The organism is uncultured Methylobacterium sp. (genome assembly GCF_964244095.1).
Taxonomy (GTDB): domain Bacteria; phylum Pseudomonadota; class Alphaproteobacteria; order Rhizobiales; family Beijerinckiaceae; genus Methylobacterium.
In genome coordinates this window covers 1-49999 of sequence record NZ_CAXTHR010000011.1, presented here as the reverse complement: position 1 = coordinate 49999, position 49999 = coordinate 1, and the positions used below count along the sequence as shown (strand labels likewise).

47 protein-coding genes and 1 pseudogene are annotated in these 49999 nt (G+C 71.2%); 19 read left to right on the top strand and 29 right to left on the bottom strand.

Annotation, left to right across the window (positions count from 1 at the left end):
- On the bottom strand, nt 1-290 hold a 290-nt coding region (locus ACFE86_RS03555; RefSeq protein ID WP_375453955.1), incomplete at its 3' end, for a helix-turn-helix domain-containing protein.
- 293 nt (nt 291-583) lie between these two features.
- On the opposite strand from ACFE86_RS03555, the pseudogene ACFE86_RS03550 reads away from it, so the two are divergent.
- Nucleotides 584-1003: pseudogene (locus tag ACFE86_RS03550) on the top strand (transposase); the annotation flags it as partial.
- A 121-nt stretch (nt 1004-1124) separates the two neighbouring features.
- Here ACFE86_RS03550 and ACFE86_RS03545 read toward each other — a convergent pair.
- From ACFE86_RS03545 to ACFE86_RS03505, 9 genes are all read right to left on the bottom strand, one after another.
- Complete coding sequence (locus ACFE86_RS03545; protein WP_375453954.1) at nt 1125-1544, bottom strand: RidA family protein; 420 nt, start codon at nt 1542-1544, stop codon at nt 1125-1127.
- Nucleotides 1541-2950 carry an FAD/NAD(P)-binding protein gene (locus ACFE86_RS03540; protein ID WP_375453953.1) on the bottom strand — a complete coding sequence of 470 codons (1410 nt, stop codon included), beginning with the start codon at nt 2948-2950 and terminating at the stop codon, nt 1541-1543. Before ACFE86_RS03540 ends, ACFE86_RS03545 begins: the two co-directional genes overlap by 4 nt.
- Nucleotides 2947-4170: a DUF1116 domain-containing protein gene (locus tag ACFE86_RS03535; protein ID WP_375453952.1), complete on the bottom strand. Its 1224-nt coding sequence runs from the start codon at nt 4168-4170 to the stop codon at nt 2947-2949. Before ACFE86_RS03535 ends, ACFE86_RS03540 begins: the two co-directional genes overlap by 4 nt.
- Entirely contained in the window at nt 4160-4954 is a 795-nt protein-coding gene (locus ACFE86_RS03530; RefSeq protein ID WP_375453951.1) for an amino acid ABC transporter ATP-binding protein, read from the bottom strand. Before ACFE86_RS03530 ends, ACFE86_RS03535 begins: the two co-directional genes overlap by 11 nt.
- Nucleotides 4947-5603, bottom strand: a complete 657-nt coding sequence (locus ACFE86_RS03525; RefSeq protein WP_375453950.1) for an amino acid ABC transporter permease — start codon at nt 5601-5603, stop codon at nt 4947-4949. The genes ACFE86_RS03530 and ACFE86_RS03525 overlap by 8 nt, the downstream gene beginning before the upstream one ends.
- A 22-nt stretch (nt 5604-5625) precedes the next feature.
- Nucleotides 5626-6279: an amino acid ABC transporter permease gene (locus ACFE86_RS03520; RefSeq protein WP_375453949.1), complete on the bottom strand. Its 654-nt coding sequence runs from the start codon at nt 6277-6279 to the stop codon at nt 5626-5628.
- Between the two features lie 14 nt (nt 6280-6293).
- Nucleotides 6294-7166 carry a transporter substrate-binding domain-containing protein gene (locus ACFE86_RS03515; RefSeq protein ID WP_375453948.1) on the bottom strand — a complete coding sequence of 291 codons (873 nt, stop codon included), beginning with the start codon at nt 7164-7166 and terminating at the stop codon, nt 6294-6296.
- Nucleotides 7167-7218: 52 nt separating this feature from the next.
- On the bottom strand, nt 7219-7635 hold the full coding sequence (locus ACFE86_RS03510) for a RidA family protein (RefSeq protein WP_375453947.1): 417 nt from the start codon (nt 7633-7635) through the stop codon (nt 7219-7221).
- 182 nt (nt 7636-7817) lie between these two features.
- Nucleotides 7818-8543 carry a GntR family transcriptional regulator gene (locus ACFE86_RS03505; protein ID WP_375453946.1) on the bottom strand — a complete coding sequence of 242 codons (726 nt, stop codon included), beginning with the start codon at nt 8541-8543 and terminating at the stop codon, nt 7818-7820.
- A 386-nt stretch (nt 8544-8929) separates the two neighbouring features.
- Between ACFE86_RS03505 and ACFE86_RS03500 the strand changes: the two genes are divergently transcribed.
- Nucleotides 8930-10234: an MFS transporter gene (locus tag ACFE86_RS03500; RefSeq protein WP_375453945.1), complete on the top strand. Its 1305-nt coding sequence runs from the start codon at nt 8930-8932 to the stop codon at nt 10232-10234.
- 27 nt (nt 10235-10261) lie between these two features.
- Here ACFE86_RS03500 and ACFE86_RS03495 read toward each other — a convergent pair whose 3' ends face one another.
- Nucleotides 10262-11983: a thiamine pyrophosphate-binding protein gene (locus ACFE86_RS03495; protein WP_375453944.1), complete on the bottom strand. Its 1722-nt coding sequence runs from the start codon at nt 11981-11983 to the stop codon at nt 10262-10264.
- Between the two features lie 194 nt (nt 11984-12177).
- Between ACFE86_RS03495 and ACFE86_RS03490 the strand changes: the two genes are divergently transcribed.
- The 5 genes from ACFE86_RS03490 to ACFE86_RS03470 all read left to right on the top strand — a co-directional run bounded on the left by ACFE86_RS03490 (nt 12178) and on the right by ACFE86_RS03470 (nt 18151).
- Nucleotides 12178-12585: a cobalamin B12-binding domain-containing protein gene (locus ACFE86_RS03490; RefSeq protein WP_375453943.1), complete on the top strand. Its 408-nt coding sequence runs from the start codon at nt 12178-12180 to the stop codon at nt 12583-12585.
- A 14-nt stretch (nt 12586-12599) separates the two neighbouring features.
- Entirely contained in the window at nt 12600-14039 is a 1440-nt protein-coding gene (locus tag ACFE86_RS03485) for a phenylacetate--CoA ligase family protein (RefSeq protein ID WP_375453942.1), read from the top strand.
- Nucleotides 14036-15025, top strand: coding sequence for a methylmalonyl Co-A mutase-associated GTPase MeaB (gene meaB, locus ACFE86_RS03480; protein ID WP_375453941.1), 990 nt, complete (start codon nt 14036-14038; stop codon nt 15023-15025). The genes ACFE86_RS03485 and meaB overlap by 4 nt, the downstream gene beginning before the upstream one ends.
- Nucleotides 15022-16713, top strand: coding sequence for a methylmalonyl-CoA mutase family protein (locus tag ACFE86_RS03475; RefSeq protein ID WP_375453940.1), 1692 nt, complete (start codon nt 15022-15024; stop codon nt 16711-16713). The genes meaB and ACFE86_RS03475 overlap by 4 nt, the downstream gene beginning before the upstream one ends.
- A 418-nt stretch (nt 16714-17131) precedes the next feature.
- Complete coding sequence (locus ACFE86_RS03470; RefSeq protein WP_375453939.1) at nt 17132-18151, top strand: TerC family protein; 1020 nt, start codon at nt 17132-17134, stop codon at nt 18149-18151.
- Nucleotides 18152-18182: 31 nt separating this feature from the next.
- Here ACFE86_RS03470 and ACFE86_RS03465 read toward each other — a convergent pair whose 3' ends face one another.
- From ACFE86_RS03465 to ACFE86_RS03455, 3 genes are all read right to left on the bottom strand, one after another.
- A complete protein-coding gene (locus tag ACFE86_RS03465; RefSeq protein ID WP_375453957.1) occupies nt 18183-18905 on the bottom strand; it encodes an N-acetylmuramoyl-L-alanine amidase in 723 nt (240 codons plus the stop codon).
- Nucleotides 18906-18934: 29 nt separating this feature from the next.
- Nucleotides 18935-19660 (bottom strand): TerB family tellurite resistance protein, encoded by a 726-nt coding sequence (locus tag ACFE86_RS03460; RefSeq protein ID WP_375453938.1) that lies wholly within the window; start codon nt 19658-19660, stop codon nt 18935-18937.
- A gap of 180 nt (nt 19661-19840) precedes the next feature.
- The gene (locus ACFE86_RS03455) at nt 19841-20110 is read right to left on the bottom strand and encodes a hypothetical protein (protein ID WP_375453937.1); all 270 of its coding nucleotides are present in this window, start codon (nt 20108-20110) and stop codon (nt 19841-19843) included.
- 360 nt (nt 20111-20470) lie between these two features.
- Here ACFE86_RS03455 and ACFE86_RS03450 point away from each other — a divergent pair, with 360 nt between their 5' ends.
- Complete coding sequence (locus tag ACFE86_RS03450) at nt 20471-21046, top strand: urease accessory protein UreE (protein ID WP_375453936.1); 576 nt, start codon at nt 20471-20473, stop codon at nt 21044-21046.
- 54 nt (nt 21047-21100) lie between these two features.
- On the opposite strand, the gene ACFE86_RS03445 is transcribed toward ACFE86_RS03450, so the two are convergent.
- The 6 genes from ACFE86_RS03445 to ACFE86_RS03420 form a co-directional block, all read right to left on the bottom strand.
- A complete protein-coding gene (locus ACFE86_RS03445) occupies nt 21101-21937 on the bottom strand; it encodes a cytochrome b (RefSeq protein ID WP_375453935.1) in 837 nt (278 codons plus the stop codon).
- Nucleotides 21938-21974: 37 nt separating this feature from the next.
- Nucleotides 21975-22868, bottom strand: a complete 894-nt coding sequence (gene chlG, locus ACFE86_RS03440) for a chlorophyll synthase ChlG (protein WP_375453934.1) — start codon at nt 22866-22868, stop codon at nt 21975-21977.
- On the bottom strand, nt 22865-24130 hold the full coding sequence (locus tag ACFE86_RS03435; RefSeq protein WP_375453933.1) for a Coenzyme F420 hydrogenase/dehydrogenase, beta subunit C-terminal domain: 1266 nt from the start codon (nt 24128-24130) through the stop codon (nt 22865-22867). Before ACFE86_RS03435 ends, chlG begins: the two co-directional genes overlap by 4 nt.
- Nucleotides 24131-24415: 285 nt before the next feature.
- On the bottom strand, nt 24416-25699 hold the full coding sequence (locus ACFE86_RS03430; RefSeq protein ID WP_375453932.1) for a serine hydrolase domain-containing protein: 1284 nt from the start codon (nt 25697-25699) through the stop codon (nt 24416-24418).
- Nucleotides 25700-25733: 34 nt separating this feature from the next.
- A complete protein-coding gene (locus ACFE86_RS03425; RefSeq protein WP_375453931.1) occupies nt 25734-27011 on the bottom strand; it encodes an amidohydrolase in 1278 nt (425 codons plus the stop codon).
- Between the two features lie 151 nt (nt 27012-27162).
- Nucleotides 27163-28314: a YncE family protein gene (locus ACFE86_RS03420; protein ID WP_375453930.1), complete on the bottom strand. Its 1152-nt coding sequence runs from the start codon at nt 28312-28314 to the stop codon at nt 27163-27165.
- A 302-nt stretch (nt 28315-28616) separates the two neighbouring features.
- On the opposite strand from ACFE86_RS03420, the gene dusA reads away from it, so the two are divergent.
- Entirely contained in the window at nt 28617-29636 is a 1020-nt protein-coding gene (gene dusA, locus ACFE86_RS03415) for a tRNA dihydrouridine(20/20a) synthase DusA (RefSeq protein WP_375453929.1), read from the top strand.
- A gap of 137 nt (nt 29637-29773) precedes the next feature.
- Here dusA and ACFE86_RS03410 read toward each other — a convergent pair whose 3' ends face one another.
- The 3 genes from ACFE86_RS03410 to cobS are packed head-to-tail and all read right to left on the bottom strand — an operon-like array spanning nt 29774 to nt 31526.
- The gene (locus tag ACFE86_RS03410) at nt 29774-30460 is read right to left on the bottom strand and encodes a TIGR02281 family clan AA aspartic protease (protein ID WP_375453928.1); all 687 of its coding nucleotides are present in this window, start codon (nt 30458-30460) and stop codon (nt 29774-29776) included.
- On the bottom strand, nt 30457-30669 hold the full coding sequence (locus ACFE86_RS03405) for a DUF1289 domain-containing protein (protein WP_375453927.1): 213 nt from the start codon (nt 30667-30669) through the stop codon (nt 30457-30459). Before ACFE86_RS03405 ends, ACFE86_RS03410 begins: the two co-directional genes overlap by 4 nt.
- Nucleotides 30670-30701: 32 nt before the next feature.
- Nucleotides 30702-31526 carry an adenosylcobinamide-GDP ribazoletransferase gene (cobS, locus tag ACFE86_RS03400; RefSeq protein ID WP_375453926.1) on the bottom strand — a complete coding sequence of 275 codons (825 nt, stop codon included), beginning with the start codon at nt 31524-31526 and terminating at the stop codon, nt 30702-30704.
- A gap of 110 nt (nt 31527-31636) precedes the next feature.
- Here cobS and cobT point away from each other — a divergent pair, with 110 nt between their 5' ends.
- Nucleotides 31637-32656 carry a nicotinate-nucleotide--dimethylbenzimidazole phosphoribosyltransferase gene (cobT, locus tag ACFE86_RS03395; protein ID WP_375453925.1) on the top strand — a complete coding sequence of 340 codons (1020 nt, stop codon included), beginning with the start codon at nt 31637-31639 and terminating at the stop codon, nt 32654-32656.
- A gap of 135 nt (nt 32657-32791) precedes the next feature.
- Here cobT and ACFE86_RS03390 read toward each other — a convergent pair whose 3' ends face one another.
- Nucleotides 32792-33877: a methyl-accepting chemotaxis protein gene (locus tag ACFE86_RS03390; RefSeq protein ID WP_375453924.1), complete on the bottom strand. Its 1086-nt coding sequence runs from the start codon at nt 33875-33877 to the stop codon at nt 32792-32794.
- Nucleotides 33878-34322: 445 nt separating this feature from the next.
- Between ACFE86_RS03390 and ACFE86_RS03385 the strand changes: the two genes are divergently transcribed.
- From ACFE86_RS03385 to ACFE86_RS03365, 5 genes are all read left to right on the top strand, one after another.
- Nucleotides 34323-35246, top strand: coding sequence for a quinoprotein relay system zinc metallohydrolase 2 (locus ACFE86_RS03385; protein ID WP_375453923.1), 924 nt, complete (start codon nt 34323-34325; stop codon nt 35244-35246).
- Between the two features lie 41 nt (nt 35247-35287).
- Nucleotides 35288-36106: a quinoprotein dehydrogenase-associated SoxYZ-like carrier gene (locus ACFE86_RS03380; protein WP_375453922.1), complete on the top strand. Its 819-nt coding sequence runs from the start codon at nt 35288-35290 to the stop codon at nt 36104-36106.
- Nucleotides 36106-36702 (top strand): rhodanese-like domain-containing protein, encoded by a 597-nt coding sequence (locus ACFE86_RS03375; protein ID WP_375453921.1) that lies wholly within the window; start codon nt 36106-36108, stop codon nt 36700-36702. Before ACFE86_RS03380 ends, ACFE86_RS03375 begins: the two co-directional genes overlap by 1 nt.
- Before the next feature lie 181 nt (nt 36703-36883).
- Nucleotides 36884-37708 (top strand): 3-methyl-2-oxobutanoate hydroxymethyltransferase, encoded by an 825-nt coding sequence (gene panB, locus ACFE86_RS03370; RefSeq protein WP_375453920.1) that lies wholly within the window; start codon nt 36884-36886, stop codon nt 37706-37708.
- Between the two features lie 94 nt (nt 37709-37802).
- Complete coding sequence (locus ACFE86_RS03365) at nt 37803-38045, top strand: hypothetical protein (protein WP_375453919.1); 243 nt, start codon at nt 37803-37805, stop codon at nt 38043-38045.
- A 91-nt stretch (nt 38046-38136) separates the two neighbouring features.
- Here the strand turns inward: ACFE86_RS03365 and uvrB are convergent, their stop codons facing one another.
- On the bottom strand, nt 38137-40869 hold the full coding sequence (uvrB, locus tag ACFE86_RS03360) for an excinuclease ABC subunit UvrB (RefSeq protein ID WP_375453918.1): 2733 nt from the start codon (nt 40867-40869) through the stop codon (nt 38137-38139).
- Between the two features lie 233 nt (nt 40870-41102).
- Here uvrB and ACFE86_RS03355 point away from each other — a divergent pair, with 233 nt between their 5' ends.
- Both ACFE86_RS03355 and ACFE86_RS03350 read left to right on the top strand, forming a co-directional pair.
- Nucleotides 41103-41345, top strand: a complete 243-nt coding sequence (locus tag ACFE86_RS03355; protein WP_375453956.1) for a hypothetical protein — start codon at nt 41103-41105, stop codon at nt 41343-41345.
- A 171-nt stretch (nt 41346-41516) separates the two neighbouring features.
- Nucleotides 41517-42611, top strand: coding sequence for a WcbI family polysaccharide biosynthesis putative acetyltransferase (locus ACFE86_RS03350; protein WP_375453917.1), 1095 nt, complete (start codon nt 41517-41519; stop codon nt 42609-42611).
- A gap of 558 nt (nt 42612-43169) precedes the next feature.
- Here the strand turns inward: ACFE86_RS03350 and ACFE86_RS03345 are convergent.
- Nucleotides 43170-45290 (bottom strand): S9 family peptidase, encoded by a 2121-nt coding sequence (locus ACFE86_RS03345; RefSeq protein WP_375453916.1) that lies wholly within the window; start codon nt 45288-45290, stop codon nt 43170-43172.
- Between the two features lie 431 nt (nt 45291-45721).
- On the opposite strand from ACFE86_RS03345, the gene ACFE86_RS03340 reads away from it, so the two are divergent.
- Nucleotides 45722-46156, top strand: a complete 435-nt coding sequence (locus ACFE86_RS03340) for a MucR family transcriptional regulator (protein ID WP_375453915.1) — start codon at nt 45722-45724, stop codon at nt 46154-46156.
- Between the two features lie 427 nt (nt 46157-46583).
- Nucleotides 46584-47432, top strand: coding sequence for a DUF6456 domain-containing protein (locus ACFE86_RS03335; RefSeq protein ID WP_375453914.1), 849 nt, complete (start codon nt 46584-46586; stop codon nt 47430-47432).
- 26 nt (nt 47433-47458) lie between these two features.
- On the opposite strand, the gene ACFE86_RS03330 is transcribed toward ACFE86_RS03335, so the two are convergent.
- From ACFE86_RS03330 to ACFE86_RS03320, 3 genes are all read right to left on the bottom strand, one after another.
- The gene (locus ACFE86_RS03330) at nt 47459-47881 is read right to left on the bottom strand and encodes a SufE family protein (RefSeq protein ID WP_375453913.1); all 423 of its coding nucleotides are present in this window, start codon (nt 47879-47881) and stop codon (nt 47459-47461) included.
- An 81-nt stretch (nt 47882-47962) separates the two neighbouring features.
- A complete protein-coding gene (locus ACFE86_RS03325; RefSeq protein WP_375453912.1) occupies nt 47963-49021 on the bottom strand; it encodes a sensor histidine kinase in 1059 nt (352 codons plus the stop codon).
- 203 nt (nt 49022-49224) lie between these two features.
- On the bottom strand, nt 49225-49999 hold a 775-nt coding region (locus tag ACFE86_RS03320), incomplete at its 5' end, for an aliphatic amidase (protein ID WP_375453911.1).

Below are 49999 nucleotides of genomic sequence, written 5' to 3'. Positions count from 1 at the left end.
CAGTTCGGGTGACGCGGCCGCACCGAGAGGTGGCGGAAGCCGCGGGCCCGCAACAGATCCCCGATCGTACGCTCGGCCATGACCACGCCGAAGCGAGCCTCCACCACCCGCTTGAGATCGACGCGGCGCCAGCGCACCACCCCGTCCACCGCCACGTCCGGCCCCGCCTCCACGATCGCGTCGAATGCAGCGCGCTGCTCGGCGTTCAGCAGGCCGGAGCGCAAAGGGCGGGGCCGATCCAGGAGGCCCGCGATCCCATCGGCATTGTACCGGTGGACCCAGTCCCGCAACGTCTGCCGCTACATCCCGGCGCTCGCTGCCGCTGCCGTGCGCGACTGGCCACCCAGGACGGACGCGATCGCCAGACAGCGGTGGGATTGAGCCACATCGCGGCTCGACCGAGCCGCGCGCCGCAGATCATCAGCGGTCAGATCCAGTCGTGTGATCGCAAGGGTCATCGGCTCGTTCCCGCCAGCCAGCGGAAAACACTGAATCATCCCAAACCCCACCCGTCATTCAAAAACGAGTCACACCCAGCCGCCGTTGATATTACAAGGCCGATGGTCGGCGCTACCCGAGCGATCTGACGGACGCGGCGTGGGCGACGATCGCGCCGCTGCTGTCGGGCTACGATCCGCTGAAGGTGGATCTGCGGGCGATGGTGGATGCTTGTCCGTACCTTGACAAGACCGGGTGCCCGTGGCGCGACCTGCCCTAGGACTTCGGAGCGTGGGAGACGGTGCGGATGTGGCACGACCGCTTCCGGGCGGACGGGATCTGGTCGGAGATCGCGGGCCTGCTGACGCGGGCGGTGCGCCGTGAGCAGGGCCGCCGCCAGCCCGAGCGATCGACGGCGATCCTGGACTCGCAAAGCGTCACGTCGGGGCCGCAGGCGGGATCGCGCGGCTACGACGGCAACAAGAAGACGAAGGGCATCAAGCGCCATGTGCTGACCTGCTTGCTCGGCTTCATACTGGCGAGCTTGGTCACGACAGCCAACATGCGATGATTCCGACCATCGGTCGGGATCATCGCCGACCGGTATCAGACCGTGGCGAGACACGGACCCGTCTGGATCACCATCCGACAGGATTTCTCGTCGCGCGCTCATCGTGATGCGCGCGTCATCCACCGCTTTGGCGGAAACACACGAGGTCGACCTCGGCCAGGGCATCCCGGCCGAGCGCGGCCACGCCGACGGTCGTCCGGCTCGGGAGGGGCCCGTCATCGGGGAAATACCGAGCGTAGACGGCGTTGAAGGCCCTGAAGTCGCGCGCGAACTCTTTCAGATAGATGCGGACGAAGACGGTGTCGCCGAAGCCGTAGCCCGCATGCGCGAGGATGCGGGCTAGGTTGGCAAAGCACAGCTCGGCCTGCTCGGCGATGCCGGGCGGCAGCGCCGCCTCCGGCCGGTCGGGGTCCGTCGGGAGCTGCCCGGTCACGTAGAGCCAGCCTGCCGCCTCGACCGCGTGGGACCAGCGCGAGGACGGCGGCGGCGGCGCCGCATCGGGCACGTGGTGGTGGATCTTCGCGTCCTGCGTCACGGCGGCAACCCCTCGGATCGGCCGTCGAGGAAGCCCGCGACGACGGCCTCGATGTGAAGGGCGATGTCCGGAGCTCCGGTCATCTCGCCGAAGCTGCCCCGCGTCATCGGTCCGAACGCGGCAAGGCCCGGCCGAACCTCTCCCGCCGGACCGACGACACGGCTCGCACGATCGACGGCGAGGCCGAGCTTGGCCTCGTCGAGCCGCGCCGTCCCGGCAACGAGGAGGGCGGAGACGAGGGGGTTTGCCGAGACGTCGCGCTCCGGGCCGGTGCAGAGCACGACGGCATCGAAGCGGCGCTGCTCCGCGGCGCCGCCCGGCGGCTGGAGCGTCGCCCGAAGCCGCCCGTCCTCGTCCCGCGCCAAGCCGGTCACCGCCGCCCGCGCGATCGAGAGTTGCCCCGCCGCCCGCGCCCGCGCGAGCGTCGCCGCGACCTGCGGGGCGATGCGGAAGCGGTGCACCTCCCAGAACGGCAACAGGCGGCGCACGATGCGGACGCGTTCCGCGGCCGGCAGCCCGTTCCAGACATCGGGCAGCACCGCGCGCAGCGAATCGATCACCGGATGCCACCCGAGCGCCGGATCGATGGCGCGGACCTGCCGTCGCACGAGCCGCAACAGTCCGAGCGCCGTCCTCGGCGGCGTGCCGCCGACCACGTCGAGGGTCTTCAGGAAGAGGCCGTGCGCCTTGGGCAGGAGCGCCCGCCGCGACACCGCGGTGATCGGTCCCCGGTGCCCGGCCGCGATGAGGCTCGTCACGACGTCGGCCATGGTGAGCCCGGTGCCCACGACGAGGACGGCCGCGTCCGGTTCGATCGCCGCGAGCGCCCGCGGGGCCCAGGGGTCCGGCACGAACCCGCGGGAGGCCGTCACGCCGGGGCCGAGCGGACAGGGCAGCGCCGGCGCGGCATGTCCGAAGCAGAGGGCGACGCGGTCGGCCTCGATCACGTCTCCCGTGTCGCAGGCCACGTGCCAGAGGTCGCCCGCGGGCCGCACGGCGGTGGCGGTCGTGCGCAGGTGGCGCAGCCGCACGCCGCCCTTCGCGGCCGCGAGGGTTTCGGCGAGAACGTCGCGGATATAGGCGCCGTAGGCAAGCCGCGGGACGTAGGCGCGGCCGGTGCCGTCCTCGCTCGCAGGGTCCGGCAGGATGCCCTGCCCGCGGAACCACGCGGTGGCCGCCCCCGGCTCGGCCTTGGCGATGTCCATGCGGTCGCTCGGCACGTTCATGCGATGGCTCGGGTCGGTCGTGCCGAAGGCGATGCCGAGGCCGAGCTCGGCCCGCGGCTCCAGGACGACGATGTCGAGGGCGCGGGTGGCGGCGCGGATGGCATGGATCGCGAGCACCGCGCCGGTGAAGCCGCCGCCGACCACGACGAGGCGCAGGGGGTCCGTGTCGGCGCCGCTCATACGGTCTCTCCCAGGGCGCTCAGCGCCTGCGCGAAGCAGGCGAGCGGTGCGCGCGCGACGCCCACTCCGATCCAGCCACTCGCCCCATCGCGATGGCCGATGCCGGTGTGGATGCGCAAGGGACGCCCCCCTGCGACAACCCGCGCCGCATCGAGGCCCGCGCCCACCCCCTCGATCCCGCAGAGCGCGGGGGCGATCAGGGGATGGCGTCCGATGTAGAGGGCGCGCATCGTCCGTCCATCCTCCGCGGCTTCAGACCAGTCGCGTCCCATGGTCTGGGCGATCTCCGGGGCGGCATGGGCGATGGCACCGCCAAGGCCGTAAGCCTCGACGATGGCGCTGTCGCCGAGGTCACCTTGCGCGTCGGCCAGCGCGTAGGGCGGGAAGAACCCCCCGACGGGGACGGTGGCGGGCGCGGAGAACCAGCGCCGGCCGGTTCCGGCGACGCGGATGGCGCAGGTCGCGCCGTTGCGGGTCAGGGCGGTGACGAGGCTCGATCCGGCCACGCCTTCGGCCTGGTCGAGGCAGAGCTTGGCCGCCGCCATGGCGTAGTTGAGAAAGTGCTGCGGGTTGGAGAAAAGCCAGCTCCGCACCGCTGGGTCGAGATCGGGCAGGGCGCGGATGAAGGCCGCCATGCCGCCGACGTTGCGCTGATGCACGTCGTCGCCCTGGGCGACGCCGTCCGCCACGAGGGGCAGCACCGCCAGCCCCGCGCCGGGGAGGGCGCGTTCGAGGGCCGGCGCGACGACATCGTCGATCTGCGCGAGGCCCTCGGCGGCGGCCGCGTCGTAGACGCCGAAGCGCAGCGCCCGGCGCCCGGATTCGGCGAGGGTGGCGAAGGTCACGCCCGGCCCGGCCCGGTTCTCGACGCGCATCACCCGCTGCGACGGCCGGACGACGCCCGCCATCGGCGAGACCGTGCCGAGATCGTGGTTGCAGCGCAGGCGAATCCGTCCGTCGCGGATCTGCGCACGGGCCTCCGCCACCGTTCCGGCCCAGCCCTCGTGGACGGCTGCCCCGGCGAGCGCGTTCAGCACGAGGTGCGGGATTTCGTCCGGCCCGGAGAAGGGCGCTCCGGCATGGCCCAGTTCGCCCTCAGCGAGGCCCATCGCCTCGCCGGCGGTGGCGATCCCAGCGAGCACCGGCTCGGTCGCGAGGATGCGCCGCAGCGCCTCGGCATTCGCCGAGGTCCTGTCATCGGAATGGGGATCAGCGGACATAGCGGGCCAGGAAGCGTTGCGCGCGCTCGGAGCGCGGCCGGGTGAAGAAGTCGTCGGGCGTCGCCGTCTCGATCACGCGACCGCCGTCGAGGAACACGATCCGGTCCGCCACCTCGCGGGCGAAAGCCATCTCGTGGGTGACGACGACCATGGTCTGGCCGGCGCCGGCGAGATCGCGCATCACGGCGAGGACCTCGCCCACCATCTCGGGATCGAGGGCCGAGGTCGGCTCGTCGAACAGCAGGACGTCGGGGCGCATGGCGAGCGCCCGGCTGATGGCGACGCGCTGCTTCTGCCCGCCGGACAGGGCATGCGGGAACGCGTCCGCGCGCCCGCCGAGGCCGACGCGCTCCAGCAGGCGGCGCCCTTCGGCCAGGGCCTCCGAGCGCGGCTGCCTGAGCACCTGGATCGGCGCCTCCACGACGTTGCCGAGCACGCTCAGGTGCGGCCAGAGGGCGAAATGCTGGAACACCATGCTGACGCGGGTCCGGGCCGCCGCGAGCTCCCGGGCGGTCATCGGACGCGGGCGCCCGTCGCGTCCCGGCAGCACGCCGATCGGCCGGCCGCCGAGATGCACGGTGCCGGAACTCGGCGCCTCCAGCCAGTTGAGGCAGCGCAGCAGGGTCGACTTGCCCGAGCCGCTCGGGCCGACGATGCACACCGTCTCGCCCGTCGCCACGTCGAGGTCGACGTCGCGCAGGACCTCGACGCCGTCGAACTGCTTGCAGATGCGCCGGGCCGAGACGGCGGGGGCCGCCGCGGCGCGCAGGGCCGGCTCAACCATACCGGCGTCTCCGCTCCCGCGCGAGGCCACGTATTCCCGCCTCCACCACGAGGCACAGCAGCCAGTACAGGACGAGGGCCGTCGCGAACGGCGCCAGCGGCGCGAAGGCGCTCGCGTTGACGAAATTCGCGACGAAGGACAACTCCTGCACGGTGATGATCATCAGGAGCGCGGTATCCTTGATCATCACCACGACCTGATTGCCGATCACGGGGCCGGCGTCCAGGACGATGAGGGGGAGCACGATGCGCCCGTAGAGCTGGGCCCGCGAGAAGCCGAAGGCGCGGCCCGCCTCCAGCGCGTCGCGGGGAACCGCGAGTGCGGCCGTCCGCAGGATCTCGGCGAAATAGGCGCCGTTGTACAGGACCAGCGCGAGCAGCCCGGCCCACCACGCCCCGAGCCGCAGGCCGAGTTCTGGCAACCCGTAGTAGATGACGTAGGCGAGGAGCAGGAACGGCACGCAGCGGAACAGGTCGACCGCCTCGCGGCCGAGGCGGCGCACGGGCGCCGCGGCCTCGACGAGCACGAGCGCGGTCAGCCCGGCTAGGGGAAGGCTCAGCGACAGCGCCAGGAGCACGAGGGCCGTGGTGTTGCCGAGACCGGCGAGGAAGGCGTCGCGGTAGCTCCACACCGTCGCGATGCCGCTCATGGCCAAACCATCGCGATCCCGCTCACGGCGCGGCATATCCGTAGCGCCGGGCCATCGTCCGCTCGGCGAAACGCTGGCCGCGCACGAGCACGGCGATCAGGGCCGTATAGAGGACGGTCGCCGCGAGGAAGGGCGGCAGCGGCTCGTAGGTCTGCGCGCCGATGCGGCTGGCCGCGCGGGTGATCTCGACGATGCCGAGCACGGCGACCGCCGGCGTGCCCTTGAGCAGGATCGTCATCTCGCTCACGAGCGGCCCGAGGCTCGCACGCCAGAGCTGGGGCAGCACGATCCGCCGGAACCGCGTCGCCGGCCGCATGCCGTAGGCGCTCGCCGCTTCGAGCTGGTCGCGCGGGAATGCGGCGAGCCCGGCGCGGAAGATCTCGCAGTTGAAGGCGGCGGTGTTCAGGGTCAGCGTCAGGATTGCGGCCGGGACCGGCGCCAGTTCCAGTCCGGCGCCGGGCAGCACGAAGAACACGAACAGCGCCAGCGTGACGATCGGCGCGGACCGCACGAGGCTGACGCCGACGGCGATCAGGGCATCGAGCACCGGCGGCCGCACGGAGCGTACAAGCGCGAGGCCAAGGCCCAGCGGCAGGCCCAGCCCGATGCCCGCGAGCGACAGGCCGACCGTCGTCAGCGCGCCGGCGAGCAGGCTCGGGAGGTCGCCGCCGCTCACGAGATCCGTAACGTTCACCGCGTCGGCTGGTCGGGCATCGCCTTGAAGGTCGTGCCGAGCCATTTCTCCTGGAGGGCGTAGAGGGTGCCGTCGGCCCTCACCCTGACCATGAACGCGTCGAGATAGTCCAGCAGCGCGGTGTTGCCTTTGGCCACCGCCCAGGCCGCGTAGGCCGGCACCCCCACCGCCTCGCCCATCCTGAAGCGCTTGGGCTGCTCGCGCACCAGGCTGGCGAGGTTGACGGCGGCGTTGACGACGTAGTCGAGCCGGCCGTTGGCCAGATCCTGATAGGCCTCCGGGTAGGACGTGTACTGGACCACGGGTCCGAGCTTGAGCCCGGCCGCCTCCAGCGTCCTGGTGAGGTCGGCGAGCGCCGTGAAGGAGGCGCCCCCGGCCTGCACGCCCGCCGTCTTGCCGGCGAGGTCGGTGACCGTCTTGATGCGCGCCTCGTCGGCGCGCACGGCGTAGTACTGCGTCGACTCGGCGATCGGCATCGTAAAGTCGAGGCTCTTGGTCCGGTCGGGGGTGATGACCGCGGCGGTGAGAGCCACGTCGTACTTGCCCGCGGCCACGCCGGCGAGCAGCCCCGACCACGGGATGATCTGCTGCTCGATCTTGAAGGGCGCATCCTTGCGCAGGATGGCGAGCAGCGCGTGGTCGAGGCCCATCGGCATGCCGTTCTCGACGTACTCGAACGGCTTGTAGCTGTCCTCGGTGGCCACGGTCATGCTCCCGCGCGCCTTGATCTCGTCGAGGCTCGCGGCGCGGGCATCCGGGAGCGCGCCGAGCGCGAAGGCGAGCGTCAGGCCGCAGAGCAGCACGGCGCGGCGGACCGGCAGCGGGCCGAAGGCGGGGGGGTGCGGCGTCCCGGCGGTTGGCGAAGGCATGATACGGTTCTCCAGAGTTGACGACGATCGAGGTTTCGAGGTCGCGGGCGGTTCAGGCGCCGGGCGGGCGGCGGGCGACGAGGTCGATCTCGACCCTGGCGTCGTAGGCGAGGCCGGTGACGCCGACGCAGGTCCGCGCGGGCAGGCGGTCCGGCGGGAAATGGGCCCGGTAGGCTTCGTTGAAGGCCGCGTAGTCCTCGCCGAAGTGCGTGAGGTAGGCGCGCACCGAGACGACGTGCGCGAGGCCGAGGCCGAGCCCCGCCAGCACCGCGGCGAGGTTGGCCATCACGTTGCGCGTCTGGGCGGCGATGCCCTCGGGGAGGATGCCGGGACGCTCCGGCGTGTCGGGCATCTGCCCCGTGACGAACACGAAGCCTCCGCTCTCCACCGCGTGGCTGAACGGGGCGACGGGCGGCGGGGCTCCGGCAACCATGTGGAACCGGGTCGCCTCGGAGTGTGGCTGCGGCATCGTCGATCAGAACCTGGTGCTGTGGCCTCGGGCGTATGTTCGCGAACCCGGTCCGCAAGGGCCGGGCCAGGACACTGCCATCCTGTCGGCCCGGGCGCCGAACGGCGCGCCGCCGGCCTCGCGACGGGCGCCGCGGCGATCGTCGGCCCCATGCCCGCCGGGGTTCGTCACGAGCGTGCGCGTCAGAACAGGGATTTCGAATCGTGACCCGGTCCACCGGGATCGGGCACGGCTCCGGCATCGATCTTGACGCGTTCGTAGGCCTCGACGACATGGCGGCGCATCAGGTCGGCGGCGCTGGCGGCATCGCCGAAGACCATGCGCTCGAGGATGCGGCTGTGCTCCTGCCACACGCTGATCGACATCCCGGGATAGCGCAGCACGTGGCCCATCGCGCGGCGCAGGTGCAGCCAGTGCAGGTGCATGGTCTCGCCGATGATCGGGTTTCCCGACAATTCGTAGATGAAGGCGTGGAAATCCATGTCGGCCTGGAGCGTCGCGCGCGCGTCGCCCGCGACCACGAGATTGCGCCCGTGCTCGACCAGTGAGCGGCCGCGCAGGACGGCGTTCTTCGTCAGCCGCCGCGTGGCCAGGTCGACGGCGAGCGGCTCCACGGCGGATCGGAACTGGTAGATCGCCTGGAAGAAGTCCGGCGCGACGGACGTGACCATGAGGCCGCGGCGTCCGGATTGGACGAGGAAGCCCTGTGCCTTGAGCACGGCGAGCGCGTGGGTCACGGGCTGGCGGGAGACGTTGAGGCGGGTCGCGATATCGTCCTGGGTGAGCCGTTCGCCCGGCTTGAAGGTCCCGTCGCACAGCGCGTCGAGGATCACGCAATAGACCTGATCCATCAAGCTCGCCGCGTGTTCGAGCGTCTGCAATCCCATGTCCCCGGTGGCCGCGCGCATTCAGCCATTATGATTGTCGCTTGACACGAGTTCAAGCATTTCGCAGTCTGAGTTCGGAGTACGGAATTCCGTAACGGCGGACGCCATGACGCGCGGCGCCGCCGCCGGAGGCCCGATCCGCCGTGTCGTTGCTTGAGGAGCACCGCAACCGGTCGTCCCGGCCGGACCGTGCCGCGAGCCTCCTGCTCCCCCGGGCCGAACAAGCGCGTAGCGTCGATGCGGGCGGATCGACGTCACGAAACGGAGCCTCGTCGGCTCCGGAGGCGTGGGGTCTCGGCCGTCGATGGATCAGCGGATCGTCGGCATCGAATCGGTTTTCAAGTCGATCGTCATCACGGACAAAAAGCGCTTAAGCGCAAATACATAGACCTCTCAGGGAGGATGGCATGACAAGCGGTCTCGCGTTGAAGTCGACCGACGGGCTTGCTTCGGACGGCGCGCTGTACGCGCGGCTGTTGGCGCGTCTGATCCCGTTCCTGCTGATCTGCTACGTCGCATCCTATCTCGACCGGGTGAACGTCGGCTTCGCCAAGTTGCAGATGCTCAGCGACCTCAAGTTCAGCGAGACCGTCTACGGTTTCGGTGCCGGGGTCTTCTTCATCGGCTACGCGCTGTTCGAGATCCCGAGCAACGTCATCATGGTCCGCACGGGCCCCCGCATCTGGATCGGCCGGATCATGGTCACCTGGGGCCTCGTTTCGGCGGCGATGATGTTCGTCACGACGCCGATGAGCTTCTACGTGCTGCGCTTCCTCCTCGGCGTCGCGGAGGCCGGGTTCATTCCGGCGATCATCTACTACCTGACGATCTGGTTTCCCTCCTCGCATCGCGGCAAGGCGTCGGCGATGTTCCTGGCCGGCATCCCGCTCTCGGGCATCGTCGGCGGCCCGGTCTCGGGCTGGATCATGACGAGCTTCCACGGCGCCAACGGCTTGCAGGGCTGGCAGTGGATGTTCCTGATCGAGGGCCTGTTCGCCACAATCCTCGGCATCGTCTGCTTCTTCTTCCTCGACAACGACGTCGCCTCGGCGAAGTGGCTGAGCCCATCGGAGAAGGAGCGGATCGCCGCCGACATCGCCGCGGAGGCGCGCACGAAGCCGTTGCGCTCGGCTCGGGAGGGACTGACGAGCGGGCGGGTCTGGCTCCTGAGCGGGACCTACTTCTTCTTCACGATGGGCCTCTACGGGATCAGCTTCTGGCTGCCGACCATCATCAGGGACAGCGGCGTCAAGGACCCGCTGCATGTCGGCCTGCTCACCGCGATCCCCTATACGGGGGCGTTGATCGGGATGTACCTCGTCGGCCGCAGCTCGGACCGGCGGCAGGAGCGGCGCTGGCACCTCGCGGGCCCGGCCATCGTCGGAGCGATCGGCCTCGCGGCCAGCGTCCTCGTCGCGCAGAACACCGTGCTGGCGCTCGCGGCGCTGACCGTGGCGGCCGCCGGGACGCTGACCTGCGTGCCGCAATTCTACACGCTGGCGCCCTCCGTCCTCACGGGCGCCGCGGCGGCGATGGGCCTCGCGCTGGCCAACTCCATCGGCAGCGTCGCGGGGTTCGTCAGCCCCTATCTGCTCGGCTGGGTGAAGGACGCGACCGGCAGCACCGGCAACGGCGTGCTGGTGCTGAGCGCCGCGCTCGTCGTCGGGTCCGTGCTGGTCTTCCTGAACCCCGCGCGCCTCGTGAACCGGTAGCGGCGAAGCGGGGCCGTCGCCCCAGCCTCACCGCCCGCGCCAAGCCCGCTCGGCGCTGTCCCAGGCGTCGAGCGGCTGCAAGTCCGGCACCCGAGCCAGGCCGGTCCTGGCATCGGAGGAGACCGCATCCGCCGTCACCGGCACGTCGAGCAGGGCCGGCCGGCGGGCCAGCGCGCGCGCGAGCGCGGCCGGCAGATCTTCGGCCCCGTGCACCCGTTCCGCATACATCCCGAAGGCGCGGGCCATCGCGGCATGGTCGGCATCCTGCAAGCGCGTGCCGACCACCCGCCCGTGCGTGACCGTCTGGTCGTGGACCTCGATCTGCCAGGCGCCGTTGTTGGCCACGACGATCAGCACGGGCGCGGCGTGCCGCACGGCGGTGTCGATTTCGATGGCGTTGAAGCCGAAGGCACCGTCGCCGGTGGCGACCACGACCGTGCGGTCGGGCGCCGCGAGCGCCGCCGCGATGCCGTAGGGGACGCCGATCCCGATGCAGCCGAACGGCCCCGGATCGAGCATGGTCTCGGCCGACAGCCCGACGCGGGCAAAGCTCAGGAAGTCGCCGCCGTCCGTCACCAGGATCGGCCGGGCCTCGGGCATGGCCGCGACCGCGTCCTGAATCGCCGCGACGAGGCGGTTGGGGTGCATGCGCCCGTCCGCGCCCTCCGGCGCCGCCCGAAGCCCGGCCTGGAGCGTCTCGGCCCGCGCCCGGTGCCCGTCGCGCAGGGCCGCGGCCCAGGCCGCGTCGAGGCTCGGCACCTGGTTGCCGACGGCATCCAGGATCGCCGCGAGCGTCTCGGCCGGATCGGCCAGGATCGCCGTGCCGGGCCGGTTGTCGCGCAGTTCCGCGGGCGAGCCGGCGATGCGCAGGAAGCGGGCCTCGCCGAAGATCGCCGGCGAGCCGTAGGCGAGCTGGAAGTCGAGCCGCCGCCCGATCGTGACGACGAGGTCGGCCTCGCCCATCGCCCGGCCGCGCATCGCCGCGGCGACGCAGGGGTGGTCGTCCGGCACCAGTCCCCGGCTCTCGCCGGTGTCGAGATAGGGGCAGCCGAGGCGGTCGAGCAGCGCGACGAGCCGGGGACCCGCACCGCGGGCGCCGCGCCCGCTGATCACCACGGGCCGGCGTGCCGAGAGCACGAGCTCGGCCGCACGGGCGACCAGGTCCGGGTCCGGGAGCATGCGCGCGCGGGGCCGCGGATGCATCAGCTCGGGCAGCGCGACGGCGTCGGGCACCGGGGCACGAAGGGTGTCGGTGGGAAAATCGAGATAGGACGGGCCGGGATCGCCGCCCTCGCCGGTGGCGCGGGCCACCGCCTCGGCGAGCTCCTGCGGGATCAGGCAGGGCTCCCGGACGGTGCGCGCGTAGCGCGTCACCGGGCGCACGAGCCGGACGTGATCGAGGTCTTGCAGGGCGCCGCGGTTCTCCTGCGCGCGGGGCGGCGTGCCCGACAGGACGAGGACCGGCGCGCGGGACACGTGCGCGTTGGCGATGCCGGTGATCGCGTTGGTCAGGCCCGGGCCGGCGGTCACGAGGGCGACGCCGAGCGCGCTCGTCACCTCGGCCTCGGCCTGGGCCATGTGCACGGCCGCCCGCTCGTCGCGCACGTCGACTATGCGGATGCCCGCGGCGTCGAGCGCCATCCAGATCGGCATGACGTGGCCGCCGCAGAGCCCGTAGACCCGAGCGACGCCGTAATTGGCGAGAAAGCGGGCGATGACCGCCGCCCCGTCGTGGCCTGCCGAGCCCATTGCCCGATCCCCCCTCGATGGTGCGACGGCTCCGGCGTCGCGTGCCGTCCGTCCACGGGCCCGGAGCGGCCCCGGCTTCGGAGCGGCGCTCGATCCGGCGCGGGGCCGCTGCGCCGCACCATCGTTTGTCGTTGACGGCCCCAGGGCGATATTTTACGCACGAAGGAATTCGGAATTCAATACGGGAGGTGAGCATGAGCCAACCGATTCGCGTGCTCCTGGCCAAGGTCGGCCTCGACGGCCACGATCGCGGCGTGAAGGTCGTGGCGCGGACGCTGCGCGACGCCGGCATGGACGTGATCTATTCCGGCCTGCACCGGAGTTCGGAGGAGATCGTCACCGCAGCGATCCAGGAGGACGTCGACGTCCTCGGCGTCAGCCTGCTGTCGGGCGTACAGCTCACCGTGTTCCCGAAGATCTTCAGGCTGCTCGCCGAGCAGGGCGCCGACGACCTCATCGTGATCGCCGGCGGCGTCATGCCGGACGAGGATGTCGCCGCGATCAAGGAGATGGGCGTGCGCGAGGTCCTGCTTCAGGACACGCCGCCCGATGTGATCGTCGAGACCCTGCGCCGGCTGGTGGCCGACCGCGGCGAGCGCTGAGAGGGGGCGGGCGCATGGCCATGGAATCCTGGACCTTCCCCCCCGCCTACGACGACGGCTACGTCCCGCCCGAGGACAGCCGCTACTGGTTCCCCACGCGCGAGACCATGCCGGCCGGCGAGCGCGAGGCCGCCATCCTGGCGCGGCTCCGGGAGGTCTGCGCCTACGCCTATGCCAGCGCGCCGTTCTACCGCCGCCGCTGGGACGAGGCCGGTTTCCATCCCGACCGGCTCCGCAGCCTGGAGGATTTCGAGGACAAGGTCCCGGTGATCACCAAGGCGGAGCTGCGCGCCTCGCAGGCCGCGGCCCCGCCCTTCGGCGACTATCTCTGCGTGCCGGACCGCGAGATCTTCCACATCCACGGCACCAGCGGCACCACCGGCCGTCCCACGGCCTTCGCGATCGGCCGCGCCGACTGGAACGCCATCGCCAACGCGCATGCCCGCATCATGTGGGGCATGGGCCTGCGGCCCGGCGACATGATCTGCGTGGCCGCGATCCTCAGCCTGTACATGGGGAGCTGGGGCGCGCTCGCGGGCGCCGAGCGGCTCGGCGCCAAGGCGTTCCCGTTCGGCGCGGGCGCACCCGGCATGACCGCGCGCTGCGCCCAGTGGCTCGACAGCCTGAAGCCCGCGGGCTTCTACGGCACGCCGACCTACGCCCTGCACCTCGCCGAGGTCGCCCGCGCCGAGGGCCTCGACCCGCGCGCGTTCGGCCTGAAGACCATGTTCTTCTCCGGCGAGCCCGGCGCCTCGATTCCCGGCGTGCGCGACCGCATCGCCGAAGCCTTCGACGCGAAGGTGTTCGATTGCGGCTCGATGGCCGAGATGTCGCCCTTCATGAACGTCGCCGGCAGCGCGCAGACGGACGGGCTGCTGTGCTGGCAGGACGTGGTCTACACCGAGGTCTGCGACCCGGCGACCATGCGGCGCGTGCCCTACGGGCAGCGCGGCACGCCGGTCTACACGCATCTGGAGCGGACCTCGCAGCCGATGATCCGGCTGGCGTCGGGAGACCTCACCCTGTGGACCGAGGGGCCGACGCCGTGCGGGCGCACCTACCCGCACCTGCCCCAGGGCATCTTCGGGCGGATCGACGACATGTTCACGATCCGCGGCGAGAACGTCTACCCGAGCGAGATCGACGCGGCGCTCAACGAGACCGCGGGCTACGGCGGCGAGCACCGGATCTTCATCACCCGGCAGGCGGCGATGGACGAGCTCCTCCTGCGGATCGAGGCCGACGCGACGGTGTTCGCCCGCGGCCCGGAGGCCCTGGAGCAGTTCCGCAGCGCGACCTGCCACCGGCTGCAGAAGATGCTGGGCCTGCGGGCGCAGGCCGAGATCCTGCCGCCCAACAGCCTGCCGCGCACCGACTTCAAGGCGCGGCGCGTCGTCGACGACCGGGCCGTCTTCCGGGACATGCACGCCCAGATCGGCGGGGGCGGCGCGTGAGCATCGTCCCCTCGCTGGATCTCGTGCCCCGCATCGCGGCGGGCGCCATCCCGGCGATCGGCCGCCTGATCTCGCGGGCCGAGGCCGGCTCGGCCGAAGCCCGGCCCGCGCTCGCCGAGATCTACGGCCGGGCGGGGCGGGCCCACGTGGTCGGCCTGACGGGGGTGCCGGGCAGCGGCAAGTCGACCCTGGTCGCCATGCTCACGGCCCACCTGCGCCGGGCCGGCGGGAAGGTCGGCGTCGTGGCCATCGACCCGTCGAGCCCCTATTCCGGCGGCGCGATCCTGGGCGACCGCATCCGGATGGCCGAGCACGTCACCGATGCGGGCGTCTACATCCGCAGCATGGCCACCCGCGGCAGCATGGGCGGCATGGCGCGCGCCGCCCTCGACGCGGTCGACATCCTCGACGTCGCCGGCTTCGACACGGTGATCATCGAGACCGTCGGCGTCGGGCAGGACGAGGTCGAGATCGCCAAGGCGTCCCACACCACGATCGTGGTCTCGGCCCCGGGGCTCGGCGACGAGATCCAGGCGATCAAGGCCGGCATCCTCGAGATCGCCGACATCCACGTGGTCTCGAAATGCGACCGGAGCGATGCCAACCGCACGCTGACCGACCTCAAGCAGATGCTGACCCTCGGGGCGCTGACCGCCGGGCGCGCCGGGTGGCGCGTCCCGGTGATCGGCCTGAGCGCCTACAAGGGCGAGGGGTTCGAGGACCTGATCGGCGCGATCGCACGGCACCGGCACGTCGCGTTCGAGACCGAAGCGGGCGCGCGGCGGCGGCGCGCCATCGCCCGCTTCCGGCTGGAGAAGACCGCCGAGAACCTGCTGATGGAGCGCTTCGCCCGCAAGGCCGACGGGCTCGCCGGCCCGCTGGCGGAGCGCCTGAGCGCGCGCGGCAGCGACCCCTACACCCTCGCCAACACGCTGCTCGACGCAGCCCTCGGACCTGAAGCAGGCGGATCTGGAGCCCGTTCATGACCAGCATCATCGACAACACGGCCGTCGAGGCCATCCGCGCCGAGGTGGCGGACTGGGAGCGCACCGAGGTCGCCGCGTTCCTGAAGCGCCAGGCCGAGCGCAAGCCGGAATTCTTCACCCTCGGCGACATCCCGGTCAAGCGCGTCTACACCGTGGCCGACGCCGCCCAGACGCCGCTCGAGGATATCGGCCTGCCGGGCCGCTACCCCTTCACCCGCGGTCCGTATCCGACGATGTACCGGTCGCGGACCTGGACGATGCGCCAGATCGCCGGGTTCGGCACCGGCGAGGACACCAACAGGCGCTTCAAGTACCTGATCGCGCAAGGTCAGACCGGCATCTCGACCGACTTCGATATGCCGACGCTGATGGGCTACGATTCCGATCATCCGATGAGCGAGGGCGAGGTCGGGCGCGAGGGCGTCGCCATCGATACGCTGGCCGACATGGAGGCCCTGTTCGAAGACATCGATCTCGAAAAGATCTCCGTCTCGATGACGATCAACCCGTCGGCCTGGATCCTGCTCGCGATGTACATCGTGCTGGCGGAGAAGCGCGGCTACGATCTCGACAAGCTCTCTGGCACGGTCCAGGCCGACATCCTCAAGGAGTACATGGCGCAGAAGGAGTACGTGTTCCCGGTCGAGCCGTCGGTGCGGATCGTGCGGGACTGCATCACCTACTGCGCCAGAAACATGAAGCGCTACAACCCGATCAACATCTCGGGCTACCACATCTCGGAGGCCGGCTCCTCGCCGCTGCACGAGGCGGCCTTCACGCTGGCGAACCTGATCGTCTACGTTGAGGAGGTGCTCAAGACCGGCATGAAGGTCGACGAGTTCGCGCCGCGGCTGGCGTTCTTCTTCGTCTGCCAGGCGGACTTCTTTGAGGAGGTCGCCAAGTTCCGGGCGTTGCGGCGCTGCTATGCCAAGATCATGAAGGAACGCTTCGGGGCGAAGAACCCGGAATCGATGCGCCTGCGCTTCCACTGCCAGACGGCCGCCGCGTCGCTGACCAAGCCGCAATACATGGTCAACGTGGTGCGCACCTCGATGCAGGCGCTCGCCGCCGTGCTCGGCGGCTGCCAGTCGCTGCACACCAACGGCTACGACGAGGCGTTCGCGATCCCCACCGAGGATGCGATGCGCATGGCGCTGCGCACGCAGCAGGTCATCGCCGAGGAGACAAACGTCACGCAAGTCATCGACCCGCTCGGCGGCTCCTACTTCGTGGAATCCCTGACCACCGAGTACGAGACGCGGATCTTCGAGATCCTGAAGGAGGTCGAGGAGCGCGGCGGCACGCTGAAGCTGATCCAGGAGGGCTGGTTCCAGAAGAACATCGCCGACTTCGCCTACGAGACGGCGTTGCGCAAGCAATCGGGCGAGAAGCCGGTGATCGGGGTCAACCGCCTCGTCGACGGCGCGCCCGATCCCAAGATCGAGACGCACCCCTACGACCAATCGACCGCCGAGCGCCAATGCGCCCGCACGCAGCGCGTCCGGGCCGGTCGCGACGCGGTCAAGTTCGACCTTCTCCTGAAGCAGCTCGTGGAGGTCGCAAAGGACCCTCAGCAGAACATCATGCCGATCACGATCGAGCTGGTGCGCTCGGGCGCGACCATGGGCGACATCATCGAAACCTTGAAGGTGGTCTGGGGCACCTATCGCGAAACGCCTGTCTTCTGAGCGCGTTCGGGCCACGACGAAGCGCCGCCGCACGCGCTCGATGGTACGCTCGCTCACCCGGACCGCCTCGGCCACGGCCGTGTTCGACGAGCCGGGGCCAGCCTCCGAGGCGTCCGTCAGAAGAAGAACCCGTATAAGGCTTGGCACGGTCGGCGGCCATGGATTCCGGGTTCCGTTGCGCAGCCTCGGAATGACGGGAGGATTTAACAGCCGTTCGCTCCCCTTGCTCATCCGGCTTCCGAAGCCCTGGCCGCCGCTTGGCCCTGCTCCGGCACGGGCGCGCCCTTGATTCGCCGCGTTCGTCCCTCTAACTGCCGCCCATCGGCTGCGGGCCCCTCTGGCGGGATGCTCTTCCAAGATGCTTCCGTGATGTCGGAGCCGATGCTTTCCTTGCAAGAGAAGCATCACGGTCCCGCCCATGGTCGAACTCCTGTCCGTCGAATGGCTCGGCAAGCCGATCTGGATGTGGCTCGGGTTCCATGCCCTGGTCGCCGGGCTGCTGGCCTTCGATCTCGGCCTGCTCCACCGCGACAAGGACCACGAGATCGGCGTGCGCGAGAGCCTCCTGCTCACGGCGTTCTACTTCAGCCTCGGGCTGGCCTTCGGCGGCTGGATCTGGTGGTATCTCGGAGCCCAGGCTGCGCAGGAATACGTCACCGGCCTCGTGGTCGAGAAGTCGCTGTCGATGGACAACGTCTTCGTCATCGCCGTCATCCTCTCGGCGCTGGGCATCCCGCTCGCCGCCCAGCACCGGGTGCTGGTCTGGGGCATCCTCGCCGCCGTGCTGCTGCGCGGGCTGATGATCGGGCTTGGCGCCGCCCTGGTGCATCAGGCGGCCTGGGTGCTGTCGCTGTTTGCCGCCTTCCTGATCTATGCCGGCCTCAAGATGCTGTTCTCCAAGGAGGAGGCCGCGGGCGACATCCAGGACCATGCCGCCGTGCGCTGGCTGCGGGCCACGCTCCGCATCACGCCTGAGCTTCACGGCCAGCGTTTCGCGGTGCGGAAAACCGATCCGACGACCGGCAGGACCGCGCTCTGGCTCACGCCGCTGGCGCTGGCGCTCGTGCTGGTCAACGGCGCCGACGTGATCTTCGCCGTCGACAGCGTGCCGGCGATCTTCGCGATCACCACCGACACCTTCGTGGTCTACACCTCCAACATTTTCGCAATTCTGGGTCTTCGTGCGCTGTATTTCGCGCTCGCGGCGATGGTCGACCGCTTCGCCTACCTCAAGACGGCGCTCGCCTTCATCCTGATCTTCATCGGCACGAAGATCGTCGTGGCCGACACCTTCGGCCTCGTCCACGTGCCGCCGTGGGTCTCGCTCGCGGTCACGGTCGTGCTGCTGACGGTCGGCATCCTCTACAGCCTGTGGCGCACCCGCGGCGATGTCCATGAGGCCGTGACGCGGGAGGCCGAGATTCGCGGCCGGGCGTGAGCCGACAGCGCAGCGCCGGTGAAGCCGACCTTCATGGCGCCGCAGGCGGTCGCGCCGCGATCAGGTCGCGCAGCGTGGCGATGGTCGAGGCGTCGGCGATCCCGTCGACGCGGGCCTGCCGGAAGTGGCGCTGGAAGGCGGTCACCACCGCCCGCATGGGCTCGTCGAAGCTGCCCGTCACCGGCTGGTCGTAGCCGTAGAGCGCGAGCATCGCCTGGAGCGCCTCGATCGGCCGGCCGGAATCGCCGGCCGCGAAGAAGCGTCCGTCGCGCAAGGACGCTTCCGGCACGTGATGGCCGACGCCCTCGCTCGCCAGCCGTGCCCACGGGAAGGTCTCGCCCGGGTCCTGCTTGCGCGCGGGCGCGACGTCGGAATGCGCCAGCACCCGGTCCGCGGGGATCGACCAGCGCCGGACGATGTCGCGGCACAGCGCGCTCACGGAGCGGATCTGCGCGTCCGGATAGGGCGGCAGGCCGCCGGCATGGCCGGGATGGACGATCTCGACGCCGAGCGAGCGCGAATTGACGTCGCGTTCCCCGGCCCAGGACGCGCGCCCGGCATGCCACGCGCGCCGGCCCTCCGGCACCATCTGCACCACGGCGCCGTCCTCCAGCACGACGTAATGGGCCGAGACCTCGGCGAGCGGGTCGGCGAGGCGCCGCAGCGCGGCATCCGCACCGTCCATGCCGGTGTAGTGCAGGATCAGCATGTCCGGCCGCGGGCCGCGGCGCGCGCCGTGGTTCGGCGAGGGCATGATCCGGGCCGCGTGCGGGCTGTCCGGCGTCACGGCGCGCCGCGCTCCGCCGCGATCCGGTCGTGGGCCGCGTTGATCGCGGCCAGCCGCTTCGTGGCGATCGCCACCGCTTCCGGCGGCAGGCCACGGGCGATGGCGCGGTCGGGGTGGTTCTCGGCCACGAGTTGCCGGTGGCGGGCCTTCACCGCCGCGGCGTCGGCCCCGTGCTCCAGCCCGAGAACGAGGTAGGGATCGTCGGCGAGGCGCACGTGCCGGGCGGCGATGCGCCGGAACGCGCCATCCGTGAAGCCGAAGATCCCGGCCACCGCCCGCAGGTACGCCTCCTCGGCCTCGTGGATCGCCCCGTCGGCGGCGGCGATGTGGAACAGGCCGTCGAGCACGTCCTCGAGCAGGGCCGGCTCGTCATGGAAGACGTTGGCGAGTTGCCGCGCATAGGCCTCGTAGCCGCTGGTCGTGGCCTTGGCGAGGTCGAACAGGCGTTCGACGCCGGCCCGCTCCGCCTCGCCCACCCGCACCACCTTGCCGAACGCCTCGACCTCGGAGGGCGTCACCACGCCGTCGGATTTGGCCATCTTGGCGGCCAGCGCCACGAGGCCGGTGGTGAACACCACGTCGCGCGGCGTCGGGCCGAACGGCGCGCCCTCGCGGTCCACGAGGTAGTGGCCCGCGACGCCGCCGACGAGGGCGCCGAGGGGCCCGCCGATGCCCCAGCCGATCCCGGCGCCGCCGAGCTTGCCCCAGATCCCCGCACTCATCGGGGCGCCGCCGGGCTGGGGATCAGGGACATCGGCACGATCACCGGCAGGGGTTCCCTCGACGGGCCGGCGAAGACGACGTCCGGGCCGGCGACAGGGTGCCGGGATACAGGGTCCGCCCGCAACGAGGAAGGGCCGGAGCACGCTCCGACCCTTCGGCCTGCGCGGGCCTGAAAACGCTCAGCGGCAGTAGATGTCGCCGTAGGCGTCGCGGTAGGTGCCGTAGGGGCAGCGCGGCGCCGTGGAGGCGCCGACGATGGCGCCGCTCGCGCCGCCAATCGCGGCACCGGCGAGCGCCCCGCCGGCGCGGCCCGTGGCGGCGGCACCGATCGCGGCACCCGCGAGCGCGCCGAGGCCGGCGCCCCCGAGCGCGCGATCCTCCGGCGTGTTGCAGGCGCCGACCGAGAGGGCGAGGGCGCCGGCGAGCACGGTGGCGATGAGCTTCTTCATGGGTCCGAGACTCCCTTGTGCATCCGGTCCGGCGCTTCGCCGTGGCGATGGTGCGGTCCGAGCTTAGCCTTATGCGAGAGGAAAGGCACGGTCCACAGTCAAGGTTTCGCCACAGTCAAGGTTTCGCCACGGCCAAGGTTCCGCCACGGCCTGGACGGGGCGCCGGAAATCCCGACTTCGGCCGGCGGCGAGCGGGGTCCGATGACCGGCCGGTCGCCTGGCCGTCACTTCGCCGCCACGCGACCGCCGCGTGCGAAAAGCCCTCGGCAGGACGCGGCGGGCGAGGTAAGAGCCTGCGCAAGGCGGCTCCTGTCGATCCTGCGACACGACCGTCCATACGCGCCGTCCGAAGAGGATGCCATGCCGAGAGCCACCACGATCGTCCGCAAGGCGGCGGTCCGCCCCGACGCGGTCGTCGACACGATCGACCTCGACCATGCCGGGCGCCAGGCCGGGCACGCCCACCTGCACAGCGCGGGCGGGCTGCACATCGACCTCGCGCTGGCCAGGGCCGCAGCCCTCGAGGACGGCGACGCGCTGCGCCTCGACGACGGACGCCTCGTCGCGGTGAGGGCCGCGCCGGAACCGCTGCTGGCGGTGCGCGCCGGGAACCCGGCCCGGCTGATGCGCCTCGCGTGGCAGCTCGGCGGCAACCACGTCCCGGCCGAGATTGGCGCGGACGTGCTCCACGTTCCGGCCTCGCCCGCCACCGCCGAACTCGTCCGCGGCCAGGGCTGCACCGCGACGCCGGTCACGCGCGCGTTCCGCCCCGAGCGCATGGCGCACGACCACAGCACCTGCGGCCACGACCACGCGCACGATCATCACGATCACGCGGCGCAGGGCCATGCCGAGCAAAGCCATGCCGATCACGGACACGCAGCCGACGATCACGGGCACGGCCACGACCATGCCCCGCACGGCCACGACCACTGAGGCCCCGACCCGTTCCTGAACGCGCGAAGCCGTGGAGCCTTCGCGATCGGGCGGTCACGTGAGCATGCGCCTGATGGCCTCGGTTCGGCCGTCGCCGACATGATGCTTCAGGACGGCACCGAGATGCGCGCCGATGATCGCGTAGAACGACGCGGGCAGGACCCAGCCGTGCACGCCCGCCCAGAGCGATGCGCGGCCGGAATCGGGTGTCACGAGGGCCGGCAGGGACCAGCCGTAGAACTGGACGCCCGCGCCGTCATACGCCGTCATCAGGAATCCGCTTGCCGGAAACGCGACGATGAGGACGTAGAGGCCCACGTGCGTCGCCCGCGCGAGGCGTCTTTCCCAGGGGCTCGAATCCGGCGGAAGTCCCGGCGCCGGGCTGATCAGCAGCCAGCCGATCCGGAGCGCCACGACGATCAGAAGCGTCAGGCCCATCGTCTGATGCGCGGCGAGGAAGTCGGCACGGTCCGGCGACGCCACCGGAAGGACGGACAGGAACAGGCCCATCGGGAGGCTGCACAGCATCAGCGTCGCGGTGATCCAGTGGGCATAGCGCGAGACGAGCCCGAAGCGCGCGGGCGAATTCCGTAGAGGGGGCGCCGTCGCCGGGCGCCGCGTCTGCCGCCACGCCGCCCAGAGAAGGAAGGGCACCGCGACGCCTGCGACGAGGGCCTGCGCATTCAGGACGAGCGGCTTCCAGCGATCGAAGGCCGGCCCCGAGTCCGGGATCGCCGCGAAGGTGCCGTCGAAGTCGGCCAGCACGATCGAGAGCACGATCATCGTCAGACCGAGCGCCACGACGAGGGTCCCGATCGCGCGCAGCCACCGGTTGGCGTGGTTCAGCGTCACGGCGAGCACCAGCGCCAGGACCAGGTATCCCTCCGCCATCAGGGCCGTCCCGGCGCATGCGGACGCGAGGAGGCGGTCATGCGGCCAGCCCGCGGACGGCAAACGCGCTCGCCAGCATGCCGAACACGAAGAGCGGCACGCCGAAGCCGCTGTACCAGATCGCCCGCGCGGTCGGCGCGGCGAGGAATCGCTGCATCATCACGAGTTGCCCGGCGAGGAGGAGGACGACGATTGCTGCCTGGATCGGCGCGCCCCAGCGCAGCAGCAGCCCGATCACCACGACCTGCGGCAGCGCCATGACCCAGCAGGCGACGCGGGCCGCGCGCCCGGGTCCGAGCATCGCCGGGAGCGAGCGGATGCCCATCAGCCGGTCGCCCGTCACCGACTTGAAGTCGTTGAGCGTCATGATGCCGTGGGCGCCGAGGCTGTAGAGAGCTGCAAGGATCAGGGTCGGCGCCGGCGGCAGGGCGCCGCCGAGCATCACCGCCGCCCCCGTCACCCAAGCGAGGCCCTCGTAGCAGAGGCCGCAGGCGAGGTTGCCCCACCAGCCGTTGCGCTTCAGCCGGAGCGGCGGGGCGCTGTAGGCCCAGGCCAGCGCCAAGCCGACGCTGCCCGCGACGAAGACCCAGCGCCCGAGGCTCAGCGCCACCAGGAGCGACAGGGCCGTCCAGACCAGAGCGATCGAGAAACCCCAGGTTCCGGGGATGCGTCCCGAGGGGATCGGCCGGTCCGGCTCGTTGATGGCGTCGACCTCGCGGTCGTACCAGTCGTTTACCGCTTGACTCGTGGCGCAGACCAGCGGGCCGGCGAGCAGGATGCCGGCGAGCGCGATGCCCCAATGGCCTGCGAGCGGCACCCCCGAGGCGGCGACGCCGCAGCCGAAGGCCCACATCGGCGGGAACCACGTCACCGGCTTGAGCAGTTCCAGGATGGCTGCCGGGGCGGGATAGGACCGGGCCGTCACGCTCATGCGTCCGTCGTCCCGCGTCGCGGCCGCTCATCCTCGGCCGGCATCAGCCCGTAGGGCGCGACGAGCGCCCAGACATGGGCCGGCACCATCGTGCGCAGCCGCCGCGGCCGGTTGCGGCGCAGGTGCAGCACCGTCTCGACCGCCTTCATCTCGACGCGGGCGCGGGCGAATTCGAGGCCGCGCGGCCCGATCCGCGGCATCAGCCAGCCGACAATCGGGCGCACCCAATCGGGCATGCGCCGCAGGGGCAGGCCGCCCGCCGCGCGCGCGACGTTGGCGAGGAAGCCCCTCACCGGCCCCCGCCGCCTGCCGGCGCTGCCGGGCGCCGCGGTTCGCACCTCCGATCCCAGGAGGTCGAGCAGTTCCTCGCCCCGCGCATTGCGGACGACGAGCCACTGCTCGCCTTGTCCCGCCATGTAGCCGACGGTGATGTCCGACAGGACGTTGGTGTAGTCGACGCAGGTGCGGCAAGTCAGCGGGAAGAAGTCGGGCGGGAGCCGCGAGATCGGCAGTTGCAGGAACGGGATCGCCGTCACGCGCCCGTCCGCGAAGCGCAGCTCGACGTGATAGTCGGCGCGGAATTCGAGATAGACGATCGTCTCGGGGTCGTCGGCGAGCAAAGCGAGGAAGTCGTGGAACCGCTCCGTCGTCGTGTTGTCCGAGCACGGCGTGCCGATCACGTAGAGCTTGTCGAAGCCGAGTTCCGCTTCGAGCGCCCGCAGCGCGTAGACCTGACAGGGGATGCCGATCACCGCGAGCCGCCGGTAGCCGCGCGCGCGCGCCGGCTCCAGCAGGGCCAGCAGCGGCGCGTAGCCCATCCGCATGCCGCGGCAGGCCGCCATCCCCTCGGCTCGCGTGACCAGCACGGGCACCGGACGCCACCGGTCGTCGGGATCGGGCGCCATGGTGAGGACGGCGTCGACCGCGCCGGTCTCCAGCAGGCGCTCGGCGAGCCGCGTCGCGATCCCGCTCCATTGCGCGCCGTCGAGCGGCCGGACCAGGCTCGCGCGGAGCATCCGCCGGAACGGCCCGAAGAAGATCTCGTCGGTGCGCTCCGGATCGCGGGCCCGCCCGTGGACCTGCGCCTCCAGCGCGGCATAGTCGGGCTTGATGAACTGGCAGGCCCGTCCGCACCGCTTCGGGTCCGCGGTGCGCGAGATGCCGCAATCCGTACACAGATCGCGAGGGACGCCCTCGGCGATCGGCGGCGTCGACGGACAGGACGGCCGTGCTGCGGGATGATCGGGCCGGATCGCGTCCACTGATACTCTCTCGTCGGGTGCGATGGCGGCGGTCCGACGCGCAGGGGGCGGGACGGTCTTGCTAGGGATGCCGGCGTGCTTCGGCCGGGTCGGGACGACCGCCTTCCGGCCGTCATCCGCGCGGCGCATCAAACCTTCACATCACGCACCTGTAAAGCCGTCTTGACGCCGGCCGGCCCGGAATGCCGGCCGTTGCGGGGACGCGGTCCCGCTGCCCGAACGGCCCCATCCCTGCCCGGCCACGGACGCGAAGGCCGGGACCGCTCATCGCGGGCTCCGGTCCGGCTACCGTTCGATCGCCTGATAGACCAGGGTGTTGATCAGGTAGCGGTAGTGCCAGCGGGCGGGCCCCGGCGTGTGGGCCATGAACACCACGACGAGCCGTCGCGCCGGGTCGACCCACCAGTTCGTGCCGGTGGAGCCGGGCCAGGAGAAGTCGCCGACCGAGCCCAGCAGGCGCACCACGCCGGGGGTCGTGCGCACGGCCAGCCCGAGGCCGAAGCCGTAATCGGCCCGCGTCGGGTCGGCGCTGCCGACGCGGTTCCGCACCTGCGGCCCGAGCTGGTTCGACAGCATGAAGCGCGTCATCGCCGGGCTGAGCACGCGATGCCCGGAGAATTCGCCCTCGTTCAGCAGCATCGTGGCGAAGCGCAGGTAATCGGAGGCCGTCGAGACCGCGCAGCCGCCGCCGCACGCGAAGTTCGCGGCCTTGGTCGAATCGGGCTCCAGCGTCTGCGGCCGGCCGGTCGCCGGATCGTCGGGCAGCGCCCTCGCGTAGCGGGCCGCCTTCTCGGGCGGGACCATGAAGCCGGTGTCCGTCATGCCGAGCGGCTGGAACACGGCCTCCGACAGGTAGGCCCCGAGGCTGCGGCAGGTGAGCGCCTCGACCAGCAGACCGGTCACGTCGAGCCCGAAGCCGTAATCCCAGGTCGCGCCGGGCTGGTCGAGCAGCGGCGCATCCGACAGCCCGTCCAGGAACTGGTCGCCGGTCAGCGCCTTCGCCGCGGCGGCGCTGCCGGCCGGATACATCCGGTGCACGGCGGTGGTGCCGCGCCCGCCATAGACGAGGCCGGAGGTGTGGGTGAGGAGGTCGCGCACGGTGATCGGCCGGCTCGCCGGGACCGTGCGCAGCATCGCACCGCCCTCGTCCAGGACCGCGACCTTGGACTCGGCGAAGCGTCCGGGCAGGTAGGCGCTCACCGGCTCGTCGACGACGAGGCGGCCCTGCTCGGCCAGCGTGAGCGCGGCGACCGTGGTCATCGGCTTGGTCATCGAGGCGATCGAGAAGATCGTGTCCGTGGTCATCGCTACGCCGGCCGCCTTGTCGCGGAACCCGTAGGCTTCGAGCGCCACGAGCTTGCCGTCACGCGCGACGGCGAGCACCGCGCCGGGCAGCTTGCCGTCGGCCACGTCGCGCGCGATCACCTGCCCGATGCGGGCGAACCGCTCGAGCGAGAACCCCATCTCGGCGGGGCTCGCGCGGGGCAGCGGATCGCCCGCGGCTTGCGCGTGCGCGCCCGTAACCAGCCCGGCCAACGCGACGGCCGACAACAGGCGCTTCAGGACCATGACGACCTCGATCGTGACCGGGCGGCGACGGGCGTCACCGGACCGAGAAGGGGGACTGGTAGGGGCGGCCGAACGGGACGCCGTTGTTGACCGTCTGCACCGGGGCGAGGAAGCCCGTCCCGTCGCGGCGGTTGTTGCGGGTGTCGATCATGGAAAGCGGGCGCGCGACCCATTCCATCACCGAGACGTCGCCGGGCGCGCCGACCTGGAGCGTCCCGAGCTTGGGCATCCGGTCGATCACCTTGGCGGGCGCCAGGGTCGCCATCGCGATCACCTGTTCCAGGCTGAAGCCCAGCGGCAGGAACTTGCTCATCACCACGGGCAGGAACGGCATGCCCGGGGTGTTGCCGGAGACGACGTGGAGGTCGGACGAGATCGTGTCCGGAGGGGCGCCTTGCGCGATCGCAGCCTCGGCCACCGTGAAGTCGAAGGAGCCGCCGCCATGGCCGATGTCGAACACCACGCCGCGCTGCTTGGCCGCGAGCGCCGCCGGCAGGAGCTTCCCGTCCTGGACGATGTTGGTGAACTGGCCGCTGGTGTTCGGCGCACCCGAATAGCAGTGGGTGAGGATGTCGCCGGGCCGCAGCAGGTCGAGGATGCGGCTCATCAGGTCGGCGGTCTCGACGCCGCCGATATGGACCATGACCTTGGCCGGCCGGCCCGAGCGTTCGCAGGCCTGGATCGCGCGGCGGAGCGGCTCGGCGCCGTGCTTGAAGATGACGGTCTCCGACATCCGCACCTTGGCGCCGAGGACGAAGTCCGGGTTCTCGGCGATGGCGAGCGCGCAGGCGTCCACCTGCGCGTTGTCGATGTTGTAGAGTTCCGCCACCGGGAAGGCCGAGAGCCCGTTGTTGGCGATGTGCACGAAGGCGAACATCCGCGTCCGCGTCTGGGCCGCGATGTGGCGGCGCAGGGCCGCGATGTTGTTGGCGCCGGCGTCGCCGGCCGAGACCACCGTTGTGACGCCGGAGAACGGCACCGTCTCGTCGGCCGGGATGCCGATCGCCGAGCCGTAGGGATAGGTGTGGGCGTGCAGGTCGACGAGGCCGGGCAGCACCAGCTTGCCGGAGGCGTCGATCGTCTGCTTGGCGCGCGCCACCGGAATGTCCGGCTCCAGGGCCGCGACGATCCCGAACCGGATGCCGACGTCGCGCTTCGCGCGCAGGGACTGGCTCGGGTCGATCACCTCGCCGCCCTTGATCACCAGGTCGAACGTTTCCGGTGCGTCGGCGAAGGCGCGGCCGCCGGTCGCCGCGAGGGCTCCGGCCAGCGCCGCCCCGCCGAGCCACGCGCGCCGTGTCGGATCGCTCATGCTCGTCTCCTGTCGCTCGGTCGTCGTACCTGATCCGCGACGCTCACGGGGTCGGCGCCTGCGCGCCCTCGGCGAGGACATCGTGGACGGCGCGGTTCATGGACGCCACGTCGGCGGCCCTCGCCGCGCCGCCGGCCGCGTCTCGCGCCGGTCACGGCTCGGCCGTCCGGATGCCGGCCGGCCCGTTGCCGGTCCTGATCGTGCCGGCGGGCGCCAGCCGCGACCCGTCGAAGGAGAAGGCGAGAATCTCGCGCTCGATCATGCACTGCGTCAGGAGGGTGCGCCCGTCTCGGCTCCAGACGATGCCCTGGCACCAGTGCCCGACCTCGGCCTCGGCGACCTTCACGAGGTCGAACCCGGAGATCCGGTAGATCTTCAGGAGGCCGTGCTCGCTGTAGAAGGGCGAGGAGGCGGCCTTGTTCGAGCCGTTGATGACGCCGACCGCGAGGAACGCCCCGTCCGGCGACAGCTTGAGGCCCTCGGGCGTCTGGCCGACGGTGGTGGTGGCGACGACCCGCGGCGGCTTCGCGGTGAGGTCGATCAGGCTGACCGTGTCCGCATCGCCCATCCCCATGCCGATGTTGGCGACCGCCGCGAGGGCACCCTCGCCCGTGATGTCGATCCCGTACGGGCGGATGCCCGCGAACAGGTCGCGCTTGGCATAAGCCACCGTGTCGCCGTCGATCGTCAGGACGGAGATGCGCCAATCCCCGTCGCGGGTGACGTAGGCAGTCTTTCCGTCGCGGGTGAAGGCAATGGCGCTCGGGCCCGACTTCTCGTCGCCGAGCCTGACCCGCCCAGCATCCGCGAGGACGCCCGCCTTGATCGTGAACACCGAGACCGTACCCTCGTTGCGGTTGGCCACGAGTGCCAGCGTCCCGGCCCGGTTGATCGAGACCCCCGCCGCGCCGGGGCCGACCGGATGCGTCGCGACGACCTTCGGCGGGCTCGTCCTCAGGTCGATGACGCTCAGCCGATCGTCGGGCGCGAACGTCTTCGGGGCCTTCGGGTCGAGCTTCTGTGCGGCCGTGACGAGGGCGAAGCTCTCGTCCGGCGCGACGGCGACCGACGAGGGCGGCCCGGCGACGCTCGCGGGCGCCGCGATCTCCGAGAGCACGCGCGGGGGCGAGGCCGAGAGGTCGATGACCGAGACCGTGTCGGGCACCACGGCGCCGGGTACGACCTGCGCGCCATTCTCGAGGGTGGCCTTGCCGTCGTTGGCCGAGACCGCGATCTCGGCCCGCGCGCCGCCGGCCGCCGCGAGCCACAACGCCGCGCCGAACGCAGCTCTGCCGACCAGCATCCTCTCGCCTCCCGCATGACGGCGCTCGTTCGTCGGCTGCCGATGCGAAAGCTGTAGCGGTGGCGAGGATCGCCCGGCGAGGCGCTTCCGATCCATTCCCTGACGATCGAGCCCGATTGTCCGGGTCCCTGTCGACGACGACCGAGTCATGGTATCGGGCCGTTCCGCGCATCCGACCCTATCGCACCCGTGCTTCCGGGCCCGATGCAGGGGGCGGGTGCGACGGGGACGGCGCAGCCCTGCTCCCGGCGACGAAACGGGTTCGGACGGGATCAAGCCCCAGCTCACGGAACGGACGGGACGTGTCGCAAGCGGTTCACAGATCCAGCGATTTCAGTCCGTGGCGCTTTTCCATCGCCCCGATGATGGATTGGACGGACCGGCATTGCCGGGCGTTCCACAGAGTGCTGTCGAAGCGCGCGCGGCTCTACACCGAGATGGTGACCACCGGCGCGGTCATCCACGGCCCGCGCGAGCGCCTGCTCGGGTTCTCGGACGCCGAGCATCCGGTCGCGGTGCAACTCGGCGGCTCGGAGCCCGCCGAGCTCGCCGAGGCCGCGCGGATCGCGGAAGGGTTCGGCTACGACGAGATCAACCTCAACGTCGGCTGCCCCTCGGACCGGGTGCAGGACGGGCGCTTCGGCGCCTGCCTGATGCGCGAGCCCGCCCGTGTCGGCGCCTGCGTCGCGGCGATGAAGGCGGCGGTGCGCGTGCCGGTGACGGTGAAGTGCCGCATCGGCGTCGATGACCAGGACCCGGAGCAGGCCCTCGACGCGCTTGCCGGGGCCGTGGTCGCGGCGGGCGTCGACGGCCTGATCGTGCATGCGCGGAAGGCCTGGCTCCAGGGCCTGTCGCCGAAGGAGAACCGCGACGTGCCGCCCCTCGACTACGACCGGGTGGTCCGGCTCAAGCGCGCGCGGCCGGGCCTGCCGATCGCGGTCAACGGCGGGATCGCCACGGTCGCGCAGGCGAAGGTTCACCTGCGGGATCTGGACGGCGCGATGATCGGGCGCGCAGCCTACGGCGACCCGGCGGGGCTGATCGCGGTCGATCCCGAGCTGTTCGGCGCGGCGCCCCCGGTCGCGGACGCCTTCGCGGCGGTCGAGGCCTACGGCGCTTACGTCGCCGAGGCGCTCGCCCGCGGCGAGCGGCTGCACGCGATGACGCGGCACATGCTCGGCCTGTTCAACGGCCGCCCCGGGGCGCGGGCCTTCCGCCGCCACCTCTCGACGGCAGGCACGCGCGGCGACGCCGACCTCGCCACGCTCCGCGCGGCCGTGGCGATGGTGTCGCGCGCGGCGCCGGAACGCGACGCGGCCTGAGCCCTCTCGAGCACGGTGGACGCCGCCTCGCGTGGAGACGACGCGAGCCGACACAATGACCTAAGTCTCCGTGTGGTCGCATTTTCGTGGTCGCATTTTCTTCACGCGAGCCGGCATCCACCGCGCTGGAAAATGCTCTAGCGCCCGCGCAGGATCAGCCGGTCGCCGCGGACCTCGTAGCCGGGCAGCCGCGTGAGGAAGCTCTGCCCGAGCAGGTTGCCCTCCAGCGCGCCGGGCCTCGCGACCAGGGCGGAGACGCCCCGCTCGGTGATCGGGCCGACGCTGAGCGAATCGATGGCGGCCGGCGCGGCGTAGGCGGTCCCGTTGGCCGTCGAGACGCGGATGCCGAATTCGGCCTCGGCCGGGCGGATGCCGAGGGCGGCGGCGTTCTCCGCCGTCAGCACCACGGCGCTCGCGCCGGTATCGAAGGCGAAGGCCTGGGGGCGCCCGTTGACCAGCGCGTCGATGCGGAACGCGCCGTCCGCGCGCCGGGTGATCGTCACGGTGCCGCCGGGGCCGACCGCCGCCGAGCCGGGACGCAGCTCGCCCATCACCCGGGCGCCGACGTCCCGGAGCCCGTCGCGGTAGGCGTAGCCGACGACGCAGGCGAGGCCGAGCCCGACCCAGACCGCGAGCGCCCGCAGGTTCCGGCCGGGCGCGCCGCCGAACTGCCGCCAGAAGCCCGCGACCACCAGGGCGAGGATGCCGACGCCCCAGGCGAGACCGGCCAGTTGTTCCGGCTCGACCGCTCCGCCGATCCGGCCGCCGTCGGCGAGCACGAGCACGGCCACCACCAGCCCGATCGCGACCAGCCCGAGCCTCATCCCGCCGACGCCTCCGCCGACGGGAGCCGGACCGCGCGAAGCCGTGCCGGGAGCCCCGCTATGATCGCGCGGCGTCGTCCTTCCGGCAGCGCGCCCCACGACGCGATCTCGTCGCGGCTGCGGCCGCAGCCGATGCACAGGCCGCTTGCTTCCTCGATCACGCAGACCTTGGTGCAGGGGCTCGACGGCTTGTTCGGGGACGCGTTCATCGCGCCTCCATGCCCGCTCGGGCCCGGGGCGATCAAGCCCGGACTGCGGCGAGCAGCGCCAGGAGGGCCGCGATCTCGGAGACCTGCTGGCACGCGCCGATCACGTCGCCGGTCTGGCCGCCGATCTTTTCGCGGGCGATCCGCGTGACGGCGAGCGAGGCCAGCGCCGCGAGCAGCACCATCCCCGCAACCCCGGAGAACGGCAGGCCGAAGGGGAGGGCAAGGATCGCGACGACCAGGCCGAGGCCGATCGCGACCCCCGTCGTCGCCCGGCTCGGGCGGCCGACTGCGGCCGAGAGCCCGCCGGGCCGCGCGGGCGGGAGCATCACCATCGGCGCGAGCGCGGCCACCCGCGAGAGCACGGCGGCGAGCACCAGCCCGACCGCGGCGCCGGCGCCGGTGCGGTCGAGCAGCGTCGCGAGGGCGCCGATCCGCAACGCAAGCGCCAGCACGAGCGCGACGCCGCCATAGGCGCCGATCCGGCTGTCGCGCATGATCTCCAGCCGGCGCTCCGGCGACGCGCCGCCGCCGAAGCCGTCGGCGACGTCGGCGAGGCCGTCCTCGTGCAGGGCGCCGGTCGTCAGGACGCCGAGGGCGACCGCCAGCGTCGCCGCGACGAACGGCCCCAGCCCGATCCGCCAGCCGGCGAGCAGCACCAGCGCCGGCGGCAGCGCCAGGATCAGCCCGGCGACGGGCAGCATCCGCGGCAGGCGGCCGAAGTCCGGCAGCGCGTGCGGATCGGGCTCGCCGGGGAGCGCCGGCACCGGCAGGCGCGAGTAGAAGCGCAGGCACGCGCCGAGGTCGTGCACGAGAGCGCGTCCCGGCCAGTCGGCCTCGCCGCCCAACGGTTCGCGCATCATCGCCCAGCCTTCACCCGTGCCCGCGCCCAGACTATAGCTCGCCGGGGAACGGCGCCCGCCTCCGGTGGGCCTCCGCCCACACGATTCCTTCGGACGCCCCGCAGACGATGACCGACCAGAACCCGTTCGCGGACATCCGCCGCCTGATCGAGACCATGCCCGGCCCGGACCGGGAGGCGGCGGCGGCCATCGCCGCCCGCGAGGCGCGCCTGACCAAGCCCGCAGGCGCGCTCGGGCGGCTGGAACACCTCGTCGCATGGCTCGGCGCGTGGCAGGGCAGGGCCGTGCCGACGCTCGACCGGCCGCTGGTCTGCGTCTTCGCCGGCAGCCACGGCGTCACGAAGCACGGCGTCTCGGCCTATCCCGACGCGGTCAACCGGCAGATGCTCGACACCTTCGCGGCAGGCGGCGCTGCGATCAACCAGATCTGCGCCGCCTACGGCCTCGGGTTCAAGGTGTTCGACCTCGCCATCGACCTGCCGACCGGCGACATCACGCAAGGGCCGGCGCTGGACGAGAAGGCGACCGTCGCGACGATGGCCTTCGGCATGGAGGCGGTCGCCGCCGGCACCGACTGCGTCGGCATCGGCGAGATGGGCATCGGCAACACCACGATCGCCGCGGCGCTCTACGCCGCCCTGTTCGGCGGCGGAGCGGCGCACTGGGTCGGGCGCGGCACCGGCCTCGACGAGGCCGGCATCGCGCGCAAGGCCGCCGCGGTGGAGGCGGCGCTGGCGCACCACGCCGGCCACCTCGACGATCCCCTCGACGTGCTGCGGCGGCTCGGCGGCCGCGAGGTCGCGGCGATGGCCGGCGCGATCCTCGCCGCCCGCCTCCAGCGGGTGCCGGTGGTGCTCGACGGCTACGTCGCCACCGCCGCCGCGGCCGTGCTGCACGCGATCGAGCCCCGGGCCCTCGACCATTGCCTCGCCGGTCACGTCTCGGCGGAAGGCGCCCATGCCGAGGTGCTGGAGCGGCTCGGCCTCGTGCCGCTGCTGGCGCTCGGGATGCGGCTCGGCGAGGGTTCGGGCGCGGGCATGGCGATCGGGCTGCTGAAGGGGGCGCTCGCCTGCCACCGCGACATGGCGACCTTCGAGCAGGCCGGCGTCTCGGGCCGGGCGGAATAAGGTTCGCCCTCGACCATCGCTGCCGCGACGCGGTCGCGGGCCCGGAGGACCCGACCCGGGGCACGCGCCACGACCGGGGCTACGGGTGCGGCACCCGTCCCGACCGCAGCGCCCGGCCGGCGTCGGCGCAGCGCCTCAATCGGCGCCCTGCACGATCATCCCGTACCATCCGAGACCTTCGTAGGTCTCGTAGCCGGGCGTGCGGTGGAAGGCGGTGACGGTCCCGGTATTCGGGTTGCGCTCGACGCCGCTGACGCGGCTCTTCGGATCGACGATCAGCGTCTCGGAAAGCAGGCCCCGGTCGTCCGAGGCCGCCAGGACGCGCCGGTTCGCATCGACGAGCAGGACCCGCGTGCGCGCGCGGTCCGGCGGCGAGACGCGCACGCCCGCAACGATCGCCCGCGCCTGCGGCTGCCAGTCGAAATGGATCGCGAGGACGCCGCGGGCCGGGCCGTCCGCCCGTCCGCCCTCGCGGATGCTGGCGCAATAGGTGGCCACCTGCGCGCCGCCGAGACGCTCCTCCCGCCGCACGTTGGCCGAGACGTAGTCGTCCCCGCTGCGCAGGGCGGCGGCTTCCCGGAACCACGCCTCGTCGGCCACGCTCCGCCCCTGCACGCCGGGATAGCGGTCCGGCCTGCCGGTCGCCAGCACGCGGCCGTCGTTGTCGCACAGCCAGAGGTCGAGATAGACCGTGTAGGCGGACAGGATGACGCCGAGCCGTTCGCTGGCGTAGGCGGCGGCGGCGGCGTCCGGCTCGGCCGCGCAGGCCACCACCGCTGCATCCGTCGCCCACCAGCGCACGTCGCAGGTCCGCTCGTAGAGGTTGCGGTCGATGAGTTCGATGGCGTTCAGCGCGAGGTCGACCAGCCGTTCGTCCTGGGCGTGCACGGCCATCGCGTTGACGGCGCGATGGAGCTCGCCGACCCGGCCGGAGAGCTGCGTCTCGAGCTCGCCGGCGAGGTTCTCGACCTCCGCCCCGATCGCGCGGACCTCCTGCGCCACGACCGAGAACCCACGCCCCTGCTCTCCGGCGCGGGCGGCCTCGATCAGCGCGTTGAGGGCGAGGATCTTGGTTTGCGCGGTGATCTGCTGGATGCGGCCGATCTTCTCGTGCGCGATCCGGCTCACCCCCGCCGTCAGCGCCGAGATCGCCGACAGGCTCGGCGCCGCCTCCGCTGTGAGCGCCTGCGACGAACCCGCGATCTTCAGAGTGGCGCTCATGCGATTGGGCTCGGGCCAGAGAGAACAGATAAGCACCTGAACTGGAAGAATAAGGTGAAAGATCTCTTAATTGGCGGCCCCATCCAATCGCGCGAAAGACCAGGATGAACGCGATCTCGAAACCTGCGCCGCCCAGCATCGCGGTGGCGAGGCAGGCGTGCGAGGCCGGGGGCGAGCCCGGTGCGGATGCTCCCATCCGTCCGCCCATCGCGGAAAACCTGCTTCGGCCGGCGCAGGGGCGGCCGAGGCCCCGCCCGACGCAGCCGGGACGGAGCCCTTCGGCTGGATCGCGCCCCGGCGCGGGGCGTTCTCCCGCGTGCCGCTTGACGGCGCAACGATCTGCCTCCTCAATAGGCGGAAGAACACGTCCCGGAGGACGCGCATGCCGGATACGGCGCATGGCCGGGCTCGCGCCGCCCCCCCGGAGCGGTCGGCGCCGCGCCCGATGATCTCGCGCCGCGCCGCCCTGTTCGGCGGCTTCTGCCTGTGCTGCCTGCCGCGGCCGGCCGTCTCGGCCGAGGCTTTCGCGATGGCGGAGGTCGGACCCGGCATCTTCATGCGCCGCGGTGCGAACGTCGAGGCGACGCCGGACAACGACGACGCCATCGCCAATATCGGCTTCATCGTCGGGAGGGACGGCGTGCTGGTCACGGAGTCTGGCGGCAGCCTCGCCGACGGGCAATGGCTGCGCGCCGAGATCGTGAAGCTCACCGACAGGCCGATCCGGCACGTGGTCATCACCCACGTCCACCCCGACCATTGCTTCGGCGCCGCCGCCTTCCTGGCCGACGCGCCCAACGTCATCGGGCATGCGCGACTGCGCGGGGCGCTCGACGCGCGCGGCGACTACTACCGGCAGCGGTTGGTCGACATCCTCGGCGCCGACAAGGCCGGGACGGTGGTCTATCCGACGCAGGAGGTGAGGGACGGCGCCGAGATCGATCTCGGCGACCGGACCCTCCGCTTCACCGCGCACGCGACCGCGCACACCGCCTGCGACCTCTCGATGACCGACAGCGCCAGCGGCCTGCTGTTCACCGGCGACCTGCTCTCGGTCGGCCGCATCCCGTCGATCGACGGCAACCTGAACGGCTGGCTGGCGGAGGCGGACAAGCTCGGGGCCTCCGGCGCGACCCGGGCGGTGCCGGGCCACGGCCCGGTCGTCGTCGACCTCGCGCCCGCCCTCGACGCCCTCACCCGCTACCTGACGGTCCTGCGCGACGAGACCCGCGAGGCCATCGCCGCGGACCGGTCGATCGAGAAGGCGGTCGCGACCGTCGCGCAGTCCGAGCGCGACAGGTGGGACCTGTTCGACAGCTACAACGGCCGCAACGTCACCGAGGCGTACAGGGAACTCGAGTGGGAATAGGGCCGGACGGGACTTATGTCTCAACCCACAGGAGGTACGCCATGAAGCTCACCCTTTCGTCCGGTCTCGGCCTGATGCTGTCGGCCGCGATCCTGTCCGGCCCCGCCCACGCCGCCGGCGCCTCGGACAGCGATGCCGAGCGCGACGCCCGCTGGCAGGAGATCGCCAGGTCGATGTTCGGCGACCGCAGGATCGTGCCGACCGACAGCCTGATCAGGATCGACGCGCCGGCCCGCGCCATGGACGCGGCGTTGGTGCCGATCACCCTGACCATGCCCGAGAAGGACAGGATCAAGGCGGTGCACTTCGTCATCGACGACAACCCGTCGCCCTATGCCGCGCACGTCGTGTTCGGGCCTGCCGCCGACCGGGGCGAACTCAAGCTCCGGGTGCGGGTGAACAACTACACCAACGTCCACGCGGTCGCCGAGACCGAGGATGGCAGTCTCTACGAGGCGACGCGGTTCGTGAAGGCGTCGGGCGGCTGCTCGGCCCCGATGGGGATGAGCGACGAGGAGGCGATGAAGGGCATGGGCGACATGCGGATGAAGTTCTCGGGCGAGGCGCAGGCGGGCAAGCCCGTGGAGGCGACGCTGATGATCCGCCACCCGAACTTCTCCGGCATGCAGATGAACCAGGTCAGCCGCGAATACACGCCGGCGCGCTACATCGACAGGCTCGTGGTGACGTCCGGCGACAAGACCGTCTTCACCCTGGACGGCGACATCTCGATCTCGTCGAATCCGGTGATCAATTTCAGTCTCTTCCCGGAGGCGGGCAAGCCGATCAAGGTGGCGGCATCGGACAGCCAGGGCGGTCGCTGGGAGCACAGCTTCACCGCGCCGAGCCCGAGCCACTGATGCGCGGGCTCGCCCGCCGCCCGCTGCGCGGCGGCGCGGCGCTCGCGGCCGCGGGCCTGCTCGCGGCCGCCGCGCCCGCCGACTCGCCTCTGAACGTGCCGGAGCCGGACGGCCTGCACGAGGGCGTCCAGCAGGGCTACACGCCCAAGACCCTGCGCGGCGCCGTCGTCCTCGACGTCGCCGGCCTCGACGTGCTGATGGCGAAGGCGCCCGTGCTGATCGATGTGGCGCCCGCGGACCGCAAGCCGGCGGGCTTCCCGGCCGGCCGGCCGTGGCTCCCGGCCCATCGCTCGATACCCGGCGCCGCGTGGATGCCGGATGCCGGCGCCGCACCCCTGGAATCCGCCCGCGAGGCGCTGTTCCTGAACCGCGTCGCGGCGCTGACCGGCGGCGACAAGGCCAAGCCCGTCGTCACCTTCTGCCGCCCCGATTGCTGGGGAAGCTGGAACGCGGCCAAGCGCCTCGTGCTCCAGGGCTACACCGGCGTGCACTGGTTCCCGGACGGGATCGAGGGCTGGCAGGAGCAGCACGACACCGCCGTGGTCCGCCAGGATTCGGCCTGGGCGGTAAAGCCGGCCGGCGAGGGTGAACGGTAGCGCGCGTCGGTTCCGTGGTCGTGCTCGGACCCCGTCATCGGTTCCGCCGCGATGGCGCGGAACAGAAATGCGTTTCGCTCTCTCGTGCGTTGTATGACGGGAGGCACGGCCGGCAACCGCTCGGCCTGCGCCCAGCCATGGCCCGTTCGCGACGGGCCGCGTAGGAACGGAGTTCGAGGCCATGTCGCAGGTCATGCAGTCGCGACGCGTGATGGCGGTAGATCTCGCCAAGCGGAAGGCTGAGGGGCGCAAGATCATCGCGCTCACCGCCTATCACGCCCACACCGCGCGCATCCTCGACCCCTACTGCGACTTCATTCTCGTGGGCGATTCCCTCGGCATGGTGATGCACGGCATGGAATCGACCCTGCCGGTCACCCTGGAGATGATGATCCTCCAGGCCCAGGCCGTGATCCGGGGCACGTCGCAAGCCCTCGTCGTCGTCGACATGCCCTTCGGCTCCTACGAGGCGTCGCGCGAGCAGGCGTTCCTGAACGCCGCCCGGGTGCTCAAGGAGACCGGTGCCGGGGCGATCAAGCTGGAGGGCGGCGCGCGCTTTGCCGAGACGGTCGCGTTCCTGGCCCAGCGCGGCGTCCCGGTGATGGGCCATATCGGGCTGACGCCGCAATCGGTGAACACGATGGGCGGCTTCCGGGTGCAGGGCCGCGGCCCGGACGGCGAGCGCATCCTGATGGAGGATGCCCGCGCGATCAGCGAGGCCGGCGCCTTCGCGATCGTGCTCGAGGGCATCGTCGAGCCGGTGGCCCACGCCATCGCGACCTCGCCCCTGGTCACCGCGCCGACCATCGGCATCGGCGCGTCGGCGGCCTGCGACGGCCAGATCCTGGTGCTGGAGGACATGCTCGGCCTGAGCGACGGGGCACCGAAGTTCGTCAAGAGCTTCGGGTCCTTGCGCGCCCACATCGAGGCGGCGGTCCGCACCTACGCCGAGGAGGTGCGCGCGGGCCGCTTTCCGACCGCCGACCACACCTACGCGCCGCGCTGAGGCGGTGCCGCCCGGAATGGCGGCTTGCGTATTGCTTACCGAGTGATCGACCTTGACCGTTCGCGCGTTGATCTTCGAGACGACCGGAGACCGCATGGACACGCGCTGCATCGCCCTGAACAACGAAGCCGTCCGGATCGGAGCGGAGCGTCTGCTCAGCCACCTCCGGAGCGAGGGTCTCAGCTACGACCTGTGGGTGACCGGTACGTCGGCCGGCAGCACGGTGCACATGCGCGTCACCGGCCTCACGGACCGTCTCGGCCACCGGATCGGTGCCGTGCTGGTCGGGACGGCGACGACCCTCGACCTCGCGGACCGGATCCGCGAACGGGCCTGACCGGCCGCGCGGCCCCGTCGGTCCGGGTCGCCGTCGCAGGCCGCGCGTGCCAAGCCGGACCATGTCGGCCCGCGGCGCGAGCAACCTGGCTTCAGCCCCGCCGTTGCCCGCCGCCCTTGTACTTCGGGCGCTGGCCGCCGAGCCCCTGCGTCGAGCGCGGCTTGGGCCGCTCCTGCCAGTGCGGAGGAGCGGCGCCGACCGGCAGTTCGCGATCCGTGCCGGGGCCCATATTGTCGAGGGTCGGCTTCGCGATGCGGGTGCCGGAGCCGCCGCGCGGGGCCTTGCGCCCGTAGGTGCCGGCCTCGCGCGCGACGTCGCCCTGGCGGGCCATGGGATCGTCGGAGATCAGCAGTTCGGTCGCCTGGAGGCGCTTGAGTTCGTCGCGCAGGCGCGCGGCCTCCTCGAAATCGAGGTCGGCGGCTGCGTTGCGCATCCGCTTCTCCAGGTCGGCCATCACCGCTTTGAGGTTGTGGCCGACGGTGATCTCCCGGGACACGCCGGTATCGACCTGGACGTGGTCGCGCTCGAACACGCTGGCGAGGATGTCGCTGATCCCGCGCTTCACGCTCTGGGGCGTGATGCCGTGCTCGGCGTTGTAGGCGAGCTGCTTCTGGCGCCGCCGCTCGGTCTCGGCCATCGCCCGTTCCATCGAGCCGGTGACGCGGTCGGCGTAGAGGATGCAGCGGGCGTCGGCGTTGCGCGCCGCGCGCCCGATCGTCTGCACGAGCGAGGTCTCCGAGCGCAGGAAGCCCTCCTTGTCGGCGTCGAGGATGGCGACGAGCGCGCATTCCGGGATGTCGAGGCCTTCCCGCAGGAGGTTGATGCCGATGAGCACATCGAAGGCGCCGAGCCGCAGGTCGCGGATGATCTCGATGCGCTCCAGCGTGTCGATGTCCGAGTGCATGTAGCGCACCCGGACCGAGTTCTCGTGCAGGTACTCGGTCAGGTCCTCGGCCATACGCTTGGTCAGGGTGGTGACGAGCGTCCGGTAGCCGGCCTGCGCCACCTCGCGGACTTCGCCGAGCAGGTCGTCGACCTGCGAGCGGGCCGGGCGGATCTCGATCACCGGGTCGACGAGGCCGGTGGGGCGGATCACCTGTTCGGCGAAGACCCCGCCGGTCCGCTCCATCTCCCACTTGCCCGGCGTCGCCGAGACGTTGACCGTCTGCGGGCGCATCGCGTCCCATTCCTCGAAGCGGAGCGGGCGGTTGTCGAGGCAGGAGGGCAGGCGGAAGCCGTACTCGGCCAGCGTCGCCTTGCGGCGGAAGTCGCCGCGGTACATCCCGCCGATCTGCGGCACGGTGACGTGGCTCTCGTCGGTGAACACCAGCGCGTTGTCGGGCAGGTACTCGAACAGGGTCGGCGGCGGCTCGCCGGGTTTCCTGCCGGTGAGATACCGGGAGTAGTTCTCGATGCCGTTGCAGGCTCCCGTCGCCTCGATCATCTCGATGTCGAAGGTGCAGCGTTGTTCGATCCGCTGCGCCTCGATCAGCCGACCCATCTTCGTCAACTCCTCGATGCGGCCGTTGAGCTCGTTCTTGATGCCGCGGATCGCCTGCTGCAGCGTCGGGCGCGGCGTGACGTAGTGCGAGTTGGCGTAGACCTTCACGAATTTCAGCTCGTTGATCTTCTTCCCCGTCAGGGGATCGAACTCGACGATGCCCTCGACCTCGTCCCCGAACAGGCCGATGCGCCAGCCGCGATCCTCCAGGTGAGCCGGCCACAGCTCGATCACGTCGCCGCGCACGCGGAAGGTGCCGCGGGCGAAGTCCGACTGGATGCGCTTGTACTGGAGCGCCACGAGGTCGGCCACGAGCTGGCGCTGCTCGATGCGCTCCCCGAGCGTCACCGTGAACGACATCGCCGTGTAGGTCTCGACCGAGCCGATGCCGTAGATGCACGACACCGAGGCGACGATGATGACGTCGTCGCGCTCCAAGAGCGCGCGAGTCGCCGAATGGCGCATCCGGTCGATCTGCTCGTTGATCGAGGATTCCTTCTCGATGAAGGTGTCGGAGCGCGGGACGTAGGCCTCCGGCTGATAGTAGTCGTAGTATGAGACGAAATATTCGACCGCGTTGTCGGGAAAGAAGCTCTTGAACTCCCCGTAGAGCTGCGCCGCCAGCGTCTTGTTCGGCGCCAGGATCAGGGCGGGGCGCTGCGTCTCCTCGATGATCTTGGCCATCGTGAAGGTCTTGCCCGAGCCGGTGACGCCGAGGAGCACCTGGTCGCGCTCTGCGGCGCGAACACCCTTCACGAGTTCGGCGATGGCGGTTGGCTGGTCGCCGGCCGGCGTGAACTCGGATTCGAGCCGGAACGGCACGCCGCCCTCGGACTTCGCCGGCCGCTCCGGCCGGTGCGGCACCCAGGTCTGCCCGTCCTTGAACAGCGGGTTGCCGCCTTCGAGCAGGCGCTGCAGGGCATCGACGGTGGCGGAGACGCCGTCGGACGCGAGCGAGGTCTGATCCGCCTCGCCCTCCGGCGCCGGCGCGTCCTCGGGCGGGGTGAGGCCGAGCGCCTGGGCGAGGCCGGGATCGACCTCGGCACCGGGGGCAACGGTGAAGCCGCGCTGCGGCGCCTCGCCGAAGCCGGACGCTTCGTGCGCCTCGGGCGGTCTCGCTTGCTTGCCGGCGTGCTGGTTGTCGCGTTTCTTGGCCGGCTTGCGCTGTCCGGGCCTCGGCAGTTCTGCGGGCCGCTCCACCTGGACCGGCCGCGCACGCGCCAGCGCCGGGCTCAGGAGTTGCGCAAGGAACGGATCGAGGGGCTGCACGTCGGGCCGGTCGGCCTTCCCGGACGCGTGCCGGGGCTTCTTGGGTATCGCCATGAGGTAAATATGGCGCCTGCTGCGCCGCGACGGAAGAGCCTTCCGGGCGGCGGGGCGTTCCGGCAGAGCGTGCGCAGAGGGCCGGTCCGAGGAAAGCGTCCATCCGGCGGGGATTCTCGCACGCGGACGTTTTAAGACCGCGTGCGCGGAGCGTCCGCCCCAATGCCGCCGGGTTGAATGGCGACACGCACGGCACGGTCCCTGCGCCGGCCGGACCGCTGGAACGCTTGCGGATGATGAACTTCGTTCTGGGGACGGTGGCCGGCGGGTTGATCGCCTGCATCGCGACGATCGCGGCGGCCCGTCACCCCGAAGTGCAGAGCCGGCTCGGCCTGATTCCCGCGGTCCCGTCGACCCTGATGGCCGCACCGCTGCGGCCGGAGCCGGCCTGCCCGCCGCCGGCGGCGTCCGCGCCGAGCGTGGGCACCCAGGAGATGCTGTTCTCGAAACGGCGCTTCTGGTCGGTGGCCCCTTGAAACGTTTCCCGTGGTCTTCGGATCACGGAGATGCCTCCAACGTCTTAGTCACGGCTTGAGAAATCTGCCCGAGTGGGCATACAGCGCCGAAGGCGCAACCGGGGTCGATGCCTGAGCCTGACAGGATGAGCCCATCCTGTGTTCCTGCGAGGCCGATCGGAATCACCGTCGATGCAGGTCTACCTTCACGGAAATTGCCAAGCCAGTGCCATCGGGTGGCTCCTGGCGGAAGCCAGGCCCGATCTCACCCTCAAGAGCCGCGAGGTCCACACCTTCGATCTCGCCTCGCCCGCCGCGCGCGAGGAGTATCGCGCGGATATCGAGAGCGCCGATCTCATCCTGACGCAGCCGATCTCGGACGGCTATCGCCACGTCGACGACCTGTCCCTGAGTCGGATCTTGGCCACCAAGCGCCCCGAGACCCGCGTTCTCGTGTTCCCATCGATTTATTTTCGCGGGTACACCCTTCAGTCGTTTGCACTGAACATGCCTGGTCACATCATGGACTACCATGACGTTCACGTGGCCGACATGTATCGCCTCGGCCTGTCGGCCGAGGAATGCCACGAGCGCATCAGTGCATCCGACTTCTTCAGCAGGACATTCGTGCTCGACGAGGTTCTGGCGGGCTTGCGTGAGCTCATTCGTCGCGAACAAGCTTGTCGCGCTGACGCGCGCGTCAGTCCCATCCTCGCGGCCGACCTCGATCGGGAGCTTCTGTTCCACACGTTCAACCATCCCGGCCGGCGTGTCCTGGCGAGCGTCACCCGCGACCTCATGCGGGCCGCCGGGGAGGCGATAGAGCTTCAGGAGGACGGCGTTTCACCCCTGAACAACATCCGGATCATGCCCTACGCGTCCGCCGCGCATCATCTCGGATTGGACGAGATGGCGCTGCCCGAACTCGGTCAGATGGTCAGGCTGCACGTGGCCGAGACGCTGCTCGCCTACGTGCAGGCCGCCTACGAAAGCTATCACGCGGTGGGACGCGAGGCGGTCTCGGCCGCCTTGGAGCGCCACCCCGAGGCCGCGGGCTATCTGCTGCGCTATCGCGGAGCTCCTCCCGGTCAGACGGCGGGGTTCAGCCCGACGTCCCATGTTCTGGGCCTGTTCCACCTTCTGCTCGATCGCCATCCAACCCGGCCCGAAGTCCAGTACTGGACCCAGGCCCTGGCACGGATTGGCCCGACTGAGGTTCTGGGTCAATTCCTGCGCTCGGACGAGCACCAGGACCGCCTACGACGTACCGGGCGCCAGAACGCCTGAGGGGTCGAGTCCGTCGGATCGATCGCTAAACGAGCGCCGTGTCCGACCCTCGGCGCCCCGTGGCACGAGGCCCAATCGAGCGGGACCCCTCCTTTCGACCCAGAGCATTTCCCAGCGAGGTGGATGCTGACTCGCGTGGGGACCGTACATCTAGAGCGCAGTCCGACGAAGTGGGTACCGGTTCGTCGCAAGAATGCGCGTCAAAACAGGAACTTAGAGCCGTGCCCGATCCAACGTGATCGGGCACGGCTCTAAGCCGGATGGTCGGTGATGCGGGTGAGGACGTCGCGCAGGTACGCTAGAGCATTTTCCATGATCCCTGGATCACGGAGAATGCTCTAAGTCTCCGTGTGGTCGCATTTTCTTCACGCGAGCCGGTATCCATCTCGCTGGAAGATGCTCTAGCCGCAAGCGGGGAGAGGGGACGCGCGCCTCATCCGGGCGCGTCGGAAGATGGGGGCATCCGCCAGCCCTCGGAGAGGGCGCCGGCCGGCGCCGCACGAGGCCCGGCCGCCGACGCATGGGACGAGCCGCCACGATGGGCGGAACGCTCCCCGATCACGCCCTCCCCACCGCGGCGAGCGCGAAGCCGTAGATCAGCGCCACCTCTTCCAGGCGGTCGAAGCGGCCGGCGGCGCCGCCGTGGCCGGCCTCCATGTTGGTGCGCAGGAGAACCGGGCCGCCGCCGGTCATGGTCGCGCGCAGCCGCGCCACCCATTTGGCCGGTTCCCAGTAGGTCACCCGCGGGTCGGTCAGCCCGCCGAGCGCCAGGATCGCCGGATAGGTCTTGGCCGCGACGTTGTCGTAGGGAGAATACGACAGGATCGTCCGGAAGGCGGCCTCGCTCTCGGCCGGGTTGCCCCATTCGGGCCATTCCGGCGGGGTCAGCGGCAGGTCGGCATCGAGCATGGTGTTGAGCACGTCGACGAACGGCACGTCGGCGACGATGCCGGCAAACAGCTCCGGCGCGAGGTTGGCCACCGCCCCCATCAGCATCCCGCCGGCGCTGCCGCCATGCGCGACGATCTTTTTCTCCGACGTATATCGGGCATCGATCAGCGCACGGGCGCAGGCGACGAAATCCGAAAAGGTGTTGGGCTTGTTCGCGCGCTTGCCGTCGAGGTACCAGCGCCAGCCCTTCTCGGTGCCGCCGCGGACATGGGCGATGGCGTAGACGAAGCCGCGGTCGACGAGGCTGAGCAGGTTGGTGCGGAACGCCGCCGGCATCAGCGTGCCGTAGGCGCCGTAGCCGTAGAGCAGCAGCGGCGCCGACCCGTCGAGTTCGAGGCCGCGCCGGTGCAGCAGCGAGATCGGCACGCGCGCGCCGTCTGGCGCCGTCGCGAACAGGCGGCGGGTGACGTAGGCTTCCGGCGCGTGCCCGCTCGGAACGGTCTGGCGCTTGCGCAAGGTGCGGGCACGGGTGGCGCAATCGTAGTCCCAGGTCTCGGCCGGCGTCGTCATCGAGGAATAGGCGAAGCGGATCGTCGCGGTCTCGAATTCGTGACCCGGCTGGAGGCCGAGCGCATACGCCTCCTCGGCAAACGCCACCGCGTGCTCCGCGCCGTCTGCGAGGTCGCGCACGATGATCCGCGGCCGCGCGTTCTCGATCTCCAGGCGGATCAGGTGAGCCTCGAGCAGGTGCAGGTGGCGGATCATCGTGCCGGCGCGGTGGGGCACGAGGTCGCTCCAGTGCGCCTGCGCCGGGCTCGCCACCGGCGCGGTGACGACCTTGAAGTCCTCGGCGCCGTCGGCATTGGTCAGAACGTAGAGCGCGTCGCCGCGATGCTCGACCGAGTAGATCAGCAGTGGGGTACGGGGCTGCACCACGCGCGGCGGCGTGCCCTCGCCCGCATGGCGGTCGAGAAGGTGCACCTCCGAGGTCTCGTGGTCGCTCGCGGTGATCGTCAGGTAGGCGCCGGACTGCGTCTGCCCGAGATGCACGAAGAACCCGGAATCGCGCTCGGCGTAGACGGTCACGTCCTCGGACTGCGCGGTGCCGAGGCGATGGCGCATCACCCGGGCCGGCCGGTGGTTGGCATCGACCGCGACGTACCAGAACCCGGCGCCGTCGGCCGACCACACCGCCTCGCCGGAGGTCGCCTCGACGCGGTCGTCGAGATCGGTGCCGGCGGCGAGGTCGCGGACCCGGAGGGTGTGGAGTTCCGAGCCCTTGGTGTCGGAGCCCCAGGCGAGGCGCCGGTGGTCGTCGGACTGGACGGCGCTCGCGATCTCGAAGAACGGCAGGCCCTCGCCCTCCCGGTCGCCGTCGATCAGGATCTCCTCGGCCGACGCGTCGTCGCCCGCGGCCGAGGGCCGGCGGCAGACCAGGGGATGCTGGCCGCCCTCGCGGTGGCGGGTGTAGTAGGCGAAGGCGCCGTCCGGCGCCGGCACGCCGCTGTCGTCCTCGCGGATGCGCCCGCGCATCTCCCTCACCAGCGTGTCGCGGAGGGCGGCGGCGCCCGCGAGGACCGCTTCCGCATGCACGTTCTCGGCCCGGAGATGGGCGGCGATGTCGGCGGGCAGGGCGGCCGGGTCCTTCAGGACCTCCTGCCAGTTCCCGGCCTTCAGCCACGCGTACTCGTCCGTGATCGTCCGCCCGTGGATCTCGTAGACGTGCGGCCGTCGGGCGGCGGCGGGCGCGCCGGGTGCGTGCGGGAGTTGAGCCGTGTCGGACGCCATCGCAGAAAATCCCGTGGAGAACCCTGGACCTGCGCATGTGCCGCGCGGCCCGGCCCGGGGCAAGCCGCCGCGGCAACCGCGCCGCACCGGCGGCGCGGCCACGGCAGGTGGCGCCATCGCCGGCCGGGCAATCTCAGGTGCGTCTTTCACGCCTGAGGAGACATCGGTTTCGGGCCATTGCGGCAAGCTGAAATATCTTGCACGTCAGTTGACGCGCCGTATCCGATCGGTGCGACGCGGTCTTGCGAGCGGTTTCCGAATATCCTAATGAGATGTCGCGGCCGGAGGGGCCGCGACATTCCACACAGCACTTACGGGCAGATGCATCGGTCCTGCGGGAAAACCCGCACGACACATCGTCGAACCGGGACCGAACTCCCCCGGCCGCCGGAAAAGGTCGACGGCCAAGCGTCCAGAGGACATCACGGACCATGATCGAAACAAACACCACGGTCGATTACGTGGAACTCGCCGCCGACATCGTCTCGGCCTATGTCAGCAACAATCCCGTCCCTCCGGGAGAGCTGGCCCAGCTCATCGGGCGCGTTCACGCGTCGTTGATCCAGGTCGCCGGCGGCCGGGTCGAGGCCGCGGCGCCGGCGGGCCCGCCGGTGCCGGCCGTGCCGATCAGGAAGTCGGTCACCGCCGACCACATCATCTGCCTGGAGGACGGCCGGACCTTCAAGTCGCTCAAGCGCCACCTGCGCGCGAAGTACGACATGAGCCCCGAGCAGTACCGCGCCAAGTGGGGCCTGCCGTCGGAATATCCGATGGTGGCGCCGAACTACGCCAAGGCCCGCTCCGACCTCGCCAAGGCGATCGGCCTCGGCCAGACCCGCTCCGGCAACTACGACGAAGCCGCCTGAGCGCGAGGCCGCCGTCCGCGCCCGGGGGTCCGCCCCGGCCGCGGACACCGCGCCCGGCCCCCGTCCCGGAACCGGACCTGCGACAATACGCTGGCGATGCGTCCCTCCGAGATCCCGGCCGACGACCTCGACGCAGCCAACGCCGCCCGCGCGCAATGGGGCCGCGCGCTCGGCCGCCGACAGCGGCGCGCTGGTCGAGCGGCTCGCGGGCATGAGCTGCCTCGCAGGCATGGGCTACGACGTGCGCGGCAAGTCCGAGGACGCGATCGCCGCGGTGCTCAGGCATCCCCCGCGTAAAGGTCCGGCCACGGAGGCAGGTGCGTGACGCTCCACAGCGCATCCTTCGTCAAGTCTTGATATAGGATGATTTTCCAGTTCCTGATGTTCCGTGAGGGCCAGCAAAGGCCGTTCGCGTTAGGAACAAAACATGAACAAAGATCCCACGGCCACGCGCTCCGGGCCGGTGACGGCGATCCGCGCCGAGGCGCCGATCGGGCGCGCCGGCGAACGGCTGCTCGCCGCACTCGCGCCGGACGGCGCCTACGCCTTCCGCGACCCGCTGGACGGCGAGGTCCTGATCGTGCGCGGCGGCGGCGGCGGGGTCTCGCTCGGCGGCGGACGCTTCCCGGGCACCGCCGGCGAGCGCCTCGTTTCCGCCGACCTCGCGTCCCGCGCGCCGGGCCCGCGCGGCTGCCTCACCCTGGCGCCCGCCGGGCGGGCCCGGCTGCGGCGGGCGCAGGGGCCGGCCGACGAGCCGTTCCGCGCGCAGCACCTCGACCTGATCGCGGAGGGCGAAGGGGTCGAACGGCGCCTGCGCGACGCCGCCGAGAGCCCGATCGCCTGGATGGTTCGGCGGCGCGGGCGCGACGGCGCGCCGCTCCTCGACCGGGCCTCGTTCGAGGCCGGCGAGCGCCTGCGCCGCGACATCGCCACCGCGATGCTGCTGCCGCGGATGGGCATCGACTGGAGCGCGGCGCGGGTCGACGGCTCAGGGCCCCGCGATGCCGCGTCCGCCTCGGACACGACGCTCGCCGCCCGCGAGCGGGTGCACCGGGCGCTTGAGGCGGTCGGCAACGACCTCTCGGGGCTGCTGATCGACCTGTGCGGCCACGTGAAGGGCCTGGAACGGATCGAGGTCGAGCGCCGCTGGCCCGCACGCTCCGCCAAGGTCGTGGCCCGCATCGCGCTCGGGCGACTGGCGGAGCATTACGGCCTGCAGCGCGAGGCCACGGGGCCCGACCACGCGCGGATGCGCCTGTGGCGCGACCGGGTGTGAGGGCGCGCGGCTTCGGTGCCGGCCGGTCACGCCGCCAGGCGGACCGCGTCGCGGTGGATGCGGTCGGCCATCGCGCGGACGCCGTTGGACCGCTGCGGGGTGAGGTGTTCGCCCAGGCCCAGTTCGGTGTAGAGCGCGAAGGCGTCGGTCTCGGCGGCCTCGCGCGGGGTCTTGCCGTGGAACAGGGCGATCATCAGTGCGACGAGCCCGCGCACGATGTGGGCGTCGCTGTCGCCGCGCAGCCGCAGCCGCGGCACGTCGCCGGACCGGTCGACGCCGAGGTCGATCCAGACTTGGCTGGCGCAGCCGAGCACCTTGTTGGCCTCGCTGTGGAGTTCCGCGTCGGCGGGCGGGAGGGTGCGGCCGAGTTCGATCAGGTAGCGGTAGCGTTCCTCCCAGTCGTCGATGAAGGCGAAGTTCTCGACGATGGTGGCGATCGGAGGCAGCATGCTCGGCCGGACGTCTGACGGGTTGCGCGGGTCCCATCGATATAGGTCGCCGCCGTCCGTGAAGCGAATCGCCGCCCGCGCTCAGGCCGGCCCGCTCACGCGCGCCTCCGGCAGTTGCAGGCGGAGCGGGTCGTCCGTGGCGGCCGTGCCGGTGACGGCGATCTCGGCCTGGGCGGCGTAGGCCGCGATCAGCCGCGGCCCGAGCTTGGGGATGTTCGCGCGGCCGGATTCCGCCCCGTCGCCCGCCCCCGAGACGATGGTCAGGCGCACCGGCGCGCCGGCCGGCGCGTCGATGTCGATGGCGATCGCGCAGGCGACGCTCTCGGCGGTGGCGTCGAGGCATTCGGCGACGATCTCGGCGACGATCATGCCGAGCGCGTTGGCAGTGCGCGGCTCGACGAGGCCGGTGCCGATGCCGCCGAGATGGACGCCGATGCGGCCGGTCCGGCGCAACTGGCCCAGGCCGGAGGCGAGGCGGTGCAGGTAGTCGCGCAGATCGATCGAGGCGATGTGCGGCGCCTCGTGCAGGTGCTGCTGCACCAGGGCGATCGCCCGCACCCGCTGGCCGAGCGCCTCGAAGCTGCCGCGGCACGGCTCGGGCGCCGCCCGGCCGTAGAGGCCGATCAGGCTGACCATCACCTGAAGGTTGTTGCGCACCCGGTGGTAGACCTCCGCGAGCAGGGTCTCCTTCTCGGCGAGCGCGCGCTCGATATGCTCCTCGGCGTGCTTGCGGTCGGTGATGTCGAAGCAGGAGCCGAGATAGCCGCGGAAATCGCCACCCTCGCTCAACGGCCGGGCGGTGTCGAGGAGCCAGCGGTAGGCGCCGTCGTGGCGGCGCAGGCGGAACTCCACGGTGAAGGGCTCGCGGGCCAGGAACGCGTCGGCGACGATGCGGGCGTGGCGGTCGAAGTCGTCCGGGTGCAGGCCGCTGCGCCAGCCGGCGCTTAGCTCTTCCTCCAGGGCGCGACCGGTGAACCGGAGCCAGGATTTGTTGTGGTGGACGGCCCGTCCCTGCGCGTCCGAGCGCCACATCATCAGGGGTACGTCGTCGGCGAACCGCCGGAACGCCTCGCTGAGCCCGGGCGGGACCGGCACGTCGTCTTGAGCACCCGCACCGGCCGGTGGTGACTCCCCGCTCATGCTGCTCCCGATCCGCGCCTATCCCGACCCGATGTCCGTTCGGGGTGCGCCGGTCAACGTATCGGGCGTAGGGCCGTTCCGATGCGCGATGAGGACGTGCCGCGTCCTTGTGCGCACGGCATGGGTTGCCGGCCAAGTGCCGCGGGCGGCGTCCGGCGCGAGGGCTGCCGCACCGGGTCGCCGATACGGGCTCCGATCCCGCATCAGCGCGGGTCGGGCGGCCCCTCGCCCTTGCCGACGAAGGGGATGCCCTCGATCGGGCATTCCTCGGTGCCGACGCTCTGGCGGGTTATGGCGCGCACTGCGTCCCGCGTCCCGTCGGGGTCCTCGATCCAGCGGCGGTAGAAGTCGTAGGGGCATTCCGACATCCCGTGCCGGTTCTCCTTGGAGTTGATCATGCCGGTGTAGCCGCGGTGCAGCAGCTTGAAGAGGTGGTTCTCGGACTGCCCGTGCGCGCGCGCATCCCGGATCAGGAACTTCGACAGGGCGGCGTACTGGATGCCCATCTCCTCCTCGCCGCACTCGCCGAGCGTGCGCCCGTCGAAGCCGATGATCGCCGAGTGGCCGAAGTAGCTGTAGACGCCGTCGAAGCCGGCGGCGTTCGAGACCGCGACGTAGGTGTTGTTGGCAAACGCCATCGCCTTCGACATCAGGATCTGCTGCTCCTTCGCCGGGTACATGTAGCCCTGGCATCGGATGATGAGTTCGGCCCCGCGCATCGCGCAGTCGCGCCAGATCTCGGGATAGTTGCCGTCGTCGCAGATGATGAGGCTGATCTTGAGGCCCTTCGGCCCGTCGGAGACGTAGGTGCAATCGCCCGGATACCAGCCCTCGATCGGCGTCCAGGGCATGATCTTGCGGTACTTCTGCACGATCTCGCCCTGGTCGTTCATCAGGATCAGGGTGTTGTAGGGCGCTTTGTGCGGGTGCTCCTCGTGGCGCTCGCCGGTGAGCGAGAACACGCCCCAGACCTTCGCC

Bases quoted from the DNA above. Each gene is read 5' to 3' on its own strand.
- ACFE86_RS03540 (WP_375453953.1), bottom strand. From the start codon at position 2,950: ATGAGCGGCGCCGACACGGACCCCCTGCGCCTCGTCGTGGTCGGCGGC.
- ACFE86_RS03535 (WP_375453952.1), bottom strand. From the start codon at position 4,170: ATGTCCGCTGATCCCCATTCCGATGACAGGACCTCGGCGAATGCCGAG.
- ACFE86_RS03530 (WP_375453951.1), bottom strand. From the start codon at position 4,954: ATGGTTGAGCCGGCCCTGCGCGCCGCGGCGGCCCCCGCCGTCTCGGCC.
- ACFE86_RS03525 (WP_375453950.1), bottom strand. From the start codon at position 5,603: ATGAGCGGCATCGCGACGGTGTGGAGCTACCGCGACGCCTTCCTCGCC.
- ACFE86_RS03515 (WP_375453948.1), bottom strand. From the start codon at position 7,166: ATGCCTTCGCCAACCGCCGGGACGCCGCACCCCCCCGCCTTCGGCCCG.
- ACFE86_RS03510 (WP_375453947.1), bottom strand. From the start codon at position 7,635: ATGCCGCAGCCACACTCCGAGGCGACCCGGTTCCACATGGTTGCCGGA.
- ACFE86_RS03505 (WP_375453946.1), bottom strand. From the start codon at position 8,543: ATGCGCGCGGCCACCGGGGACATGGGATTGCAGACGCTCGAACACGCG.
- ACFE86_RS03500 (WP_375453945.1), top strand. From the start codon at position 8,930: ATGACAAGCGGTCTCGCGTTGAAGTCGACCGACGGGCTTGCTTCGGAC.
- ACFE86_RS03495 (WP_375453944.1), bottom strand. From the start codon at position 11,983: ATGGGCTCGGCAGGCCACGACGGGGCGGCGGTCATCGCCCGCTTTCTC.
- ACFE86_RS03490 (WP_375453943.1), top strand. From the start codon at position 12,178: ATGAGCCAACCGATTCGCGTGCTCCTGGCCAAGGTCGGCCTCGACGGC.
- ACFE86_RS03485 (WP_375453942.1), top strand. From the start codon at position 12,600: ATGGCCATGGAATCCTGGACCTTCCCCCCCGCCTACGACGACGGCTAC.
- ACFE86_RS03475 (WP_375453940.1), top strand. From the start codon at position 15,022: ATGACCAGCATCATCGACAACACGGCCGTCGAGGCCATCCGCGCCGAG.
- ACFE86_RS03470 (WP_375453939.1), top strand. From the start codon at position 17,132: ATGGTCGAACTCCTGTCCGTCGAATGGCTCGGCAAGCCGATCTGGATG.
- ACFE86_RS03465 (WP_375453957.1), bottom strand. From the start codon at position 18,905: ATGCCCTCGCCGAACCACGGCGCGCGCCGCGGCCCGCGGCCGGACATG.
- ACFE86_RS03460 (WP_375453938.1), bottom strand. From the start codon at position 19,660: ATGAGTGCGGGGATCTGGGGCAAGCTCGGCGGCGCCGGGATCGGCTGG.
- ACFE86_RS03455 (WP_375453937.1), bottom strand. From the start codon at position 20,110: ATGAAGAAGCTCATCGCCACCGTGCTCGCCGGCGCCCTCGCCCTCTCG.
- ACFE86_RS03450 (WP_375453936.1), top strand. From the start codon at position 20,471: ATGCCGAGAGCCACCACGATCGTCCGCAAGGCGGCGGTCCGCCCCGAC.
- ACFE86_RS03445 (WP_375453935.1), bottom strand. From the start codon at position 21,937: ATGGCGGAGGGATACCTGGTCCTGGCGCTGGTGCTCGCCGTGACGCTG.
- chlG (WP_375453934.1), bottom strand. From the start codon at position 22,868: ATGAGCGTGACGGCCCGGTCCTATCCCGCCCCGGCAGCCATCCTGGAA.
- ACFE86_RS03430 (WP_375453932.1), bottom strand. From the start codon at position 25,699: ATGGTCCTGAAGCGCCTGTTGTCGGCCGTCGCGTTGGCCGGGCTGGTT.
- ACFE86_RS03425 (WP_375453931.1), bottom strand. From the start codon at position 27,011: ATGAGCGATCCGACACGGCGCGCGTGGCTCGGCGGGGCGGCGCTGGCC.
- ACFE86_RS03420 (WP_375453930.1), bottom strand. From the start codon at position 28,314: ATGCTGGTCGGCAGAGCTGCGTTCGGCGCGGCGTTGTGGCTCGCGGCG.
- ACFE86_RS03410 (WP_375453928.1), bottom strand. From the start codon at position 30,460: ATGAGGCTCGGGCTGGTCGCGATCGGGCTGGTGGTGGCCGTGCTCGTG.
- ACFE86_RS03405 (WP_375453927.1), bottom strand. From the start codon at position 30,669: ATGAACGCGTCCCCGAACAAGCCGTCGAGCCCCTGCACCAAGGTCTGC.
- cobS (WP_375453926.1), bottom strand. From the start codon at position 31,526: ATGCGCGAACCGTTGGGCGGCGAGGCCGACTGGCCGGGACGCGCTCTC.
- cobT (WP_375453925.1), top strand. From the start codon at position 31,637: ATGACCGACCAGAACCCGTTCGCGGACATCCGCCGCCTGATCGAGACC.
- ACFE86_RS03390 (WP_375453924.1), bottom strand. From the start codon at position 33,877: ATGAGCGCCACTCTGAAGATCGCGGGTTCGTCGCAGGCGCTCACAGCG.
- ACFE86_RS03385 (WP_375453923.1), top strand. From the start codon at position 34,323: ATGATCTCGCGCCGCGCCGCCCTGTTCGGCGGCTTCTGCCTGTGCTGC.
- ACFE86_RS03380 (WP_375453922.1), top strand. From the start codon at position 35,288: ATGAAGCTCACCCTTTCGTCCGGTCTCGGCCTGATGCTGTCGGCCGCG.
- ACFE86_RS03375 (WP_375453921.1), top strand. From the start codon at position 36,106: ATGCGCGGGCTCGCCCGCCGCCCGCTGCGCGGCGGCGCGGCGCTCGCG.
- panB (WP_375453920.1), top strand. From the start codon at position 36,884: ATGTCGCAGGTCATGCAGTCGCGACGCGTGATGGCGGTAGATCTCGCC.
- ACFE86_RS03365 (WP_375453919.1), top strand. From the start codon at position 37,803: ATGGACACGCGCTGCATCGCCCTGAACAACGAAGCCGTCCGGATCGGA.
- uvrB (WP_375453918.1), bottom strand. From the start codon at position 40,869: ATGGCGATACCCAAGAAGCCCCGGCACGCGTCCGGGAAGGCCGACCGG.
- ACFE86_RS03355 (WP_375453956.1), top strand. From the start codon at position 41,103: ATGATGAACTTCGTTCTGGGGACGGTGGCCGGCGGGTTGATCGCCTGC.
- ACFE86_RS03350 (WP_375453917.1), top strand. From the start codon at position 41,517: ATGCAGGTCTACCTTCACGGAAATTGCCAAGCCAGTGCCATCGGGTGG.
- ACFE86_RS03345 (WP_375453916.1), bottom strand. From the start codon at position 45,290: ATGGCGTCCGACACGGCTCAACTCCCGCACGCACCCGGCGCGCCCGCC.
- ACFE86_RS03340 (WP_375453915.1), top strand. From the start codon at position 45,722: ATGATCGAAACAAACACCACGGTCGATTACGTGGAACTCGCCGCCGAC.
- ACFE86_RS03335 (WP_375453914.1), top strand. From the start codon at position 46,584: ATGAACAAAGATCCCACGGCCACGCGCTCCGGGCCGGTGACGGCGATC.
- ACFE86_RS03330 (WP_375453913.1), bottom strand. From the start codon at position 47,881: ATGCTGCCTCCGATCGCCACCATCGTCGAGAACTTCGCCTTCATCGAC.
- ACFE86_RS03325 (WP_375453912.1), bottom strand. From the start codon at position 49,021: ATGAGCGGGGAGTCACCACCGGCCGGTGCGGGTGCTCAAGACGACGTG.